Below are 54,455 nucleotides of genomic sequence, written 5' to 3'. Positions count from 1 at the left end.
CATTGTCGTCGGCGTGGCGACTGCGGGCGTCGCCTGGCTGCACTGGCGGCGGTTCATGGTGCCGATCACGGTGGCGGTGGGCGCGATGGCGCTGGTGGCGGTCGCGATCGGCGCGATCACGGCCTTCGTTCCGGCCTCGCGCGACGCGATCAACCCGATCCTGCTCGCCGCGGGCATATTGGTGTTCGTCGTGGCGATGCGCTGGGACATGTCGGACCTGCTGCGGCGGACTCGGCGCTCGGACGTTGCCTTCTGGCTCCACCTGGTCGCCGCGCCGCTGATCGCGCATCCGATCTTCCACATGCTGGGAGTCTTCGACGGCGATATCGGCGCACCGATGGCGGCGGTGGTGATCGCGCTCTATGTGGTGTTTGCCGCCATAGCGCTTGCGGTCGATCGGCGCGCGCTGCTGGTGTCGAGCCTCGTCTACGTGCTGTGGGCGATGTACACCCTGTTCAACCAGACCGGCGCGGTCGAATTGGCCGCGGCGCTGACTGCGCTGGTGATCGGATCGGCATTGCTGACGCTTTCCGCCTTCTGGCAGCCGATGCGGCGCAGCGTGGTGGGTCTCCTCGGCGGACTCGAGGGGCGCCTTCCGCCGACACAGCAGCTCGCCGTGGCATGAAGAGATAAGGGCTCGGGGGGTGACCCCCGGGCTCTTTTCCGTTCAGCCGCTGACCAGCTTCATCAGGCGGCGCTCGATCGGGGCCAGGACGGGGCCGAGATCATGCCCGCGCTTGAGCACCGCGCCCGATTCGTTGACCAGCGCCCACATACCCTGGCGATTGCGCAGCGCCGGCCGCTTCTCGATGCGATATTCGGGACGCTCCGCGGCGCGGCGGAAGGCGGCGAAGATCGCCGCATCTGCATCGAGCTGGATCGCATAATCGCGCCAGTGCCCCGCGGCGACCATCCGGCCGTACAGATCGAGAATGCGATTGAGCTCGACGCGATCATAGCCGACCTGGGTCGGGCGACCGAGCGGCAGCGGGGTTACGGTTCCCATCGACGGTTATGCGCGTCCGCGTCGTTCGGTGTCGTCGTCGGCTGCGCGCGCCTCGATCATCGCATCGAGCCGCTTGCGCAGCGTCTCGAGCTCGCAGCGCATCAGTTCCAGCTTCTGGGTGGCGGGATCGAAGATTTCGCTGCACGGCGTGCCGTAGGGCACGAAATCCTTTTGCCAGGTTTCGGCATTGAGCAGGGTCGAGCGGGCGGGAATGCCGACCATCACCGCGCCCTCGGGCACATCGCGCGTGACGACCGCGTTGGCGCCGATCCGCGAGCGCTCGCCGAGCGTCACCGGTCCGAGCACCTGCGCGCCCGAACCGATGATCACGCCGTCCAGCAGGGTCGGATGACGCTTGCCGGCCACGCCATTGTCCGGGCTGGTGCCGCCCAGCGTGACGCATTGGTAGATGGTGACATTGTCGCCGATCTCGGCGGTCTCGCCGATCACCACGAAGCCGTGATCGATGAAGAAATTGCGGCCGATCGTCGCGCCGGGATGGATATCGATCGCAGTCATCCAGCGCGACCAATGATTGACCAGCCTGGCCGCGAAATACCGACGATTGCGGAACAGCCGGTGCGCGACCCGATGATAAGCGAGCGCCCAGACGCCGGGATAGAGCAGGATTTCGGCGCGGCTTCGCGGCGCCGGATCGCGGGCGCGGATCGAATCGAGATATCCCGTCAGCTTCTGGAACATGGCCGCTTTCCCTTTGACGGATCAATCTAGTGCGTTTCCCGCCCGATTTCCAGAACACCCCGGCGCGGGCTTGTTCGGGCTAAACACTATGTATCTTGTAGGCGTTCGGAGCGGCGGGCATCTCATCGGCTCGATTGGGCGCTAAAAGGGACGTGGATGATCTTCGGGCTCGACATCACGGCGCTGCTTCCGTTCATCGCGGTGGGCTTTGCCGCACAGATGGTCGACGGGGCGCTGGGGATGGCGTTCGGCGTGATCTCCAACACTTTGCTGCTGAGCCTGGGCGTGCCGCCCGCGGCGGCATCGGCGGGGGTGCATACGGTGGAATCGTTCACCACCGCGGTCTCTGGCATCAGCCATGCGATCCACAAGAATGTGAACTGGAAGCTGTTCTTCCGGCTGATGATCCCCGGCGTGATCGGCGGCGTTCTGGGCGCCTATGTGCTGTCGAATATCCATGCCGACGTCGCGAAGCCGTTCATCCTGGCCTATCTGACGGCAATCGGCCTGTACCTGTTGTGGCGCAGCACGCACCCTACCCCAGTCGAGCGTTCGCCGAAGATCGTCGAGCCGCTCGGGCTGATCGGCGGTTTTCTCGATGCGGCAGGCGGCGGCGGCTGGGGGCCGGTGGTAACGTCGAACCTGCTTGTCCAGGGATCGAGCCCGCGCACCACGATCGGCACCGTCAACACCGCCGAGTTCTTCCTGACGACGACGATCTCGGCGACGTTCATTACCCAATTGGGCTGGGAGGCTTTCACCGTCGCGACCGTCGGCCTGTTGATCGGCGGCGTGATTGCGGCCCCGTTCGGGGCGCTGCTCGCCAAGCGGGTTCCGGCCACCCGACTGATGTTCCTGGTCGGCGTGGTGCTGACCCTGACCAGCCTTTATGGGCTGTATCGGGCGATCGGCTGAGCTTGCTGCAGTGCGAAAGGCGACGCATGCCTGACGCGCTCTATGATCGGATCACTCGTTGACTCGGATGCGCAAGCGGCTGGCGCCTGCCATGGCGCTCGCCGCTGCACTCCTGGCATCGCCGGCGTCATCGATGCCGCTTCTCCAGCCGCAATCCGCCGTACCGACGCTGACCGACGACGAGATCGTCGTGATCGGCCGCAAGCTGCGTCGGGCGCTCGTCGCTTATTCGGCGCGCGGGAACCGTCTGGGGAAATGCATCGTCGAACGGTCGAGCGGAGACAATAAGGTGGACCGCATGCTGTGCGACATGGTCGCGTCCTGCATCCGCGACGGCAATCGGCAACGCCTGTTGGCCGAGATCTGCCTCAACGCCCGCATCGAGGCGTTCGAGGCGCGCGTACCGAGCCGGCGCTGACTCCGGACGCACGGATTGCCAGGAAAATTTGATTACAACCGTCATATTGAGTGATTGAATCGATCAGCAAGAACGGAGCTTCTCGTTTTGCGATGCAGCATATCGCACCTATATCCGGGCTTCGAACAACAACCCGCTCGGAGAATTATCGCATGGCGCTCATCGGAAGCTCGATCAAACCCTTCACGACCCAGGCTTACAAGGAAGGCAAGTTCGTCCAGGTCAGCGATGGCGACGTGAAGGGCAAATGGGCCGTTTTCTTCTTCTATCCGGCAGACTTCACCTTCGTCTGCCCGACCGAACTCGAGGATCTGGCCGACATCTATCCGCAGCTCCAGAAGATGGGCGTGGAAGTCTATTCGGTCTCGACCGACACCCATTTCAGCCACAAGGCATGGCACGACACCTCGCCCGCCATCGGCAAGATCAATTATTTCATGCTGGGCGACCAGAACCACGTGCTGTCGACCAATTTCGACGTGCTGCGTGAGGGCCAGGGCCTGGCCGATCGCGGCACCTTCGTGGTCGACCCCGACGGCGTGATCCAACTGATGGAAATCACCTCCGAGGGCGTCGGCCGCAACGCGACCGAGCTTCTGCGCAAGATCAAGGCAGCGCAATATATCGCCGCGCATCCGGGCGAAGTCTGCCCTGCGAAGTGGGAAGAGGGCGAAGAGACGCTCGCTCCCTCGCTCGATCTCGTCGGCAAGATCTAAGGCGCCAAGAGCTACGGCGCCTCCCCCCTCCCCCTCTTGTGGGGGCGCCGCATGCGGCCCGGGGTGGAACTCCCTTTCCGCCCCGGGCCGTTCTGTATCTGACTTAGGAGTTTACCCCATGCTCGACGCCACTCTGACGCAGCAGCTCAAAACCTATCTCGTGAACATCCGCGAGCCGATCGAGCTCGTCGCCTCGCAGGGTGACGACGCCAAGTCGCGCGAGCTGGGTGAATTACTGAACGAAATCGCCGCGCTGTCGGATAAGGTGACGCTCATCACCGCCGACGACAAGCGCAAGCCCAGCTTCATGATCCGCCGTGCGGGCACCGACATCGGCGTGCGCTTCGCCGGGCTTCCGATGGGGCATGAATTCACCTCGCTGGTGCTGGCGCTGCTCCAGGTCGGCGGGCATCCGTCCAAGGCCGCGCAGGAATTGATCGAACAGGTCAAGGAGCTGGACGGCGATTATGAGTTCGAGACTTATTTCTCGCTCTCCTGCCAGAATTGCCCCGACGTGGTGCAGGCGCTGAACCTGATGTCGGTGCTTAATCCGCGGATCAAGCATACCGCGATCGACGGCGCCCTGTTCAAGGACGAAGTCGACAGCCGCAAGATCATGGCGGTCCCCACCGTCTTCCTCAACGGCGAGACGTTCGGCCAGGGCCGGATGGAGCTGGAGCAGATCGTCGCCAGGATCGACAGCGGCGCCGAGGCCAAGGCCGCCGCGAAGATCGCGAAGAAGGATCCGTTCGACGTGCTGGTGATCGGCGGCGGGCCCGCCGGCGCGGCGGCGGCCATCTACACCGCGCGCAAGGGCATCCGCACCGGCATCGCCGCCGAGCGCTTCGGCGGGCAGGTGCTCGATACGATGGCGATCGAGAATTTCCCGTCGGTTTCCCACACCGAAGGTCCCAAGCTGGCCGCGCATCTGGAGCAGCACGTCAAGGAGTATGACGTCGACATCATGAACCTGCAGAAGGCCGCCAAGCTGATCCCGGCGCGGATCGAGGGCGGGCTGCATGAGGTCGTGCTCGAAAATGGAGCGAGCCTGAAGGCGAAGACGGTGATCCTCACCACCGGCGCGCGCTGGCGGCACATGAACGTGCCGGGCGAGGACGAATATCGCAACCGCGGCGTCGCCTATTGCCCGCATTGCGACGGCCCCTTGTACAAGGGCAAGCGAGTCGCGGTGATCGGCGGCGGCAATTCGGGCGTCGAGGCGGCGATCGATCTCGCAGGCATCGTCGCGCATGTCACGCTGATCGAATATGACAGCGACTTGCGCGCCGACGCGGTGCTCCAGCGCAAGCTGGCGAGCCTGCCCAACGTCAAGGTGATCACCTCGGCGCTGACCACCGAAGTTCAGGGCGACGGCGAGCGGGTGACCGGGCTGGTCTATAAGGACCGCAACAGCGGCACCGAGCATGACGTCGCGCTGGAAGGCATCTTCGTCCAGATCGGGCTGGTGCCGAACACCGAATGGCTGCGCGACGCCGTCGGCATGACCCCGCGCGGCGAGATCGAGATCGACGCGCGCGGCGAAACCTCGCGGCCGGGCATCTTCGCGGCGGGCGACGCCACGACGGTGCCGTACAAGCAGATCGTGGTGGCGATGGGCGCGGGTTCGAACGCGGCGCTCTCGGCGTTCGACTATCTGATCCGACTGCCGTCCGAGGAACTGGTCGAAGCGGCGGCCTGAGTGCTTCCCCTCCCTCTCAGGGAGGGGATTGAGGGGTGGGTCGCGTCCTGGCGATACATAAGGCCAGGAATATGGGCGCAGTCTCGCGAGCACGCCACCCACCCCCAGCCCCTCCCTTTCAGGGAGGGGAGTTTGCGTGATCGCCCGCGTCACTCTATATCGTCAACGCAATCGACGGAGACGATCACTGGCCGCGACCTATCTGCCGACGCTCAAACAGCTCCAATATCTGGTCGCGCTCCACGATTCGGGCCATTTCGGGCGCGCGGCGGAGGCGACCTTCGTTACCCAATCGACGCTGTCGGCGGGCATCCGCGAGCTGGAGACACTGATCGGGGTCGTGCTGGTCGAGCGTACCCGGCGCGTGGTCCGCTTCACCCCGCTGGGCGAGCGGATCGTCGATAAAGCGCGTCGCGTGCTGCGCGAGGCGGATGAGCTGGGCGACCTCGCCCGTGCCGCCGGCCGCCCGCTCTCGGGCGAGATGCGGATGAGCGTGATCCCGACGATCGCGCCGTTCCTGCTCCCGCGCATCCTGCCGCGGCTGCGCAAGGACTATCCCGACCTCAAGCTGTATCTGCGCGAGGAGACCAGCGGCCAGGCCTGCGAGGCGCTCCAGCATGGCCGCACCGATTGCGTGCTGCTGGCCCTCCCCTTCGCCTGCGGCGAGGTGGAGAGCGAAGCGCTGTTCGACGATCGGCTGTACGTCGCCTTTCCCGAAGGCGAGATGGACCCGACCCCCTCGATCCGCCCCGCCGATATCGACGAGACCAGACTGCTCATGCTCGAGGACGGGCATTGTCTGAAGGACCATGCGCTGGCCGCCTGCAACCGCCCCGAGCTGCGCGCCGAGGCGACGATGCTGGGGACGTCGCTCCACACGATGGTGCAGATGGTCGACAACGGCCTGGGCGTGACGATGCTGCCGCAAATGGCGATCGACGCGGGGATATTGGAGAATACGCGGGTCACCGCGCGGCCGCTGGATGCGGCGAATGCCAGCCGCCGCATCGCCTTGGTATGGCGCAAGGCGAGCCCGCGCGAGCGGGACTTCCGATTGATGGCCGGGGTGCTGGCGGGGACCGCCTGAAGCACACCCCGGCTCCGCAATCTGGCGTCTTAGGCCGCCTCCTCCGGCGCATGCAGTTCGGGATCGGCCAGATCGAAGCGATCGTTGTTCATCACCTTCACCCAAGCGATCACGAAATCGTCGACGAACTTCTTGGCCGAATCGGCCGAGGCATAGACTTCCGAAATCGCGCGCAGCTGCGAGTTGGAGCCGAACACCAGATCGGTGCGGGTCGCGGTCCACTTCTGCTGATCGGTTGCGCGATCGGTGCCGACGAAGACGTCGTCGGCATGCTCGTCCACCTGCTTCCACGCCGTGCCCATATCGAGCAGGTTGACGAAGAAGTCGTTGGTGAGGAGCCCCACGCGATCCGTGAAGACGCCATGCTTCGAGCCGCCATGATTGGCGCCGAGCACGCGCAGCCCGCCGACCAGGACGGTCATCTCAGGGCCGCTGAGCTGGAGCAGTTGCGAGCGATCGACGAGCAATTCCTCGGTCGGCACGCTGAACGCGACTTCCAGATAGTTGCGGAAGCCGTCGGCGCGCGGTTCGAGCACGTCGAAGCTGTCGATATCGGTTTGCTCCTGCGTGGCGTCGGTGCGGCCGGGGACGAAGGGGACCTTCACGTCATGGCCGGCGTCCCGTGCGGCCTTCTCGATCGCCGCCGAGCCGCCGAGCACGATCAGGTCGGCGATCGACACCTTCCTGCCCGATCCAGCGCCGTCGAAATCGGCCTTGATCCCTTCGAGCACGCCCAGCACGCGGGCGAGCTGTTCGGGCTGGTTGACCTCCCAATCCTTCTGCGGCGCGAGCCGGATGCGCGCACCGTTGGCGCCGCCGCGCTTGTCCGAACCGCGGAAGGTCGCGGCGGAGGCCCAGGCGGTCTGCACCAGTTCGGAAACGCTCAGCCCAGAGTCGAGCAGGCGGCGCTTGAGATCCGCCACGTCGGCGTCGTCGATCGGCGCATAATCGGCCTGCGGGATCGGATCCTGCCAGATCAGGTCCTCGGCGGGGACTTCGGGGCCGAGATAGCGGGCCTTGGGACCCATGTCGCGATGGGTGAGCTTGAACCAGGCGCGGGCAAAGGCGTCGGCGAATGCCGCCGGATCGTTGCGGAAGCGCTCGGCGATCGCGCGATAGGCGGGGTCCATCTTGAACGCCATGTCGGCGGTGGTCATCATCGTCGGCAGCCGCCGCTCGGGGCTGTGCGCGCCGGGCGCCATATCCTCCGGGGCCTGATTGATCGGCTGCCACTGCTTGGCGCCGGCGGGGCTCTTCACGAGCTCATATTCGTAATCGAGCAGCATGTGGAAATAGTTCATCGTCCAGCGCGTCGGCGTGGGCGTCCAGGCACCTTCGAGCCCGCTGGTGATGGTGTGATCGGCGATGCCGCTCTCATGGCTGCTGGTCCAGCCGAGGCCCTGCTGGGCGATGTCCGCGCCCTCGGGCTCGGCGCCCACCTTGGACGCGTCGCCGGCGCCATGGCATTTGCCGAACGTGTGCCCGCCGGCGGTGAGCGCGAGTGTCTCTTCGTCGTTCATGCCCATGCGGCTGAACGTCTCGCGGATGTCGCGCGCGGACTTCAGCGGGTTCGGATCGCCGCCCGGCCCCTCGGGATTGACGTAGATGAGGCCCATCTGGATCGCGGCGAGCGGATTTTCGAGCGCCTTTCCCGATTCCTCATGGATGCGGGTTTCGCCGAGCCATTCTTCCTCGGTGCCCCAGTAAATGTCCTTCTGCGGCTCCCACACGTCGACGCGGCCGCCGCCGAAGCCGAAGATCGGCCCGCCCATCGATTCGATCGCGACGTTGCCGGCCATGATCATCAGATCGGCCCAGCTGAGCTTGCGGCCATATTTCTGCTTGATCGGCCAGAGCAGGCGGCGCGCCTTGTCGAGATTCGCATTGTCCGGCCAGCTGTTGAGCGGGGCGAAGCGCTGCCCGCCCGACGAGGAGCCGCCGCGACCGTCGCCGGTGCGATAGGTGCCGGCGCTGTGCCAGGCCATGCGGATGAAGAAGGGGCCGTAATGCCCGTAATCCGCGGGCCACCAGGGCTGGCTGTCGGTCATCAGCGCAGTCAGGTCGCGCTTGACCGCGGCATGGTCGAGCGTCTTGAACTCGCGCGCATAATCGAACTCGTCGCCGAACGGGCTGGGCGAGGCGAAGCCGTTCTGGTGGAGGATTTCGAGCGAAATCTGGCCGGGCCACCAATCGCGATTTCCCCGCCCCAGGAGGGTGCGGAGGGCGGCTGGTTCCTTGGCGGGGTCGCTAAGCGGGCTGCCGCTTGAAATATCGTCCATATCGTCGATCCTCTCATCTTGATTGAGAGCAGGCTAGGCGCGGACCGGCCTGGACCAAAGCGATTAAAGTTGGTGACTGAATGCGGGAAAAGCGATCAGGCCCAGCGCGCGGCTGCCGCATCGTCGGATTGTCGCGCCTCGACCCAGGCAGTATCCTCCCCCCGCCGTTCGCGCTTCCAGAAGGGCGCGTCGGTCTTCAGCCGGTCGATCAGATAGGCGCAGGCGTCGAGCGCCTCGCGGCGATGGTGCGCGGCGGCGCCGACGAAGACGATCCGCTCGCCGACCGCCATCTCCCCGACGCGGTGGACGATCGTGACGCCGAGCAATGCCCAGCGCGCGGTCGCTTCCTCGGCGAGCCCGACCAGGGCGCCCTCGGTCATGCCGGGATAGTGTTCGAGCTCGAGCGCGGTGACTCCATCGTCGCCGCGGACCACGCCGGTGAAGGTGGCGACGCCGCCCGCGCCCCGCTCTTCCAGCGCCGCGACTTCCATGCCCAGCTCGATCGGCGCGCTGTCGATCGAGACGCGGATCATCCGCCGGTCACCGGGGGGAAGATCGCGACTTCGCGGGCGTCGCCGAGCAAGGCATCGAGCGGCACGAACCGCTGGTCGATCGCCGCGCGCAGCCGTTCGGGTTCGCGAAAGGCCTCGGCATGGCCGGGGCTGCGTTCGGAGAGCCAGCCGATCAGATCGGCGACGTTGCGCACCGCCTCGGGCGGATCGACTTGCTCCTGGCCGGTGCCGATCGCCTCGCGCACCCAGGCGAAATAGAGCAGGTCCATCATGTGTCCATGTGGCGCAGGCCGACGCGCAGATAGTCCCAGCCGGTGATCGCGGTGAGCGCGGCGGCGACCCACAAAGCGATAAGCCCCACGCTCTCGACCCAAGGGAATTGCGGCAAGGCGCCGCCGAGGATGAGCGCGCCGAAGGCGGCGAGCTGGAGCGCGGTCTTCCACTTGGCGAGCTGCGACACGGGGACCGACACCTGGAGCTGGGCAAGGAATTCGCGCAGGCCCGATACGGTGATCTCCCGCAGCAGGATGATCAACGCGGCGATCAGGTGGTAGTCGTAGATCACCCCCTTGCCGACCAGCATCAGGATCACCGCGGCGATCATGATCTTGTCGGCGATCGGATCGAGGAACACGCCGAGCTTCGAGACGGTCCCCTGCGCCCGCGCCAGATAGCCATCGAAATAATCGGTGATGCCCATCAGGCAATAGATGCCGAAGGCGATGCCGTAGCCCAGCCGCCATTCGGGCCACCACAGGAAGGCGGCGAGCAGAGGGACCGTCACGATCCGCGACAGCGTCAGGAGATTGGGCAGCGTCAGCATGGCGCCCCCTCTAACACCCCCAAAGGCTTAGCGGAATAAGCGTTGCTGGCGGTGCGGCGGCTCGGCTATGGCGGCGCGTCGTTGGGCGGGGTTTCCGCCAATGGGAGTTGGTGGATCATGATCGGTGCGCTCGGATTGATGCGGCGGCGCCGATTCCTGCCTCTCTTCGTCACGCAGTTTCTGGGCGCCTTCAACGACAACCTTTTCAAGAATGCGATGGTCTTCTTCGCGACCTACCAGATCTTCAGCAGTGTCGAGGACGAGACCCGCTTCAGCGCGATCGCCACCGGCGTCTTCATCCTGCCCTTCTTCCTCTTCTCCGCGCTCGCCGGCCAGCTCGCCGACAGTTTCGACAAGGCGCGGATCATGCGGATCATCAAGGCTGCCGAAGTGCTGATCATGCTGGTCGGCGCGACGGGCATCTTCCTCAAGAGCCTGCCCCTGATGATGGTCGCGCTGGTCGGGATGGGCATCCACTCGACCTTTTTCGGGCCGATCAAATATGCGGTGTTGCCGCAGCATCTGGACGAGGACGACGTGCTGGGCGGGACCGGGATGGTCGAGGCGGGCACCTATATCGCGATCCTGTGCGGCACGATCGCCGGCGGGCTGATCAGCCCGCATGCCGCGGCGATCGGCGTGGTCGTCATCGCGCTGATCGGCTGGTTCGCCTCGCTACAGATACCGCCCGCGCCGCCGATGACCAAGCTCAAGATCGACTACAACATCTTCCGCGCTTCCTATCACCTGATCGCCGCGACGATGCACATCAAGCGGCTTTATCTGGCGATCATCGCGATCAGCGTTTTCTGGACGATCGCTGCGATCCTGGGCGTGCTCTTCCCCCCGCTCGTGAAGAACGTCTTCAACGCCCAGAAGGACGTGGCCAGCATCTTCCTGGCGATCTTCTCAGTCGGCATCGCGATCGGATCGATGATCATCAATCGCCTGCTGAAGGGCCATGTCTCGGCGCGCTATGCGCCCGCGTCGGTGCTGGCGATGTCGCTGTTCGTGCTCGATTTCTACCTGGCCGCTACCTTCTGGCCGGCCGGCAACGGCGCGCTGATGGGAGTTACCGAATTCACCGCATTGCCCGGCGCGTGGCGGATCTTCTTCGACCTGGGGATGATCGCGATCACCGGCGGCATGTTCGTCGTGCCGCTCTATGCCTTCCTGACCACCACCGTGGAAAAGTCGCAGACGGCGCGCACCGTGGCGGCGAACAATATCGTCAATTCGGGCGCGATGGTCGCCGGGTCGGTCGGCATTCTTGGCGTGACGCACATCCCGGGGCTGCGAGTCGCCGATCCGATCCTGGTCGTGCTCGTGCTGTGCTTCATCTCGGCCTGGTGCGGCTGGCGGCTCTATCGCGCCGAGAAGGCGCATGAGCTCGACAGCGTGGTGAGCCTCGACGACGCCTAAAGCAGGAAGGTCGTGAAGCAGACGAAGAAGGCGCTGAAGCTGAGCATGAACAGCTTCACGTCGCTATCGTCGCGCAGCTTGCGCTGCTTTGCCACGGCACGGCGCACATGCTTGCGGAACGGATGGTTGCGGGCATGGCCCTCGAGACTGACCTGGCGTTGCATCGCGCCAGTTAACGGATTGTTTACCGGATTTGCCAGCACGCAGGAACGTTAACGGCGTCCTGTGGCGGGACAGCAATTTTGTTCAGCGCGGCGCGGGGCCGGTCGACGAGCGGATCTTCAGCTCATGGCCGAGCGTGACCTGGGGCTCGGCGCCCGGCGCGAGCATCAGGCCGGCCGCGGCATAGGCCAGTTCGCGCACCGGCTGGCGCATCGTGGTAAGCGGCGGCCAGACCGCCTTGGCCAGATCCGAATCGTCGAAGCCGACGATCGACAGCGCGTCGGGCACGGCGATATCCGCCTCGTGCGCCACGGCGAGCACTCCCGCCGCCATGTCGTCATTGCCCGCGAAGATCGCCGTGGGCCGCGGCGTCCGCGCCAGCAGGGTGCGCGCCGCCTCGCAGCCCGAATTGAAGCTGTAATCCCCCCCGACGACCAGTTCGGGATCGAAGGCGATGCCATGTGCCGCCAGTTCGTCGCGATAGCCCTGGAGTCGATCCGACGAGGATACGTGGCTCTCCGGCCCCCGCAGAAAGGCGATCGAGCGATGGCCGAGATCGATCAGATGCCGGGTGACCTCCCGCGCCGCGGCGACATCGTCCATCGATGCCGCCATCCCCGCCCCTTTGCGGATGCCCGGCGCGATCCGGACGTAGGGCAGCCCGCGCCGATCGAGTTCGTCGATCAGCCCGACCGCCTCGGTCACCGGCGGCGAGAGGATCAGTCCGTCGAGATGCGTCTCGTCGATCAGCGCGAGAACGTTGGAGATCAGGTCGTCGGCCTGGCTGTCGACCGGCTGGAGCAGCAACCGGAAGCCCAGTTCGCTGCAGCGCTGCTGTGCGCCCATCTGAACGTGATAGACATAATAAGGGCTGGGATTGTCATAGAGCAACGCGACCTGGAACGAGCGGCGCCCGGCGAGCGTGCGCGCGGCGTGGCTCGGGCGGAAGTTGAGGCGTGCTACGACTTCCTCGACTCGACGTCGCGTCTCTTCGCTGACATGCTTTTCATTGTTGAGGACGCGCGAGACGGTCTTGAAAGAGACCCCCGCAATCTTCGAGACTTCCTTGATTGTCGGCCGTCCGGACATCGCTTTCCCCCACCGCGACAAGTGCCGCGGCGGGCATGGCATATTTGACAGCGCTGCCACCGCGCAAGCGAAGATATGCGCGCGCTCCGCGTGCTTTCCCGCACTGGCGTTCGCACAATGGCTTTTCCGATGCCGCGCGGGCGTGTAGCGGCGTGCGCCCATGCCGCATCCCCCCTTCTCGCTCGGCCTCGATTTCGGGACGACCAACTCGGTGGCCGCGGTCGCGCGCAGCGACGCGTCCGAACTGGTTCCGCTCCAGACCCCAATCGGGATGGGCGACGTGTTTCGCTCGGCGCTCTGCTTCTGGGAGGACGAAAGCGCATCCGGCGGGGTGGCCTATGAGGCCGGCCCCTGGGCGATCGCAGAATATCTGGAATATCCGCAGGGCAGCCGCTTCCTGCAATCGTTCAAGTCGGTCGCGGCGAGCGCGAATTTCGAACATGCGACGATTTTCGAGCGGCGCTATCGCTTCGAGGATCTCGGGCGGCGTTTCCTCGAGAAGATGGCGGCACGCGCCGGCGGGGCGATGCAGGGCGCCGCGCGGATCGTGGTGGGGCGCCCGGTCGAATATGCCGGCCATCGTCCCGACGAAGCGCTCGCGCGGCGCCGCTACGACATGATGTTCGAGATGCTCGGGGCCGAGCTACATTATGCCTACGAGCCCCTGGGCGCCGCCTACAGCTATGCGTCGCGCGTGACCGAGCCCGCGACGATCCTGGTCGCCGATTTCGGCGGCGGCACCAGCGATTTTTCGGTCGTGCGGATCGCCGCGCCCGGCGCCGAGCGGCGCTGCATCCCGCTAGGCCATGCCGGGGTCGGCATCGCCGGCGACCGCTTCGACTATCGCATCCTCGATCATCTCGTGCTCCCATTGCTCGGCAAGGGCGGATCCTACCGATCGTTCGACAAGGTGCTTGAAATCCCGCGCGGGCATTTCGCCGAGTTTGCCGACTGGTCGCGGCTGGCGCTGATGCGCAATCGCCGCACGCTTGCCGAACTGGAGAAACTGCGTCGCGCCGCGCTCGATCCCGACGCGGTTGGACGGATGATCGCCGTGATCGAGCAGGAACTGGGCTACCAGCTTTACGACGCGGTGGGCGCGGTGAAGCGGGCCTTGTCCTCGGCCGAGGTCGCGCGCTTCCAGTTCAGCGGCGCCGGGCTTTCGATCGAGGCGGACGTGACTCGCGACGCATTCGAAACCTGGATCGCCCCCGACATCGCGCGAATCGAGGCTGCGATCGATCGGGCACTGGCGACGTCGGGAATCGGGATGGGCGACGTCGACCGCATCTTCCTGACCGGCGGCTCGTCGCTGATGCCGCGGATCCGGCGGGTCTTCGTCGATCGGGTCGGAGAAGACCGGATCGCCAGCGGCGGCGAACTCACCTCGATCGCGCACGGACTGGCGCTGATAGGCCAGCAGGAAGACATCGCCGCCTGGGCGGCCTGATCAGGCTAATTCGGGGGAAATGGTGGAGCCGAGGGGGATCGAACCCCTGACCTCTGCAATGCCATTGCAGCGCTCTCCCAGCTGAGCTACGGCCCCAAATTCCCGGGCCAGAGCCTCGGGAAGGCGACGGCCATTAGAAGGCCGTCGAACCTTTGGCAAGGACGCTTTTCGCAAGCGCCCCTGCCCTTCCTCAATTAATTGTCGTCGTCATTCTTGCCGGTCTCGACGCCGAGATCGTCGTCGCCGCCCAGATCGACGTCGTCGTCGGCCGAGGGCTCTTCATCGTCGGCTGCGACGATGTCCAGATCTTCGTCGCCCAGGTCCGAATCCTCGGTCGTCGGCTTGTCGGTCACCGCTTTGGCTGCCTCGAAGGGCAACGGCTGCTTCGACTTCAGGATCGGCTCGGGCTGCCAGCCGAACGAGCAATTGATGCACGTGACCGGATCATCCTTCGTCAGATCGTAGAAACGCGTTCCGCATTTCGGGCACGCGCGCTTGGTGCCCCATTCCGGCTTCACCATGTGTTGCCTCTTGCCTTTCAGAATATCGTGATTTCGGGATAGACCCGGAAAGTGGGGCGCGCCTTGCCATGGCGCAAGCCGGCTGTCAAAGCCGCGCCGCATGTCGCACGCCGCCCCCCGTCCCCATTCGGTTTCCGCCAGCGGACCGCTGCGCGGCACCGCCACCGTGCCCGGCGACAAATCGATCAGCCACCGCGCGCTGATGTTTGCGGGCCTGGCGGTGGGCGAAAGCCGGATCGAGGGCCTGCTGGAGGGCGAGGACGTCTTCGCCACCGCCGCCGCGATGCGAGCGATGGGCGCGGAGATCGAGCGTGGCGACGATGGCGCATGGCGCGTCTGGGGGGTGGGCGTCGGCGGATTGCTGCAGCCGGCCCAAGCGCTCGACATGGGCAATTCGGGGACTTCGACTCGGCTATTGATGGGGCTGGTCGCGTCGCATGCAATCACCGCGACCTTTACCGGCGATGCGTCGCTCTCGGGCAGGCCGATGGGCCGCGCGATCGAGCCGCTGTCGCAGATGGGCGCGGACGTCACCGCCAGCCCCGGCGGCACGCTGCCGCTGATGGTGCGCGGCCTGTGCCCCGCCGTGCCGATCGAATATCGCCTGCCGGTGGCATCGGCGCAGGTGAAATCGGCGGTGTTGCTCGCCGGCCTCAACACGCCCGGCATCACCCGGGTGATCGAGCCGGTGCCGACCCGCGACCATAGCGAGCGGATGCTGCGGGGCTTCGGCGCCGAACTGATCGTGGAGGACGGACCCGAGGGCAAGGTCATCTCGATCCGGGGCGAGGCCGAACTCAGCCCCCAGCATATCGTGGTGCCCGGCGACCCCTCTTCGGCGGGCTTCTGGATGGTCGCGGCGTCGATCGTGCCCGGATCCGACGTGACCATCGCCAATGTCTGCATGAACCCGACTCGCATCGGGCTGGTGACGGCGCTGCGCATGATGGGCGCCGACATCGGCGAAGTGGAGCCACGCGAAGTGGGCGGCGAGCCCGTCGCCGACCTGCGGGTCCGCCACGCGCCGCTGCGCGCGATCGAAGTCCCGCCCGAACTCGCCCCCAGCATGATCGACGAATATCCGATCCTGTTCGTCGCCGCGGCGCTGGCCGAGGGGCGGACCGTGGCGCGCGGCGCGCACGAACTGCGCGTCAAGGAATCGGACCGGATCGCCACGATGCGCGCGGCGCTCGAGGCCGTGGGCGTGCCGACCGAGGAATTTGAGGATGGGCTGGCGATCAGCGGCTCGGGCGGAGCCTTGCTGCCCGGCGGCGCTCGGATCGCCTCGAAACTGGACCATCGCATCGCGATGAGCATGGTTGTGGCTGGACTTGCGGCGACGCAGCCTATCACGATCGACGATGTCGGGCCGGTTGCCACCAGCTATCCCGACTTCTTCGAGACCCTTGACGCCCTCTTACGCTAGTTCGACCTGTCTTTATGATCATCGCCGTCGACGGACCCGCCGCATCGGGCAAGGGAACCATCGCACGCGCTCTGGCGCGCCATTATGACTTGCCCCACCTGGATACCGGCTTGCTCTACCGCGCCGTGGCCGCGAACGTGCTGCGCGAGGGGCTGAACCCGGCGGTCGAGGCCGACGCGGTCGCGTCGTGCAGCTTCGACGATGCGCTGCTCGACGATCCGGGCCTTCGCACCGACGAGGTGGGCAAGATCGCGTCGGTCGTCTCGGCGCATCCCCTGGTGCGCGCGGCCTTGCTCAATCGGCAGAAGAAGTTCGCGCACCAGCCCGGCGGCGCGATCCTCGACGGGCGCGACATCGGCACGGTGATCGCCCCCGACGCCGACGTGAAGCTGTTCGTGAAGGCGACCCCGATGATCCGTGCCCAGCGCCGCCACATCGAATTGCGCAAGCAGGGCGCGAACATCAGCCTCGACAAGGTGCTGGCCGACATCCGTGCAAGGGACGAACGCGATTCGAAGCGCAGCGAGGCGCCGATGCTCCAGGCCCCCGACGCGGCCTTGCTGGATACCAGCTTCCTGTCGATCGACGCGGCCCTGCAGCGGGCGATCGCGCTGGTGGAAGCGAAGAAGCGGGCCGCGGGCTGATACCGACCGCTTGCCGCAAGGCTAGACCTGGATCGTGACGTCGCCGCCCGCGCCGGGTTCGGTGTATCCGCGCAGGATCGCCAGCATGTTGTCGGTGCCGAAGAGCTGGTAGAGCGTGAACAGGCCCTGGGCTAAGTCGCCGCCGAACTGGAACGAGAAGCGATCCATGTTGGAGTTGGTCATTTCCACCGGTCCGCCGGCATATTCGAAAATCACGTCGCGAAAGATGCAGTTGCGGAAACTGTTGCCGTCGAGGGTGACGTTGACCCCCTCGAACCGTTGATCGACATATTCCATTTGGTGCCTTTCCTTGCCTACTGGGCGAAGCCGGACCGCACCTGACACCGCGCCTTGCAGACTGCAATGGCGCCCACCACACACCTTGCCTCCCACGCCCTCTTCGGCTATGCGCGCCCGGTCCGACGAGCGGCTGCTCGGGGAGGTATGACGCCCAAGAGCCACGCTCGTGCGTCCTTTTCGCATTCAACCGCGTCTAGTCCTCCGCCTGCTGCCGTCCGCCTGGATGCCGCGACCGGCGTTCGGCCGCCGCGGTACATCGGCCACAAGACCGCCGGATCCAACCGGTTGGCCGGAAAAACGAAGAACTAGGACACTCTAACCCATGGCCACTACGGCAAACCCCAGCCGCGACGATTTCGCGGCGCTCCTCGAACAAACTCTCGGCAGCGCGGATTCCTTCGAGGGACGCGTCGTCATCGGCACCGTCACCGCGATCGAGAACGATCTCGCCGTCATCGACGTGGGCCTCAAGTCCGAAGGCCGCGTGCCGCTGCGCGAATTCGCGGCGCCGGGCCAGAAGGCCGACCTGAAGGTCGGCGACGAAGTCCAGGTCTATGTCGACCGCGTCGAGAATGCGAACGGCGAAGCGATGCTCAGCCGCGACCGCGCCCGCCGCGAAGCCGCCTGGGATACGCTGGAAACCGAATTCGCCAAGACCGCACGCGTCACCGGCGTCATCTTCGGCCGCGTCAAGGGCGGCTTCACCGTCGACCTATCGGGCGCCGTGGCCTTCCTGCCCGGCTCGCAGGTCGATATCCGTCCGGTTCGTGACGTCACCCCGCTGATGGATATCGAGCAGCCCTTCCAGATTCTCAAGATGGATCGCAAGCGCGGCAACATCGTCGTTTCGCGCCGCGCCGTCCTCGAAGAGACCCGCGCCGAGCAGCGTTCGGGCCTGATCCAGAGCCTCGCCGAGGGCCAGGTGATCGACGGCGTCGTCAAGAACATCACCGATTATGGTGCGTTCGTTGATCTGGGCGGCATCGACGGCCTGCTCCACGTCACCGACCTGAGCTACAAGCGCGTCAACCATCCGAGCGAAGTGCTGAACATCGGCGACACGGTGAAGGTGCAGATCATCCGCATCAACCGCGACACGCAGCGCATCTCGCTGGGCATGAAGCAGCTCGAGAGCGATCCCTGGGATGGCGCAGCGGCGAAGTATCCGCTCGGCGCCAAGCTCACCGGCCGCGTGACCAACATCACCGAATATGGTGCGTTCGTCGAGCTGGAAGCAGGCATCGAAGGCCTGGTCCATGTCAGCGAAATGAGCTGGACCAAGAAGAACGTCCATCCGGGCAAGATCGTCTCGACTTCGCAGGAAGTCGATGTGGTCGTCCTCGAGGTCGATCAGGAAAAGCGCCGCATCTCGCTGGGTCTCAAGCAGGCACAGGCCAATCCGTGGGAGGCCTTCGCGGCCGAGCATCCGGTTGGTTCGACCGTCGAGGGCGAAGTCAAGAACGCCACCGAGTTCGGCCTGTTCATCGGCCTGGACAACGACGTCGACGGCATGGTCCACATGTCCGACATCGCCTGGGGCATCTCGGGCGAGGACGCGCTCAACCTGCACCGCAAGGGCGAGACCGTTTCCGCGGTCGTGCTCGCGATCGAGGCGGACAAGGAGCGCATCAGCCTCGGCATGAAGCAGCTCGAGCGCGGCGGACCTTCGTCGGCTCCGGCAGCGGGTGGCGCAGCGGGTGCCGCCGGCACCACCGTCAACAAGAATGCCGTCGTCACCGTCACGGTGCTCGAAGTCCGCGATGCGGGCCTCGAAGTGCAGGTGGGCGACGATGGCGCGACCGGCTTCATCAAGCGGACCGATCTGGGCCGCGACCGCGACGAGCAGCGCCCCGAGCGCTTCCAGGTCGGCCAGAAGTTCGACGCGATGGTCACCGGCTTCGATCGTTCGAAGAAGCCGACCTTCTCGATCAAGGCGATGCAGATCGCCGAAGAGAAGCAGGCCGTGCAGCAATATGGCTCGTCCGATTCGGGCGCGTCGCTGGGCGACATTCTCGGCGAGGCGCTCAAGGCTCGCAACGAGAAGAACTGAGGCCGAAGGGGGAAGCGGCTCCGGCCGCTTCCCTCCGGTCCCTGCCAAGACCGAGATTCTAAAATCTTCTGGTTGATGCAGATGTGTAATCGGCGCTAGAGCATTCCCCACATTGGGAATTTCGCCGCTTCACGCGACTGCAATTGCCAAAGCGCCAAGGGAGGGTGCGGATGATCCGTTCGGAACTCGTGCAGATGCTGGTCGATGACAATCCCGGTTTGGCGGTCCGCGAAGTGGAGAAGATCGTCTCGGTCTTCTTCGACGAGATCGTGGGTCGCCTGACCGAAGACGGCCGCGTCGAGCTTCGCGGCTTCGGTGCATTTTCCACCCGCGCGCGCGACGGCCGCACCGGTCGCAACCCGCGCACCGGAGAGACCGTCGAGGTCGAGCCCAAGCGCGTCCCCTATTTCAAGCCCGGCAAGGAAATGCGCATCCGGCTCAACGTCTGAGCGCGCTTGCCTGAAATCGAAACGCCGATGAGGCCGGAACTGCTTGACGGTTCCGGCCTCATGCGCTTGCTGACATTGATGCGGACGTGGCGGAATCGGTAGACGCCGGAGACTTAAAATCTCCTGCCCTTCGGGGCGTGCGGGTTCGAGTCCCGCCGTCCGCACCAGCATTGCCGCTTTCGCGACAGGCAAGCTGCGGTGCGGGGTTGGCAGGCCCGATCCTGGGCCATACACCCGGCCGGACCCGACAAGCGAAGGCCCCGATGAACAAAATCCCCGTCCTTCTCCTGCTCGGCCTGGCGCTGGGCGGGTGCGGGGGCAAGGGCCAGCGCAAGGATGATGCGCCGGTGGTGGTTAGCGCGATCGCGGGCGTGCCACGGCCCGCCGACCCGAGCCTGAAGCCGCTGGACACCGCGGCGCGCATATTGATGGGCGCGACTGCCCAGGGACTGGTGCGCTTCGACGCTGCCGGTGGCGTCGAGCCCGGCCTTGCCGAGCGCTGGATCGTGATCGACGACGGGCGCAGCTACATCTTTCGCCTGCGCGAGGCCTATTGGAACGACGGCAGCGCAGTGACCGCGGCGCAGGTGGTGCGCGTATTGCGGCGTGCCGCAGCGCCGGGCAGCGACAATGTGCTCGCGCCCTTCCTGTCGGTGATCGACGAAGTGGTCGAGATGACGCCGCAGGTGATCGAAGTCCGGCTCAAGCGTCCGCGTCCCGATCTGCTCAAGCTGTTCGCGCAACCCGAACTGGCGGTGTTTCGCACCGGCGCGCTCGACGGCAGCGGGCCCTTTCGATCCGCCCCCGCCGGGCGCAATGCGACGCTGCTGAGCCCCGCCGCCGATCCCAGCCGGATCGTCGACCAGGCGGCGCCGGTGCCCGAGGAGACGGCAAGGCTGATCGGCGAGCGTGCCGCGCTGGCGCTGGCGCGATTCACGGCGCGCGAATCCGATCTGATCCTGGGCGGGCGCTTCACCGACTGGCCGATCGTGGCGCAGGCCGACATCGCGCCGACGAATGTCCGGATCGACCCGGCGATCGGCCTGTTCGGATTGGCCGTGGTGAACCGGCTGGGATTCCTGGCGGACGCGCAGAATCGTGCCGCGATCGCGATGGCGATTGACCGGCGGGCACTCACGGAGGCGCTGATGTCGGACTGGCGCCCGATCGAGACCTTGCTGCCGGCCCAGCTCGATTCGGCGGCAGCGCCGGCGCGGCCCGGCTGGGAGACGCTGCCGCTCGACGCGCGGCGAGAGGTGGCGCGCGCGCGGGTAGCAACCTGGCGGCGCGCCGAAGGCGAAGCGCCGAGCATACGGATCGCCTTGCCCTATGGCCCCGGGGCGATGCTGGTCTGGGCGCATCTGGCGGCGTCGCTGCGCAGCGTGGGCATTGTGCCGCAACGCGTGGGCCCCGATGCGTCGGCGGACCTGCGGCTGATCGACGAGGTGGCCCCCTATGACAGCGGCCGCTGGTTCGTGCAGACGGCGTGCCTGGGCTGTCCGAAGGAATTGCTGGACCTGGTGGCCGCAGGGCGCGACGCACCCGATCTGGCGGCGCGGGCGCTGCGCATTGCCGAGGCCGACATCGCGCTGACAGTGGACAGCGCCTATATCCCGATCGCCCAGCCGCTGCGCTGGTCGGTCGTGGCGCTGCGGCTCGGCGCCTGGCAGCGGAACACCCGCGCCTGGCACCCGTTGAACCACCTGCGAAACGAAACGGAGTGACCGGTGGCTAAACCAACACGAATGGCATCGGGCATGCGCGACGCGGCGAAGAAGCTGCCGCTGGGCAAGGAAGCGGCGGACGTCCGCCGCCGCGTCGAGACGATGGAGCATCTGCTCGAGCGCAGTTTCAATATCCCGGGCACGAACCAGCCCGTCGGGTTGGACGTCGTCCTCAACCTGATTCCGGGCATCGGCACCTCGGTCGGCGCAGCGATGGGGCTCTACATGACCTGGGAGGCGCGCAATCTGGGCATGCCCAAGAGCGCGATCGCGCGGATGGCGGGCAATGTCGGCTTCGACTGGCTGCTCGGGCTGATCCCCTGGGTCGGCGCGATCCCGGATTTCTTCTTCCGCTCGAACACCCGTAACCTGCGGATCATCAAGCGGCATCTGGACAAACACCACCCGTCGACCGTGGTGATCCATCAGGATTGACGCGCGGGCCTAACGTTGGATCACCAGTGCGTTAAGCCGTCATCCCGGCGCACGCTTTGAACCTGTCCGGACGGAGCTGTTTCGACCGAGAGTGAAGCTCGGCGCCGTTCATCTTCCACCCCGGCGAACGCCGGGGCCCAGTATCGGCGGACTGGGAATGGCATCCCGCTTCTCGAACAGTTCGCAACTGGGCCTCGGCCTGCGCCGGGGTGGGGCTGGCTCATCGAGCTGGATCAAACTCCAGCCGACCCCGTCTAGACCGCAGCGAAATCGAGGCCGATGTCGGCCGCGGGCGCGGACTGGGTCAGGCGGCCGACGCTGACATAGCTCACGCCGGTCTCCGCGATCGCGCGGATCGTGTCGAGCCGCACGCCGCCCGAGGCTTCGGTCGGAACGCGGCCCGCGACGAGGGCGACCGCCTCGCGCAGCATCGGCGGGCCCATATTATCGAGCAACAGGTGCGTGGCGCCGGCGGCAAGCGCGGGTTCGATCTGATCGATGCGGTCGACCTCGACGATGATCCGCTCGATCCCGGCGGCGACCGCGCGGCGGACCGCCTCGCCGACCGAGCCCGCCACCGCTACATGATTGTCCTTGATCATCGCCGCGTCCCACAGCCCCATGCGATGGTTTTCGGCGCCTCCCATGCGGGTCGCATATTTCTCGAGGACCCGCAGCCCGGGCAGCGTCTTGCGCGTGTCGAGCAGCGTCGCGCCAGTGCCGCCGATGGCGTCCACATAGGCGCGCGTCATCGTTGCGATGCCCGAAAGATGCTGCACGGTGTTGAGCGCCGAACGTTCGGCGGTGAGCATCGCCCGGGCCTTGCCGCGCAGGCGGAGCAGATCGGTCGCGGCGGGAACCGACTGACCTTCCCCGACCAGTCGCTCGATCGCCACGTCCGGATCGAGCGCGCGGAAGAAGGCCTCGGCGATCGGCAGGCCGGCGACGACGATCGGATCGCGGCTGTCCATCACGCCCTCGAACAGTGCGTCCGCCGGAATCACCGCCTGCGAGGTGATGTCCCCTTCCCCGCCCAGATCCTCGGCGAGGGTTGCGCGCACGAAGGCGTCCAGGTCGAAGCGGTCGAGAGAGAAGGTCATGTTCGCGCTCTAGGCCGGGCGTAGCGCATTGTCAGCCCCGTTCCCCTATTGTTCGATTGCCGCTAGAAGCGCGGCGTGAGTCCGCCTGTCCGCAAGATATTGCATGTCGATATGGATGCCTTTTTCGCATCGGTGGAGCAACGCGACGATCCCGCGCTGCGCGGGAAGCCGGTGGCGGTGGGGCATGGCGCGGCGCGCGGGGTGGTGGCGGCGGCGAGTTATGAGGCGCGCAAATTCGGAGTGCGATCGGCACTGCCCTCGGTCACTGCGGCGCGGCGCTGCCCCGAGCTGATCTTCGTGCCGCCGCGCTTCGAGGTGTACAAGGCGGTGTCGCGGCAGATCCATGCGATCTTCGCCGAGTTTAGCGGCCTGATCCAGCCGCTTTCGCTCGACGAGGCCTATCTCGACGTGACCGACAATCTGCAGGGCATCGAGACCGCCTGGGCCACCGCGAAGGCGATCCGCGCGCGAATCCTGGCGGAGACCGGGCTCACCGCCTCGGCGGGCATCTCGTACAACAAGTTCCTCGCCAAGCTGGCCTCGGACCAGCGCAAGCCCAACGGCCAATTCGCGGTGACGCCGGATATGGGCCCGGCCTGGGTCGAGACACTGCCGGTGGCGCGCTTCCACGGCGTGGGCCCGGTGACCGCGGCGAAGATGAAGCGGCTGGGGATCGAGACCGGCGCCGACCTGAAGGCCAAGCCGCTCGAGTTCCTGCAGGCGCATTTCGGCAGCGCGGCCGAATGGTATCATGCGATCGCGCGCGGCGAGGATCATCGCCCGGTGAACCCCTCGCGCGAGCGCAAGTCTTCCGGCTCGGAAACCACCTTCAACCGCGACCTGACCGACCCGGCCGAGATCGAGGCGGGGGTGCTGCGTATGGCCGACGATGTGTGGGGCTGGTGCGAGAAGGCACAGGCATTCGGGCGCACGGTGACGGTGAAGATCAAGTTCGCCGACTTCCGTCTTATCACCCGCAGCAAGAGCTTTGCGACGGTGGTGCGGAGCCATGCGGCACTGCGGGCGGCGAGCTGCGACCTGATCCGGCTGGTGCTGCCGCCGGAGATGGGGATCCGGCTGGTGGGGGTGACGGTTTCCAACTTCGAACCGGAGCGTGGCGCGGCGGACCCGCTGCCCTTGTTCGGCGCCGGCGAGCCCGGCTAACGCGCCTGCGATCAGCGCAGCAGGGCCGCATAATCGTCGCCGATCTGCGGGAGCAGCAGCCGCGCGCCAAGCGATGTCAGCGCGATCAGCGCCAGCAACAGCAGCGCGATCCGAGCACGGCGCCAGGGCAATGGCTGAGTGAGCAGCAGGATCAGCGACAGCCAGGCCGCCAGCATCGACCAGAGGTGATAGCGCATGTCGCTGGCGATGCTGAGGAACAGGAAGCTCGCCTCCATCGCGACCGCCGAAAGCGCGAGCGAGACCGCGAGCCCGTGCGCGGTGATTTGGGCGGGCTTCGCCAGCGCCAGCACCGCCAATGCGGCCGCGAATGCGAGAATCGGCGCGCCGAGCGGGCTGTTCGCGAGCCATCCGGCGACCCTATCGAACGCGATCACCTGGCGCCCGGGCGTGGCCAGCCCCAGCCGGTTCGGCAGCGACTCGGCCTGGGGCACCGCCTGCGGGAAGTGCCACGGGACGAACCAGCGCATCGTCGCGTTCCAATGCGCCAGCCGATGCGAGAGATAGGCGTCCGGATGCGCGCGGATCGCGCGCATCCAGGCCGCGAATATCTCCTGCCGCGGTCGGCCGGTCAGGTCGCGCTGGATATAGTCGCAGCGTTTGCCGATCGAGAAATTGTCCCACAGCACCGAGGAAGAACAGCGTTCGGCCTCCAGCCGCTGCCACGTCTCGGCCGGCACCATCGGCACCGCGTGCGGGCCGGCACGGTGCGCGATCCCGGCCATGTCGAACAGCGGCTGGGTCGCCGCGACGCCGCTCGGCTCGGCACCGAAGATGCGCGCGTTGATCAGCGGCGAGAGCGCCAATGCCGCCAGCGCTACTGCGCCGATCAGGACGGTCCGCGAGCGCCACGCCTGCCAGCCGCCCGGCGCAAGCAGCCCTACCGCGAGCGGCGCGACCGCGAAGACGGCGTTGGCGCGGACGAGCAGTGCGTAGCCGAGCAACAGCAGCACCGCTGTTGTCGCGACCCAGCCGACCGGTCGTTCGGCAAACCGCTTCCAGGCCACGATCCCGGTGGCGGCGACCAGCGCGGCGGCCATCTGGCCATCCTTGACGACCAGCGCCTGCCAGCCGAGCAAGGGGGGCCAGAGCCCCAGAGCGACCACCGCCAGCGCCGCGATGCGGGCGCCGCTGCGGGCAAGTGCCGCGGCAAGCAGGCCCAGCCCGGCCCACCAGAGCAGGGTCTGCAGCGCGAACATCGGGCCCTGCCCCGCCCAGCCCAGCGCATATGATAGCGACCAGAGCCGCGCCATCACCGGCGGGTGCCAGTCATTATAGGCGCCGGAGACGACCTGCTGATATTGCGCGACGCTGTCATAATGGGCGACGCCCGGCCAGAAGAAGAGCAGCACGACGGCGCAGAGCAGCGCCGCCGCTAGCCCGTAGCGGGCCTCCGGCGCGAGCCCGCGCATCATGCCGGGCTCAGTCGCCCTTCTGCGGATCGCCGCCCACCGCGGGCACCGGGCCCAGATCGCCCTGCCCCACGCTGGCGCTCGCCATCTCCAGCATGCGATCGAGGCTCTTCTTCGCCTTCAGCCGCATGCCTTCCTCGATCTCGATCCTCGGGCTCAGATCGCGCAGCGCGAGATAGAGCTTCTCCATATTGTTGAGCGCCATATAGGGGCAGATGTTGCAGTTGCAGTTGCCGTCCGCGCCGGGGGCGCCGATGAACTGCTTCTCCGGGAGCGCCTTCTCCATCTGGTGGATGATGTGCGGCTCGGTGGCGACGATCAGGGTCTGCCCAGGGAAGCTCTTGGCGAAATCGAGGATGCCGCGGGTCGAGCCGACATAATCGGCGTGATCGAGGATGTGCGGCGGGCATTCGGGATGCGCGGCGATCGGCGCGCCGGGGTGGCGCGCGCGGAGCTTGAGCAATTCGGTCTCGCTGAACGCCTCGTGGACGATGCACACGCCGGGCCACAGCAGCATGTCGCGCCCCAGCGTGCGGGTGAGATAGCCGCCCAGATTCTTGTCGGGGCCGAAGATGATCTTCTGGTCGAGCGGTATCTGGCTGAGGATCTTCTCGGCCGAAGAGCTGGTAACGATGATGTCGCTCAACGCTTTCACTTCGACCGAGCAGTTGATGTAGGTCAGCGCGATATGATCGGGGTTCGCGGCGCGGAAGGCGGCAAACTGATCGGGCGGGCAGCTGTCCTCGAGGCTGCAACCGGCGTTCATGTCGGGGAGCACGACGATCTTGTCGGGCGACAGGATCTTGGCGGTCTCGGCCATGAAGCGGACGCCGCAGAAAGCGATGACGTCGGCGTCGGTCTCGGCGGCCTTGCGCGAGAGATCGAGGCTGTCGCCAACGAAGTCCGCGAGATCCTGGAGCTCGGGCTTCTGGTAATAATGGGCGAGGATGACGGCGTTGCGCTCCTTGCGCAGCCGATCGATCTCGGCGCGGAGATCGAGGCCGGCGAGGTTGCCGCCGATGCCGTTGCGTGCGTCCATTATATTATGAGCCTTTGCGAAGCGGTTCGCGTCTCAAATGGCCGTGTCGCGCCCCGTGATCAAGGGACCGCCGGGCGGAGGCGGAAATTCCAGCGGGGCGACCGCCTCGCCGGGATAGCCGCGGGTCGCCGCCCCATAGATCGACAGGCCGAGCGGGCTATAGGCCAGGAGCGTCATCGAGACCTGCATCGCGACGATAGTGGCGAGCCCCCACCACCAGGCGGGATGGATCCCTCCCCGACGCCGCAGATCAGCGATCACGCCGACCAACGGGAACAGCATCACCCCCACGAAGACACCCCATTCGGCATAGGGCATCATCAGCGGCAAGGGCAGGAGCCGCCCAAGCGCGGGTCCGGTGAGGATCGCCATGCCGCAGAAGAGCAAGCGGCGATGCCATTCGGTCCGCCGCCGCAGCGCGATCGCCGCGGCGACGAGCCCGGCAAAGGCGATCACGCTAAGCGAGTTCATCACGAGGAAATAAGCCGGCCGGAAGAAGAAGGGCGAGGATGCGAACCGGACCATCGTCACTGTCGTGTAGATGCCGACCACCACCATCGCACTCGCCCAGCCCGCGGCGAGCCAGCCGAGCCGGCGATGCAGCGCCATCGAACCGCGCGTCACCAGCACATTCTGCGCGACGTAGATCACTACCCACCCGAAGAAGACGAAGGCGTGGAAATGCACCAGGGGCGGCGCGGCAAAGGTCGAGCGACCCATCGCCACCTGGACGGAAAAGCCCGCGACGATGGTCAGCGCCATCGCGATCGCCATCGTCAGGAAGAATCGGTCGTCCCGCCCCAAGCCCGGCATCGGTCCTGCCAAGGTCGCCATGCCCACCCCCTGCACGTCATCGCAGGCCTGCAGATAGCGAGCTTTGCCGCTGGCCTCAACCGGCTACCATTTGTTGGCGATGACCTCCTGGGGGCTGCGCGATGTGTCCCAGCGCTCGGTTGGAGCCCTGGCCTCGTCGGCGAAGCGCACGTCCACGGTCGCGGTGATGCCGACTGCCTTGAGCGGCATCGTGAAGCTGCGCTCGACCGCGCGGCGGGTGGCGTCGCGGGCGAGCTTCATCGGCGTCGCCTCGCGTGCCTGGCGGACCAGCTCGGCCTGGCCCGCCTTGCGATTGGCATCGTCGAGCTTCGATTCGACGTCGGTCAGCGTCATAAGCAGGCCGCCGCCGTCATATTCGCGGACATTGTTGATATCGACCGCCGGGCCGATCACCTCGACCTGCGGCAGCGTGATCGACAGGCGATTGTTGCCGGCGTCCCAGCGCAGGTCCTTTTGCTGCAGCTTGGACAGATCGACTTCGTAGCGGACCATGCCGGGCATGATCATCGTCTTCTGCGCGGTCATGCCGAGCCGCGACTGTTTCGAGGTGACCACCGCAACATAGCGCGCCTGGAAGGTCGACAGGCGGTTCTGCTCGCGCAGGCTCTCCAGGCTCGATTGCGCGACGGTGACCGGATTGGCCCCGAGGAACTGGCGCCGGACGCTCTCGCCCAGGAACCAGAAGCCTGCAGCGATCACCAGCAGGATCGCGACGACGATGCCGCCGATCTTCAGGCATCCGTTCATGCCGCCATCCTCCAGTCTCCGCTCCGTTCCGCGACCAACCCGCGCGCCTGCAAGTCGATCAGATGCGCGAGCACCGAACGCTCCGCCGCCCCCATCAGCCGAGGATCGAGACCCACATACATGCGCTCGACCATCGCAGGGATCGCGACGACGTCTTGCTGCAGCAGCCGCAATATCTGGCCCTCGCGCTGCTTGCGGTGGCCGATCAGCCCGCGGACGAAGCGCTGCGGCTTCTCGATCGGATCGCCATGGGCGGGGTAATAGATGCGGTCGTCGCGCTCCATCAGCTTCGCCAGGCTCGCCATGTAATCGGCCATGTTGCCGTCGGGCGGCGCGACGACGGTGGTCGACCAGCCCATCACATGATCGCCGGTAAACAGCGCCTTCGTTTCGGGCAGCGCGAAGGCGAGATGGTTGGAGGTGTGGCCGGGGGTGGCGAGCGCGACGAGCGTCCAGTCGGGACCGGCGACGCTCTCGCCGTCCGCCAGCACGCGATCGGGGGTGTAGCCGGTGTCGAACGCGGCATCGGCGCGGGGGCCGGCATCGGCAAGCGACAGCGGCGCGCAGCCGACGATCGGCGCGCCGGTGGCGGCCTTGATCGGCGCCGCGCCGGGGCTGTGGTCGCGGTGGGTATGGGTGCAGAGGATCGCGCTGACCCGGCGGCCGGCGATCGCCGCGAGCAGCGCCTCGACATGCGCGGAATCGTCGGGGCCGGGATCGATCACCGCGACTTCGCTCGTGCCGACGAGATGCGTCTGCGTGCCGGTGAAGGTGTAAGGCGACGGGTTGGGCGCCAGCACCCGCGTGACCAGCGGATCGATCGAAAGCGCGACGCCGGTGGGGACTTCGGTCATCCAGGGGAATTGGCGGCTGTGGGACGGGATGGCAACCCCGGCGAAGCGTAACGAGGCCGGCCGCGAAGGAGTCGGCCGGCCCCGGGTTGAAGGATGTCCGCCCCGCGAGGGCTAGGACGAACAGCCTCCGAACGCATCAATCCTCTTCGACGTCCGCGCGCTCCTTGGTGACCTCGGCGATCGCCTGATCGATGCCGCTGAGCGCGGAGGCGCGCTCCGCAGCGGACATCTCGCTGCGCGATTCGATCGTGCGGCGGGCGTGGCGAAGCCCCATCAGCGCGCTGTCCATGCCAAGGCGCTTGCCGCGCATCGCGATCCGCGATGCATCGGCGCTGATCATCGCGATCCGATCGGTGCAGATGATCATGATCTTCTTCTCGCCGTCGCTGCGATGCTCGACGGTGGGCCTGTCCTTGCCGGTGCCGCAATTGGCGTCGCGAACCTCGGGCACGGAGAGGCGGATCTTTTCCAAGTCGGGCATCTCGGTCGACGTGGACGTACCGTCGCGGCGAACAATCACGACGCGCTTGACCTGCTTGCCGTCCTTGTCGTCCTTCACATGGAAGACGTGGCTCTCGCGCGCTGCCGGGGCAGCCGGGGCTGGCGGTGCTGCGGGCTCGGCGAGCAGCGCAGGCGCGGCGGGCGGGGCGGCGGGCGGGGCCGCAGGCAAGGGCACGTCCTGGCCCAGATCCACGCCGATCGTCGCTTCGACCTGCGTCTTGATCTGCTCGGCCGCCTGCGTGCCCGAGGCGGTGATGCCGAGCGCGGCGAGCGACAGCGCGCTCACGCTGAGCAGGCCGGTCGCGACGCGAGCGGGGGACGATTTCCGGTTGACGGTAAGCATGCGTAACCTCCCTTTGACTTCATTGATTGTGTGCAGGTGGCAGGCCGCCGAGACCGCGCCGCCATGCGCCGACTTCACGATCGCACGGCCATAAGCGTGGCGCAGCGCCTGGGCGCGGCCGGCGAGGACGAGCGCGTCGCACGCCATTTCCTGATCGGCGCGGAAGGCGCGAAACGCGCGCCAGGCGATCGGATTGAACCAGTGGATGGCAAGCACGAACAGTGCGACCCAGTTGGCGATCAGATCGCCGCGGACATGGTGGCCAAGCTCATGCGCCAGCGCCAGATCGCGCTCGAGCTCGTCATAGCGCTCCGAGAAATCGCGCGGGAAGGCGACATATTTGCGGAACACGCCGAACGCGAGCGGGCCATGGGCGGCATCGGTCTCGATCACCCGGACGCGGCCATCGGCGACGGTGCGATCGACGCGGGCGCGGGCCAGCAGCGCGCGGCAATAGCGGCTGTGCGCGATCAGATGATAGCCGAGAAACGCGATCGCCCCCAGCGCCCAAAGGCCCGCCAGGATCAAGATCAGGTTCGGCCCGTCCGCGACGATCGTCGGCGGCACCAGCGCGAGGCTGGCCTGGTGCGTTCCGACCTCCAGCGTCGCCAGCGTCGCATCCTGGGCGAGCTCTGGCGGCAGGGTGGCGGGGTTGAGCAGTCCGACGACCGTTGCCGGCGCTTCCACCGCGCGCTGGGTGAGCGGTGCGAACAAGCGGCTCAGCTGCCAATCGCCCGGCAGCGGCGGCAGCAGCAGCCGTCCGATCGGGAGGATCCAGAGCGCATAGGCCATGTGCGGCCCGAAATGCCCGCGAACGGGACCGCGCAGCGCCAGCACCAGCAGCATCAAAACAGTCGTGGCGACGATGGTTTCGAGGGCCCAGCCAATCAACGATGCGGTGATCATGATTTCAGCTCCTTCAACAGGGCTTCGATCTCGGCGATATCCTGATCTGTGATCGCATCCCGCTCGGCAAGATGCGCGACCAGCGGCGTCAGCTTGCCGCCGAACAAGCGATCGATGAACTTCCTGGACTCGCCCTCGACATAGTCTTCGCGAGCGACGAGCGGGCGATAGCGATAGCGGCGCCCGTCTTCCTCATGGCCGATGATGCTCTTGGCGAGCAGCCGGCCGAGCAAGGTCTTGACGGTGTTGGCGCTCCAGTCCCGCTCGGCGGGGACGCGCTCGGCCACTTCCTGCGCAGTGAGCGGCGACTCCTCCCAGAGCACCTCCATCACGGCATGTTCGGCGTCGCTGATACGTTCGCTCATCGGGATCCCTCTTGTGACTACTTGTGTAATCGTTGATTACGTCTGTAGTCAAGCGGGTGAACCGTCGATGAACGATAGGTTCAGAAATTCGCATTGCACCATTGCGGCATGGCACCGGCGGCGTGAGCAAGGTGACCCGCCGGAAGTCGAAGAGCGACAGCGGACCGTCCTGGATCGCCTCACTGATTCCCGGCTACACGGTCACCATGTCGTAGACGACCACCTTCGCCCAAAGATGTCCGCAGCTGGCGACGAATTTCTGGTGGATCGGGTGGTCCTGATAGGCCTTCTGATCCGCGACGCTGTCGAAGACGAGCAGCTCCGAGACGTGAAAGCTCGAATCGACCACCTCTCGCTTCTCGGTGGAGGCCGGCACGCCGATCTGCATGCTGCGCACCTCTTCGATCTTGCCCAGCGTGCCTATTCCCGCGATCAGCTCTGCGCGATCCGCCGCGGATTGCGGATTTTTCAGCCAGAAGAACACATGGTGGACGATCTTTCCCGCCGCAGGCGCTGCGACAGCCATGCCCGATCCCAGCGGAGCAGCGACGAGCGCCACGCCCTTCACAATGTCCCTGCGATTGACTGGCATCGCGTCATTCCATCCTTCCGCTGTCTGGCGGGGCATGGTCCACCGTACTTTGCGTGGCGGATTATCTCAACCGTCGGCATCCAGTGTCGGATCCGTTTACAGATGGTAGCAATGGTTAAGGCGTATCAACCTGAAAAACGTCAGAAAAGCGTGGCTTGAGCGAGTTGGCACGGCGCCTGCAACGTTGCGGATATCCCGATGCGTTTCGACGCTTCATGAAGGGTGGGTCGACCAGCTAGCACCGGTCTCGCGTCGACCCACCCGCCCCGGGATCCTTCTCGATCCAGCGAATTCAGGCCGCAGTTGCGGCAACGCCCTTGTCGGCCATCATCTGCGCGAGTTCGCCGCTCTCGTACATTTCCATCATGATGTCCGATCCGCCGACGAACTCGCCCTTCACATAGAGCTGCGGGATCGTCGGCCAGTCCGAAAAGGCCTTGATGCCCTGGCGGACGCCCTGGTCCTGGAGCACGTCCACGCTCTCGAATTCGACGCCGAGATGGTTGAGGATCGCGATCGCGCGGCTGGAAAAACCGCATTGCGGGAAGAGCGGGCTGCCCTTCATGAACAGAAGGACGTCGCTTCCGTCGACCAGGCCCTGGATCCGGGCGTTCACATCGTCGCTCATATTCTACTCCTCGACTGGCGCTTCGGTGGTGAGCTGGAGCGCGTGAAGCACACCGCCCATTCGGCCGCCGAGCGCGGCATAGACTGCCTGATGCTGCCGGACGCGCGGCATGCCCCGGAACATCGGGCTCACCACGCGCGCGGCATAATGATCGCCGTCGCCGGCAAGGTCGGTGATCTCGATGCGGGCATCGGGGATGCCGGCACGGATCAGCGCCTCGATCTCGGCCGCGGCCATCGCCATTATTTGGCTTCCATCAACTGGCGGCGCGCCTCGATCGACTGCTCCTCGACCGCGCGGCGCACCATCGATTCGTCGACCTCGGCGCCTGCCGCGAGCAGATCGCCGAGCAGCTTGCGGATCACGTCCTCATCGCCGGCTTCCTCGAAATCGGCCTGGACCACTGCCTTGGCATAGGCATCGGTCTCTTCGGGGGTAAGGTTCATCTTGGCGCCGGCCCACTGGCCAAGCAGCCGATTGCGGCGCGCGGTGACACGGAACGCCATATCCTCGTCGCGAACATATTTTGCCTCGAACGCCCGCTCGCGATCGTCGAAAGTCGTCATGTCGTCTCCAAGCCCCTTAATGCCGTATGGTTGCGAGATAGGTGGGGGGACGTGGCATGGCAAGCAATCCTCCCCGGCACGGGGAGGGGGACCAGCCGCAGGCTGGTGGAGGGGGCGTGCCATGAGCGATCACACTCGCGGAGGCCCCCCTCCACCACCGCCCTTGGTGGCGGTCCCCCTCCCCGTGCCGGGGAGGATTAAATCGTGACCACCAGCTTCCCGATCGCCTCGCGCGCCGCCACCTTGGCGATCGCCTGGCCGCCGTCGGCGAGCGCGAAGGTCTCGGTCACGCGCGGGGCGATCTTGCCTTCGTTCCAGAGGCGGAACAGCCACTCGACATGCGCCTGGTTTGCCTGGGGATCGCGCGCGGCGAAGGCGCCCCAGAAGACGCCGCAGACGTCGCAGCTCTTGAGCAGGGTCAGGTTGAGCGGAAGCCGCGGGATGCCCGCAGGGAAGCCGACGACCAGATAGCGGCCCTCCCAGGCGATCGAGCGCAGCGCCGGCTCGGCATAGTCGCCGCCGACCGGATCGTAGATGATGTCCGCGCCATGCGGGCCGACCGCGGCCTTGAACTGTTCGGCCAAGGCCTTGGACTGTTCCTTGTCGAACGGCGCGCGGGGATAGACGATCGTCTTGTCCGCGCCCGCCGCGCGGGCCGCGTCGGCCTTGGCCTCGGACGAAACCGCCGCGACGACCGACGCGCCGAACGCCTTGCCGAGCTCGATCGCCGCCAGCCCCACGCCGCCAGCCGCCCCGAGCACGAGCAGCACATGCCCCTCGCGCAGCCGGCCGCGATCGATCAGCGCGTGGATCGTCGTCGCATAGGTGAGCAGCAACGCCGCGCCTTCCTCGAAGCTGCGGCCCTCGGGCAGCGCATAGAGGCGCGATGCGTCGACCACGATTTTTTCGGCCAGCCCGCCATGCCCGATCACCCCGATCACGCGATCGCCGGGGGCGAACGCGGTGACCCCCTCCCCCACCGCTTCGACCACGCCGGCGACCTCGCCGCCGGGGGCGAAGGGGCGCTGTGGCTTGAACTGATATCTGTCCTCGATGATCAGGACGTCGGGATAGTTGATCGCGCAGGCGCGGACCGCGACCAGCACCTGCCCCTGGGCAGCCACCGGATCGGGCAACTCTTCGAGGCTCAGCGTTTCAGGTCCGCCCGGCGCCTTCGACAAGAGTGCCTTCATTGCCCGCTCCCACTGCAGTCCAGGGCCGCGATGCGGCGACGCCGGATTCATAGTTCGAAATCGCGGTATCCCTTGCCAGCGTCATGCCGATCTCGTCCAGCCCCTGCATCAGGCAGGCGCGGCGGAACGGGTCCATCTGGAAGGCGAAGCGATCCTGGAAAGGAGTCGTGACGGTCATCGTCTCGAGATCGACGGTGATCTCGTCGGTCCTGGCGACTTCCACGAGGCGATCGATCGCCTCCTGCGGCAGCACCACCGCGACGATGCCGTTCTTGAACGCATTGCCCGAGAAGATGTCCGAAAAGCTCGGCGCGATCACGGCCTGGATGCCCATATCGGCCAATGCCCAGGCGGCATGTTCGCGGCTCGATCCGCAGCCGAAATTCTCGCCCGCGACCAGCACCGGCGCGCCGGAATAGCGCGGATCGTCGAAGATATTGCCGGGCTCGGCGCGCACCGTCTCGAACGCGCCCTTGCCCAATCCTTCGCGCGTGGTGGTCTTGAGCCAGTGCGCGGGGATGATGATGTCGGTGTCGATATTCTCGGCGCCCCACGGATAGGCGCGGCCGCTGACCTGGCTGACCGGCTCCATCAGCGCGCTCCGGCTATTCGACGGACTGAGTCGGCTCCGGCGGCACCACGTTCGCCACGGCATAGGCCGCGGCCAGGCCGCTTAACACCGTGCCCGCGATCAATGCGATCAATGCCCGCTTCATATGTTACCCCCTCACGCATCCGCCGACATCAACTCCCTGACATCGGTCAGGCGCCCGGTAACCGCTGCCGCCGCCGCCATTGCGGGTGAAAGCAGGTGGGTCCGGGCCCCCGGACCCTGGCGTCCTACGAAATTTCGATTCGAGGTGGAAGCACAACGTTCACCGCTAGGTACTTTATCGGGATTCATCGCCAGGCACATCGAGCAGCCCGGCTCGCGCCACTCGAAGCCGGCCTCGATGAAGATGCGATCGAGCCCTTCGGCTTCGGCCTGGCGCTTCACCAGCCCCGAGCCGGGGACGATCAGCGCCTGGCGGATGCGATCGGCGACATGCCGCCCCTCGACCACCGCGGCGGCGGCGCGCAGATCCTCGATCCGGCTGTTGGTGCAGCTGCCGATGAAGACATGCTCGATGCCGATATCCTGCATGTGCGTGCCCGGGGTCAGCCCCATATAATCGAGCGACTTCTGCGCTGCGACGCGCTTCGACGGATCGGCGAAGCTTTCCGGATCGGGGACGATGCCGGTGATCTGCACCACGTCCTCCGGGCTCGTGCCCCAGGTGAGCGAGGGGGCGATGTCGCTGGCATGCAGGCGGACGACCGCGTCATAGACTGCGTTCGCATCGCTCGGCAGCGTGCGCCAATAGGCCACGGCCTTGTCCCAATCGGCGCCCTGCGGCGCGAGCGGCCGGCCTCTCAGATAGGCGAAGGTCGTCTCGTCGGGGGCGATGAGGCCGGAGCGCGCGCCCCCCTCGATCGACATGTTGGAGACGGTCAGCCGGCCCTCGACCGACATCGCCCGGATCACTTCGCCGGTGAATTCGATGACATAGCCGGTGCCGCCGGCCGCGCCGATCTTGCCGATGATCGCCAGCACGACGTCCTTGGGGCTGACCCCGAAACCCAGCGTGCCGTCGACGCGCACTTCCATCGTCTTCGACCGCTGGAGCAGCAGCGTCTGGGTGGCGAGGACATGCTCGACTTCGCTGGTGCCGATCCCGAACGCCAGCGCGCCGAGCGCGCCGTGCGCCGAGGTATGGCTGTCGCCGCAGACGAGCGTGGTGCCGGGCAAGGTGAAGCCCTGTTCGGGACCGACGACATGGACGATCCCCTGCCGCGCATCGAGCGCATCGATATAGGGCACGCCGAACTCGGCGACGTTGGTGCGCAGCGCCGAGAGCTGGTCGCGGCTCGCGGGATCGGCGATCGGCAGCGCATGGCCCAGCGCATCGACTCGCGCGGTGGTGGGCAGATTATGATCGGGCACCGCGAGGGTGAGATCTGGGCGGCGGACCGTACGCCCGGCCGCGCGCAGCCCCGAAAAGGCCTGGGGGCTGGTGACTTCGTGGACGAGATGCCGGTCGATATAGATCAGGCAGGTGCCGTCGTCGCGGCGTTCGACGACATGATCGGCCCAGATCTTTTCGTACAGCGTGAGCGGTTTGCTGGCCATGGCAGTGCGATCTAGGCGAATCGTGCGCCAGAGCAACCCGCCCCGCAATTTTGCATTACGAAGCTGGGCTATTTGGTCGGCGCCTTCGCCGCCTCCATCTTGAGATATGCGTGGATCGCCTCGACCTCGGCATCGGTGAGCGAATTGAGCCCGCCGCGTGCCGCTTCGCTCATCAGCCCCAGGTCGCGCTTCGACATGCCCTCGCCAGTCTTCAGCAGGTGCTTGAACTTCACGAGATCATAGGAGCCGCTCACCATCGCCAGCGGCGGCACGGTCTGGCGGCCGTCGTCCGAAAGCCGCTCGCTGTGGAGCGCGTGGCAGCCGTTGCACGAGACTTCGACGAAATAGCGGCCGATCGCCGTGGGACGCGTCGCGGTCGAGACGGTCTGCGGCGTCGCGCTCTTGGGGACCTTGCCCGCCAGGAGCATAGCGCGCGCGATCGGCCCGAAGCTGGTGCCGAGCGTCGAATCACCCGGCTGGAGCTTGAGCGAGCGGACCCAGGCGATGACCTTGCCGACATCGTCGTCGCTCAGATGGCCAAGCGCCCCGGTGGGCATGACGAACAGCGAACTGCCATCCTTGCGCACGCCGTGGCGGATGGCCCGCACGAGTTCGGGGTTCGTGTAATTGGTCGCGACGCGAGTCAGCGCGGGCGGCGCAACTCGGCCGAACATCGGATCATCGACGAACACCCTCCCCTGCCCCCGGTCGCCGTGGCAATCGCTGCAGCCGGTGATGCGCGCGAGGCGCGCACCCTCCGCGATCGACGCGGCGTCGGCCGGTACCGCGATCTGGGTCAGCGGCACGGCATGTCCCTTGCGGATCACATATTCCGAGGCGCCGTAAAGGACGACGATCGCCACCGCGACGATCCCGACGACGACCAGCAACCCACGGATGATCCAGCGCATATATTTCCCCCCGGAAATCAGGTCACGCCGCCCCCCGGCGCTTCCTTCGGCGAGACATAGCCGGGATCGTGCGCGAATGGGAGGGGGGTACGCTCCCGCAAGGCATCGAGCACCGCCCGAAAATCCGTCTCGCAACGGAAACCCAGGACTTGCCCAGCTTGCGAGGCGTCATAGACGCGGCCGATGCTCTTCGGGAACTCCCATCCCTTGGCGGCGTATAACTCGGCTGCATCTGGAAAATAGCAGGCGATTACTTGCGCGGCATCGCGCTTGAGGGCGGCGCAGTCGCTGCGCAGGAAGGGCGTGGGCGCCGAAAGGAGGAAGGTGCCGAAGCCAACCTCCGGCGCACGCTCCAGCGCCACGAGATGCGCGCGCGCGGCGTCCTCGACGGTCAGGCGGCGATAGAGGAGCTCGTTCGCCTTCAGGTTCTCGCCGCTCGGCGTCCGATGCGTATCGTCATCCTCGGGGAAGAAACGGCTGGTGCGCAACACCATGCAGGCGAGGCCATGCTCCAGATGCGCGAGCCGGCAGAGCTGCTCGGCGGCATATTTGGTGACGCCATAGATGTTGCGCGGCTCGATCGGCCCGCTCTGTTCGTCGAGCCAGATCGCTTCGTCGGCGCGCTCCTCGCGGATCGCATCGGAGATCATCAGCGAGGTGGTGGAGGTGAAGACGAAGCGATCATGCCCCGCGGCCACCGCTGCCTCGAGCAGATTGAGCGTGCCGGTCACATTGACGTCGATAAAGGCCTGGCGCGGATAGCGGACGATGTCGGGCTTGTGCAGCGCCCCGGCGTGGATCACCGCCTCGATGCCATGCTCCGCGAAGACGCGATCGACCAGCGCGCGATCGGCGATGGATCCGATCACGTCCGTATCGACGCCGGGGGCGACGTCGAGGCCGGTGACGCGATGTCCCGCCGCGCGCAGCATCGGCGCGAGGAAGCGGCCGAGCCAGCCGGAGGAGCCTGTGAGAAGTATCTGCATGTCGCGTGAACTAACCCACCCGCCGCCGCGGCGGAAGTCGCACGGCGATCAGGCGGCGATCGGCTCCGCCTTGGGCTCGACAAGCTCACCCGCATCGGCCCATGCGCGCTGGCGCTGCAGCCGGGGGTTCAGGAACAGCGCCGGCAGCTTGAGGAACAGCAGTTCGGAATGGATGAAGGTATCGATCGCCTTCTCCCACCATTTCGGATCGCGCTTGCCGTTGGCCTTGAGCCACCCGTCATAGGGCGCCCAATGGCTGGGCTCGTCGCGCTCGATGATCTGGAAGATCTTGATCAGCGTCTTGTCATAGCGGACCAGCGGATGCTTGAGCAGGATATCGACCTGGCGATAGCCGCGCTTCTCGGTGATCGAGATGACCCGGCACAGCCGCTCGAACAGATCGTCGCGCGCGACGATCGCGTCGGTATCGAGATCGTCGATCGTGCTGCGGAACATGATCTCGACGAAGCGATCGATATGCCCGCAGGTCCGCCCCACCGCGAACGGCATCTTGCCCTGCAGCTCGAACCAGCGCTTGAACATCTGATAATGTTTGCGCTCGTCGGCGCGGTGCTTCTCGATGTCAGCGATGAGCTGGTGGTCGTCCGGCGCACGCGCGCGCACCGCCGCCAAGACGCGATCGATGCTCGTATAGCCGCGATGCTCGTTGTAGATGTAGATCGAGCCGAGCAAGTCCAGATAACGGCGGCGGAACCAGGCTAACATCTTCGGACGCTAGGCCTCGGTGGGGGCACGGTCAACGCGAGGTGTATTGATGCAGATTGCCGCCATCTCGGACGTTCACGGCAATTTGGCGGCGCTGAATGCCGTGCTGGCGGACATCGCGTCGCGGGGCGTCGACACGATCGTCAATCTGGGCGACATCGTCTCCGGCGGGCTATTCCCCCGCGAGACCGCCGATCGGCTGATCCCGCTCGGCCTGCCGACGATCCGCGGCAATCATGAGCGGCAGCTGCTGACCTTGGAGACCGACCGGATGGGCGCATCGGATCGCCATGCGGCCGCCGAGCTGCGCCGCGACCAGCTCGACTGGATCGCGGCGATGCCCGAGACGCTGCGCCTGGCGGACGATGTGCTGCTGGTCCACGGCACCCCCGGCAGCGACCTGACCTATTTCCTCGAGACCGTGACGCCGCAGGGGCTGCGCGCGGCCACGCTGGAGGAGATCGAGGAACGCGCCGGCACCGTCGACGCCGCGATCATCCTGTGTGGGCACACCCATATCGCGCGGGTGGTGCGGCTCGGCGACGGCCGGACGATCGTCAACCCGGGCAGCGTCGGCCTGCCGGCTTATGCCGATGCCTTGCCCTTTCCCCATGTCGCCGAAAGCGGATCGCCGCACGCGCGCTACGCGATCGTGACGCGGGGGGAGGAAGGCTGGTCGGCCGAGCTGATCCAGGTGGCCTATGATTGGGACGCCGCCGCGCGCGATGCCGAGGCGCGGGGCCGGCCCGAATGGGGGCACGCGCTGCGGACGGGGCGTGTGGGGTGATGTGGGTGCAGCAGCGGATCGCCCTGCTTTGCCCTGGGATGACTGCTGATGAGTGGAATGCGGTCGTCAGCCGTAGCTGGTGAAATTAACGCCCACAAAAATCATCGTAAGCAGTGACACGCCGACTAAAGCCATCGCCATGAAACAACGGCGATCCCAACCGATGTTACTAATCATCCCAACAATGACTGGAAGTCCGATCATCCAAGCGAGGTTAGCTGGCGATCTGAAAGCAAAGGCGTCGGTCAAAAGCACGAACGCTGTGGTCGTGACCGCGACAATCACTACCTGAAGAGAGTATCGATACCGAGCGAGCGCTGCCGAATGCGTCATTCGAAGGAGCCTACTTCGATGCGGGAAGGTCCGCAATTGGATCGTCAGCAGACGTTCGTTGCCCCTCGCGCCTCATTCGGCCGCCAGCGCCCCCTCCAAAAACGCAACGCTATCACCAAGCGTCGCCCCCTTCCCCCGGAAGGGCTTCGACAGCGCCATCACCACTTCCTCGTGGCTGAGCCCGGGATAGTTCGTCACCGTCACCGGCGCGCCGAGCGCGTGCAGCTTCGCGGCAAGGTTGAGCGCGTTGCGCGGGCGGACGACGGTGTCGGCGGTGGAGGTTACCAGCAACAGCGGCGGGGCGTCGCGCCGGGCGAAGCGGATCGGCTGGGTGGACTGGGGATCGGCGACGCCCTGCATCGCGTCGATCGAGCGTTTCGAGGTGAAGGGGTAGAAATCATAGGGGCCGGACAGGCCGATGCCCACCTTGACGATGGCGGGATCGACGCCCTCGGCCGCGAGCCAGCGGCGGTCGAGCGCGAGCATCGCCACGGTATAGGCGCCGGCGGAATGCCCCGCGAGCGCGATCCGGGCGGGATCGCCGCCAAAGTCGGCGATATGGTCGCGGGTCCATTTGACCGCCTGGGCGCCGTCCTGGAGGAAGGCGGGGAAGCGCACGCCCGGCACCTTGCGGTAATCGGGCACCACGACGACGTAGCCCGCCTTGGCGAAGGCGCGCGCGGCGAAGGCGTAGGCGCGGCGATCGCCCTTCACCCAGCCGCCGCCATACCAGAAGATCAGCACCGGGCGCGGGGCCGGCGATGCCGCGGCCGGGCGCCACACGTCGAGCGTCTGGCCGTGAGTGCCGAACGGGATCGCGCTGCCGGGGCGTCTCGTGCCGCTGCCGCCGCCCAGCGCGGCGTCGGCGAGCGAGAGCAGCCCGGGCGGCGAGACGAAGGCGACCATCGCCCCGCCGACGAGCAGCAGCGCCAGCGCCCCGCCCGCCGCCCAGCGCCACATCAGGCGGCGGCCAGCGCTTCGTATCTGCCCGTCGTCTTGGCCGCGACGTCTTCCTCGGTCACGCCCGGCGCCAGTTCGATCAGCCGGAAGGGCGACTGGTGATCGGGGCGCTGGAACACGGCGAGATCGGTGATGATCATGTCGACGACATTCTTGCCGGTCAGCGGCAGCGTGCAGGCGGGGATGAACTTCGGATCGCCGTTCTTGCTGTTGTGCTCCATCACCACGATGATCTTCTTGACGCCGGCGACCAGGTCCATCGCGCCGCCCATGCCCTTGATCATCTTGCCGGGGATCATCCAGTTGGCGATGTCGCCATTCTCGGCGACCTCCATCGCGCCGAGCACGGTCAGGTCGATATGCCCGCCGCGGATCATCGCGAAGCTGTCGGCGCTCGAGAAATAGACCGAGTTGGGCAGTTCGGAAATGGTCTGCTTGCCGGCGTTGATCAGGTCCGGGTCCTCCTCCCCCTCATAGGGAAAGGGGCCGATGCCGAGCATGCCATTCTCCGACTGGAGCGTAACCTCGACGCCCGCCGGGATATGGTTCGCCACCAGCGTCGGGATGCCGATGCCGAGATTGACGTAGAAGCCGTCCTGGAGTTCGCGCGCCGCGCGGGCGGCCATCTCGTCACGGGTCCAGGGCATTATCTCTTCTCCATTGGGTCCGCCCAGCGCGTCTCGGGCGGGAATATTTCGTCGACGCTGCCCTTGAGCGCGGTGCCGTAGACCGGGTTGGGCAGCAGGAACCAGCCGGCGCCCCACAAGGGCGCGATCATCGTCTCGCTGGCGCTGTTGCGGCGCGCGCGGATGCCGAGTTCGGGATCGTTGAACAGGTCGCTGAAATCGCCGAGCTGGTCGCCGGCCATCGCGACGATGCAATAACGCTGGGCGATCCGGGCGCGGCGGGCATCCTTGCCGCCGGGCTCGCCTTCGCCGCGCAGCCACAGCGTGTCGAACAATTTGGCGGGTCCGAGCCCGGCGCGCTCGAGCGCGGCCTGGGTCTGCGCCGCGGTGGCGGCCGAGCGGTTGGAATTGAAGATGACGGTGATGCCCTCGCGCCGGGCGGCGGCGAGGGTTTCGGCGGCGCCCGGTACCGCGGCGACCTTATCGGCGCCCGTCGCTTCCCACCGCGCCCAGCGCGCCGCATCGAAGCCGCTTCCGCGCACCGCGGCATCGGCCTCATAGCCCAGGTTGAGCAAGACGGTCTCGTCCACGTCGAGCACCAGCGCCAGCGGGCGCTTGCCGCACAGTTCGAATTTGGGGCTGACGATCGTCGAGCCGGGCGCCATCACCACCGAGCGGATCTCGCTCTTGTCGCGACGCAGGCCGATCTCGATCCTCAGGAAATTCCACAGCGCCTGATAGGCCTGGAGGCTGAGCGCGGCAGCCTCGCCCGAACCGTAGAGATATTGCATCTCCGGCGGCGCCGCGGCGTCGGGCGCGATCGTGCGCGCAGCACTTCCGTCCGGCGCGGGCAATGCCGATAACGTCGTGACCTGTGCCTTGCCGTCCGCGGTGACGCTGACCTTGCCGGCACGCGGCGTCGCCTGCGGCTCCGCGCGGCGGGCCTTGCGGTCCTGCGAACTCTTGAACACCCCCGCCGCCGCCGCCGCCGGAAGCGCCGCCGCGATGCAGCCCGAGAGCGCCATCGACGACGTCGCCGCCAAAGCGAGCAGACCAAGGCGCAGGCGCGGAGGCATCACGCCGCCTCGCGCGGACGCACGGTGCGGAACTCGATCTTCTTGTCGTAGGGGCTGCCGACGATCATCCGTTTCACATAGATGCCGGGCAGATGGATGCAGTCGGGATCGAGGCTGCCGACGGGCACCACTTCCTCGACCTCGGCGACGCAGATCCGGCCCGCGGTAGCCATCGGCTGGTTGAAGTTGCGCGCGGTCTTGCGGAAGATGAGGTTGCCGCTCTCATCGGCCTTCCAGCCCTTGATGATCGACAGGTCGGCGCGGATGCCGCGCTCGAGGATATACTCCTCGCCGTCGAAATTCTTCACTTCCTTGCCCTCGGCGACCAGCGTGCCGACGCCGGTCTTGGTGTAGAAGCCGGGGATGCCAGCGCCCCCTGCCCGGCATCGCTCGGCGAGCGTGCCCTGCGGGCAGAATTCCACTTCCAGCTCGCCCGCCAGATACTGCCGCTCGAATTCCTTGTTCTCGCCGACATAGGAGGAGATCATCTTCTTCACCTGGCGGCTGCGGAGCAGCTTGCCGAGGCCCTCATTGTCGATGCCGGCATTGTTGCTGGCGATGGTGAGGTCCTTGACCCCGGCGGCCTGGATCGCGTCGATCAGCCGCTCGGGAATGCCGGAAAGGCCGAAGCCGCCGGCGCAGATCGTCATGCCGTCGAACAGCAAACCTTCCAGCGCCGCTGCCGCGTTGGGATAGAGTTTCTTCATGCGCCCGATTCTCTCCTGACCTTGCCGAGCCGATAGTCCCGCCGCCGAGCCCGGGTCAAACATGAATTACCATTCAACTTTGCGTTGCCCGCCGGGGAATGGCTAGATGGCGGCATGAGCATGAAACGCACCGGGGGCCGGATCCTCGTCGACAATCTGGTGGCACAGGGCTGCGACCGGATCTTCCATGTGCCGGGCGAGAGCTTCCTGGCGGTGCTCGATGCGCTGCACGACACGCCCGCGATCGACCTGGTGACGTGTAGGCAGGAGGGCGGCGTCGGCTTCATGGCCTGCGCCGACGGGGCGATGACCGGGCGGCCGGGGGTTGCCTTCGTGACGCGCGGACCGGGGGCGACCAATGCCTCGATCGGCGTTCATGTCGCGATGCAGGATTCGCAGCCGATGCTGCTGTTCATCGGCGACGTCGACCGCGGCATGCGCGATCGGGAGGGATTCCAGGAGGTGGACTTCCCGGCCTTCTTCGGGCCGATCGCGAAATGGGCGACGCGGATCGAGGATGCGGCGCGGATCCCGGAATATGTCGCGCGCGCGTGGAACGTGGCGACGAGCGGGCGGCCCGGGCCGGTGGTGATCGCGCTGCCCGAGGACATGCTGTGCGACGTGGTCGAGGCGGTGGACCGGCCGAAGATCGAACGGCAGACGTTCGGCCTCGACCCGAATGACTTCGAACCCGTGGCCGAGCTGATTCGCAAGGCGTCGAACCCGATCGCGATCGTCGGGGGCGCGGGCTGGGACCGGTCGACGAGTGGCGCCTTCACTGCCTTCGCGCGGAGCTGGGGAATCCCGGTTGCCGGCGCCTTCCGCCGCCAGGATGCGATCCTCAACGACAGCCCGGTATGGGCCGGCAATCTGGGCTACGGGCCCAATCCGAAGCTGGTCGCGCGGATCAAGGCCGCCGACCTTTTGCTGGTGGTCGGCGCGCGGCTCGGGGAGGCGACCACCGATGGCTATACGCTGATCACGCCCGACCATCCGGGGCAGATATTGGTGCATGCCCATCCCGACTCGTCCGAGATCGACCGGGTATATCGTGCCGATTTCGGGGTCGCCTGCGGCGTCTTCGCCTTTGCCGACATGCTGGCGCGGCTGCCGGCTCCGGCGGAACCGCGGCCTGCCGCAGCCGATGCCCACGCCGAATGGCTCGACTGGTCCACTCCCAAGCCCCGCGAAGGCGTCACGCTCGACCTGGGCCAGTGCGTCGCCGCGATGCGCGAGGCGATGCCGGCGGATACGATCATCTGCAACGGCGCGGGCAATTTCTCGAGCTGGTGGCACCGTTACTGGCATTATGGCCCGCTGCCGTCGCAGCTCGCGCCCACTGCGGGCGCGATGGGCTATGGCGTCCCCGCGGCGGTTGCGGCGGCGCTGCGCTTCCCCGAGCGGCAAGTGGTCGCGCTGGCGGGCGACGGCGATTTCATGATGAACGGGCAGGAACTGGCGACCGCAGTCCAGCACGGCGTCGACATGCTCGTGCTGGTGATCGACAATGGCGCCTATGGCACGATCCGGATGCACCAGGAGCGCGAATATCCGGCGCGGCTATCGGGGACGACGCTGCACAATCCGGACTTCGCCGCGCTGGGCCGGGCTTATGGCTGCTGGGCCGAGACGGTGGAGCGCACCTCGGACTTTGCCCCGGCTTTGTCGCGGGCGCTGGAGGAGCGCGGGGTGCGGTTGCTGCACCTGAAGACGGATGTGGAGTTCATCTCGCCCGGCGCGACGATTGCGGGAATTCGCGCGGCCTAAAATCCCCTTCCCCTCACGGGAGGCTTCAGAAAGGAAAAAGGCCGCCCCGCGGGTGCGGGACGGCCCTTCGAATGCCAATGTGGCTAGGTCAGATATCGTCGCCGAGGGCGCCCTTGACCTTGCCGGCGAGTTGCTCGCCCTTACCCTTCAGCTCCTGCGCGGCGCCTTCGTCGCGGGTCTCGGGGTCGCTGCTATGCTGCTTGGCCTTGCCGATTGCCTCGTCGACGTTGCCCTTGATCTTGTCGGTGAGTTCACCCATGATTCGGACTCCTTGGCTGTGGATCGGCGCGTGACTGCGCCCTGTGACGTACCCCAACAAAACGGTCCATGCCGGGCGGGGTTCCAGAGATGCCCGATCGGATCGCCGCGCATTATGAACGTCACGCCCATGCCTTCGACGAGGCGCGCCGCAAGCGGTTCGTCGAGCGCGGCTGGCTCGATCGGCTCCTGCTGGCGGTACCGGCGGGCGGGCGCATCCTGGATCTGGGCTGCGGCGCGGCAGAACCGATTGGTCGCTACCTGATCGACAAGGGGCTTCGCGTGACCGGAGTCGACCAGTCGGAGACGATGATCGCATTGTCGCGGACGCGCTTTCCCAGGCACGACTGGATCCGCGCCGACATGCGCAGCTTCGTACCCGCGTATCGCTACGACGCGGTGCTCGCGTGGGACAGCATGTTCCATCTGCGCCACGAGGAGCAGGCCGCACTGGTGACGCAGGTGGCGGCATGGCTGGCGCCGGGCGGGGCTTTCCTGTTCAACAGCGGCCCGGCGCGGGGCGTGGCGATCGGATGCCAGTTTGGCGAGGAGATTTACCATGCCAGCCTAGCGCCGCTCGAATATCGCGCGATCTTCGAGGAGCTGGGGCTGCTGGAGTTGGGCTTCGCACCCGACGATGCGGCGACCGGCGGGCGATCGGTTTGGCTGGTGCGCAAGGAGCATTGAACGCCCTCTCCGGTCGGGAGAGGGGAAGTTAGATCAGCCCCGCCAGCGGGCTGCTCGGATCTGCATACATCCGCTTGCCCATGCGGCCGGCGCGATAGGAAAGCCGCCCCGCCTCGACCGCAGCCTTCATCGCGGCGGCCATCATCACCGGCTCCTTGGCCTCGGCGATCGCGGTGTTCATCAGCACGCCGTCGCAGCCCAACTCCATCGCCACCGCGGCGTCCGAGGCCGAACCGACCCCGGCGTCGACCAGCACGGGCACCTTGGCACCCTCGACAATCAGCCGGATCGTCACGCGGTTCTGGATGCCGAGCCCCGAGCCGATCGGCGCGCCCAGCGGCATGATCGCCACCGCGCCGACATCCTCGAGCCGCTTGGCGGCGATCGGATCGTCGACGCAATAGACCATCGGCAGGAAGCCTTCCTTCGCGAGGATCTCGGTCGCGCGTAGCGTCTCGACCATGTCGGGATAGAGCGTGCGCGCCTCGCCCAGCACCTCCAGCTTCACCAGATCCCAGCCGCCCGCCTCGCGCGCCAGCCGGAGCGTGCGGATCGCCGATTCGGCGTCGAAGCAGCCCGCGGTGTTGGGGAGATAGGTGATCTTCTTGGGATCGATGAAATCGGTGAGCATCGGCGCATTGGGGTCCGAGACGTTGACCCGGCGCACCGCGACGGTGACGATCTCGGCGCCCGAAGCCTCCACGGCCGCGGCGTTCTGCGCGAAATCCTTATATTTGCCGGTGCCGACGATCAGCCGCGAGCGAAAGGTCTTGCCCGCCACTATCCAGCTGTCGGCGTCGATCGGCCGTGCGTGATCGCCACCACCGACGAAATGGACGATCTCGAGCTCGTCACCGTCGGCGACGATGACCTCGCCCAACGTCGAACGCGGCACCACTTCCAGATTGCGCTCGACCGCGATCTTTTCCGGCACCAACCCGAGCTGCTCGGCGAGCTGGGTGATGCTCAACCCCGCAGCGACTCGCTTATGCTCGCCGTTCACTACGATGCTGACGGTGCCGTCGGTGTGCATGGGATTCCTTGGCGAATTTGATCGGGGACGTCGGCTCATATAGGGAGGCCCGACCGCCACCCGCAACCGAAAGGCACGTGATTTGGCCGATACGATCTTCGTTCTGAACGGCCCGAACCTCAACCTGCTCGGCCTGCGCGAGCCCGAAATCTACGGACACGACACGCTCGACGACATCGCCGGGCAGATGGAGGACCGCGCGCGCGACCTCGATCTGGAGATCGATCTGCGCCAGTCGAACCATGAGGGGCATCTGATCGACTGGCTGCACGAGGCGCAGGCGCGCGGGGCGAAGGCGGTAATTCTCAATCCCGGCGGCTTCACCCACACCTCGGTGGCGCTGCACGACGCGGTGAAGAGCATCTCCACGCCGGTGATCGAAGTCCACCTCTCCAACCCGCATGCGCGCGAGGAATTCCGCCATTTGAGCTATGTCGGTCGTGCCGCGCGCGGAACAATCGCAGGGTTCGGGGCGCTTTCCTACATGCTGGCGCTTGAAGCCGCGGCGCGCTTCTGACAAAGCGCCCCGTTTCATCGGTAGAAGGGTCGCAATGGCCGAAGAGACTAACCCGTCGGGAGCAATGCAGGTCGATATCGACCTCGTGCGTCAGCTCGCCTCCGTACTAGACGAAACGCAACTGACCGAGATCGAAGTGCAGGACGGCGAACGCCGCGTGCGCGTCGCGCGAACGGTGACGGCCGCGCCGATGGTGCATACGGCGCCTGCCGCAGCGCCCGCGCCGGCAGCCGCACCCGCAGCAGCCGAGGTCGGCGCTTCCGCCCCCTCGCCCGCCGCCAATGCGGTCAAGTCGCCGATGGTCGGGACGGTCTATATGTCGTCCAACCCCGAGGCTGCGCCGTTCGTTTCCGTCGGCCAGACGGTCGCCGCCGGCGATACGCTGGTCATCATCGAGGCGATGAAGGTGATGAACCCGATCCACGCGCCCGCCGCCGGCACGGTGAAGGCGATCCTGGTCGAGAATGGCCAGCCGGTCGAGTTCGACCAGCCGCTCGTCGTGGTCGAGTAACGCGCCTTGCCCGAGATCAAGAAGCTGCTGATCGCCAATCGCGGCGAGATCGCATTGCGTATCCACCGCGCCTGCCATGAAATGGGCATCCAGACCGTCGCGGTGCATTCCACCGCCGACGCCGATGCGATGCATGTCCGGCTGGCGGATCAGGCGATCTGCATCGGGCCGCCCTCGGCTGCCGAAAGCTATCTGAACATCCCCCGGATCATCTCGGCGGCCGAAATCTCGGGCGCCGATGCGATCCATCCGGGCTATGGCTTCCTGTCCGAGAATGCACAGTTTGCCGAGATCGTCGAGGCGCACGGCATCATCTTCGTCGGCCCCAAGCCCGAGCATATCCGCACGATGGGCGACAAGGTCGAGGCCAAGCGGACCGCGGGCGCACTCGGCCTGCCGCTGGTGCCCGGATCGGACGGCGCGATCAGCGACGTTGCCGAGGCCAAGGCGATCGCCCGCGACATCGGCTATCCGGTGATCATCAAGGCGGCGTCGGGCGGCGGCGGCCGCGGCATGAAGGTCTGCACGTCGGAGGATGAGCTCGAGACCTTGATGCAGCAGGCGGGAAGCGAGGCGAAGGCCGCGTTCGGCGACGCCACCGTCTATCTCGAAAAATATCTCGGCAATCCGCGCCACATCGAGTTCCAGGTATTCGGCGACGGCAATGGCCATGCCATCCATCTCGGCGAGCGCGATTGCTCGCTCCAGCGCCGCCACCAGAAGGTGCTCGAGGAGGCCCCCTCCCCCGTGCTCGGCGCCGAGGATCGCGCACGGATGGGCGGGATCGTCAGCAAGGCGATGGCCGACATGGGCTATCGCGGCGCGGGAACGATCGAGTTCCTGTGGGAAGACGGCGAATTCTACTTCATCGAGATGAACACCCGGCTCCAGGTCGAGCATCCGGTGACCGAGATGATCACCGGCATCGACCTGGTCCGCGAGCAGATCCGCGTCGCCGAAGGCCATGGTCTTTCGTGCCGACAGGAAGATATCGAGTTTCGCGGCCATGCGATCGAATGCCGGATCAACGCCGAGGACCCGCGCAGCTTCGCGCCCTCGCCCGGCACGGTGAAGCAGTTCCACGCGCCCGGCGGCATGCACGTCCGCGTCGATAGCGGGCTCTATGCCGGCTATAAGGTGCCGCCCTATTATGACAGCATGATCGCCAAGCTGATCGTCTATGGCTCGACCCGTGAGCGCTGCCTGATGCGGCTGCGTCGCGCGCTGGAGGAATTCGTGATCGAGGGGATGAAGACCACGATTCCCCTGCATCAGGCGCTGCTCGACGACCCCGAATTCCAGGCCGGCGATTATACGATCAAGTGGCTCGAGGAGTGGCTGGCGAAACAGGACGCGGCGTGAACGCAACGATCTATCACAATCCACGCTGCTCCAAGTCCCGCGAAGCGCTGGCGATCCTCCGGCAATCGGGCGCCGAGATCGAGATCATCGACTATCTGAAGACTCCGCCCGGCGCGGAGGAACTGGCCCGATTGTACGATCGCGCCGGCATCACCCCTGCCGAGGGGCTGCGCAAGGCCGAGCCCGGTGCCAGGCCCCTGCTCGACGCCAATGACGAGACGATCCTGGCGGCCATGGCGGCGGATCCGATCCTGATCGAGCGGCCGCTGGTAGAGACCGACAAGGGCGTCCGCATCGGCCGCCCGCCCGAGGCGATTCGCGAAATCCTGTGACGGGCGAAGCGCACAAACCGATCGCGCAACCCGGCCGCAACGCATGGCGCGTCGAGCAGGCCGATCAGGCGACGGTGATTGTCGATGCGGAAGATTATTTTCGCGCCGCACGCGATGCGATGCTCAAGGCCAAGCGCCAGATCCTCCTGATCGGCTGGGATTTCGATGCGCGGATCCGGCTGGCCGATCCGGCGGAGGACGAACCCGACGCCCCGGTCGAGGTCGGAGCCTTCATCACCTGGCTGGCCAGGCGCAGTCCGGAGCTGCAAATCTACCTGCTGCGCTGGGACGTGGGCGCGATCAAGTCGCTGGTTCGCGGGACCACGGTCGCCACGCTTGCGCGCTGGATGATGCATCCGCGCATTCATCCGAAATGGGACGGGCGGCATCCGACTGGCGCATCGCACCACCAGAAGATCGTCGTGATCGACGATTGCCTCGCATTCTGCGGCGGGATCGACATGACCACCGGACGCTGGGACACGCGCGCGCACGACGACGAAGAGCCCCGTCGCGTCAATCCCAACGGCGGGCCCTACGGGCCGTGGCACGATGCGACGACCGCGCTGCAGGGCCCGATCGCGAAGGCGCTCGGCGAGCTCTGCCGCGAACGCTGGGCGCTGGCCGGCGGCAAACCGATCGCGGCGCCCGAGGCGAACAATGCCTGCTGGCCCGATTGCCTGAAGCCCGATTTCTACAATATCCCGGCCGCGATATCGCGCACGCATCCGGAGATGAAGGACATCGAGCCGGTCTTCGAGATCGAGCAGCTCTATCTCGATCTGATCGCCGGCGCGAAGCGGAGCATCTACGCCGAGAGCCAGTATTTTGCATCGCGCCGGATCGCCGAGGCGCTGGCCCGGCGGCTCGACGAACCCGACGGCCCAGAGATCGTCATCGTCAATCCGATCGCCGCCGACGGTTGGCTCGAGCAGGTGGCGATGGACACGGCGCGGGCGCGGCTGGTCGAGGCCTTGCATCGCCGCGACACGCATGGCCGCCTCAAGCTCTATCACCCCTACACCGCGGGCGGGGAGCCGATCTATGTCCATGCCAAGGTCTTCGCGGTGGACGACGTCACGCTGCGGGTCGGATCGTCCAACTTCAACAACCGATCGCTGCGGCTCGACACCGAATGCGACGTGACGATCGAATGCGGGGTGCCCGGCGACGCAGTGAGCAAGCGCATCGTGGAGATCCGCGACGGGCTCATCGCCGAACATCTGGGTCGCGACCGTGCCGAGGTTGCCGCCGGCATCGCGGCGGACGGACTGATCCATACGATCGAGACGATGCGCCTTCGGGAAGGGCGGACGCTTCGACCCTATGAGGTGCCGGACCTTTCCGACGTGAGCGCCTGGCTGGCCGATCACGAAGTGCTCGACCCCGAAAACCCGGAGGATCTGTTCGAGCCGATCCAGAGCGGCACCCTGTTCAAGCGGCTGCGCAAGCCCGCCGGCTAAGCCATACCTGCAAAGATCGTCAGACTTCGTTTACCCGGTGCCGTCATGCAGGTGCGGGATTCGAAGGAAGTCTATGCCGCACCCCGCACAAGCCCTTGCTGATCCCATTCGCGACGCGCTGCTTTCGGCGTCCGGCGATTGCCCGGACAGCGTCGTCCAGCGGGCCCTGCGCGCGGTCCGCTCGCACCTCGGCCTGCAGGTCGCCTATGTCTCCGAGATCGTGGGTAGCGAATCGGTCTTCCGGTCGGTGGACGCGCCGGGGCTCGAACATCTGATCAAGCCGGGCGACACGCGCTCGCTCGACGATGTCTATTGCCGCCACATCCTCGAGGGCCGGCTGCCTCAACTGATCCCCGACACTGCCGCCGAACCGCTGGCGATGGCGATGCCGATCACTACCGCGGTGCCGATCGGCGCGCATGTCAGCGTGCCGCTGCGGATGGCAGACGGCCATATCTATGGCATGTTCTGTTGCCTGGGCCCGCATGCGGATCCCTCGTTGAACTTGCGCGATCTGAGCATGATGAGGGCATTCGCCGAGCTGGCCGCGTTCGAGATCGATCGCGAGCGCAGCCTCGCTCAGGCCCGTCGCGACATCACCGATCGCATTGGCCGCATCGTCGCCAACCAGAGCATGCGGATCGTCTACCAGCCGATCTGGAACATGGAGGGCACCCGCCCGATCGGTTTCGAATGCCTGGCACGGTTCCCGGACCTGCCCGTCCGCTCGCCGGACAAATGGTTCGCAGAAGCCGCGGAATCAGGCATGGCGATCGATCTGGAACTGGCCGCGATCCGGGCCGCGCTCGCAGCGCTCACGGTGCTGCCCGACGATGTCTATCTCGCGGTCAACGCGTCGCCTTCGACGGCACTGCACCCCCGTCTCGCCGCCTTGCTCGCCGGTTACCCCCTGGATCGCGTCGTGCTCGAGATCACCGAGCATGATTGCGTCGAGGATTTCGAAGCGCTGACCCTGGCAATCGCCCCGTTACGGGCACAGGGACTTCGACTCGCCGTCGACGATGCCGGGGCAGGCTATTGCGGGCTGCAGCAGATCCTGCAGATGCGGCCGGACCTGATCAAGCTGGATCGATCGCTCATCCAGGATATCGGCACCGACCCCAGCCGTCGCGCGCTTGCCGCGGCGCTTACCATGTTCGCGCGCGAGACCGGCAGCCGGATCGTCGCCGAAGGCGTCGAGACCGAAGCCGAACTGGCGATGCTCCGCGCGCTGGGCGTGCACACCGTTCAGGGCTATTTGCTGGGCCGTCCGGCATCCCTGGGCAAGGCGCTGGCGCAAGTCAGCCGGACGGGACCCTCGCTGGCGGCGGTCTGATCAGCGGTAATGGAGGCGCGCGGCGGCTGTGGGCCGGATTAGGACTTCGTCGCTTATATCCTGCTTCGTGCCATAGAGGTGGGTGGCGCGACCGCCGCGGCAGGCGGTGTCTGCGAACAGGCGGATCGTGCGCAAATCGCCGTCCAGCCGGCGAATCCGCGCCTCCATCGTGAAGCTTCCGCGTTGCGCGATCGCTTCCGCGCGAAGCTCCTCGAGCAGATCGCGCGATTCGTCGACATACATTGCCACGGTCTCTGCTCGAATGAGCCGGTAACCCTCGGGGATAGCGAACAATTCGCGCACGTCGCTAGTCCAGCGCAGGCTATTGTCGGAGAGATTGCATTCCCACCGGGAAGGTAGCGACCGTAGAAAGGAAACGTTCTGCATCGGCATCCCAATTGACTAGCCCGCGCAGGTTAATGGCCGACCAAAGCCGGGATCGAAAGCTAGATTTTCTTTTTGCACGGATTCGGGTCCACTACTCAATCTGGCGATTTTGCGTCCTCCATTACCTGCGCATTAACGATGACGTTACATATCTCCGTTGAAATACGGGGGCGTATCAAATGTTGGTGAAGGTGGAGAGCAAGGATCTTCGCACGGGGATGTACGTGGCGCGGATCGACGGTGCATGGATGAACAGCCCCTTCTGGCGCAACAGCTTCATGCTCTCCGATCGGCGCCAGATCGAATTGCTGCTCGAGGCCGGTATCAACGCAGTGGTCATCGATCTCGAAAAGGGCGTCGGGCCCGAAGCGCCGCCGCCGACCCTGGTCGAGGCGGCCGCCCCGGTCCTTCACAATGCCGGGCGCGAGCGGCGCGCCCGCCCTCGCCCGTTCCGCACCGAACTCGATCGCGCGCGTGAAATCGTCGAGCAATCGCGGAGCGCGGTCACGCGGATGTTCACCGATGCGCGGCTGGGCCGCGCCGTCGCGCTCGACAGCGCGCTGCCGATTATCGACGAGATCGCGCGGTCGGTCGAACGCGACGCCTCCGCCATGCTCAAGGTTACCCGCCTCAAGACCCGCAACGAATATACCTATATGCATTCGGTCGCGGTCTGCGCGCTGATGATCAATTTCGCGCGGCAGCTGGGGCTGCCCGAATCGGAGGTACGCGATCTCGGCGTCGCCGGGCTGCTGCACGATATCGGCAAGATGGCGACTCCGCTCGAAGTGCTTGAGAAGCCGGGCTCACTGACGGCGGACGAACTTGCCCAGATCCGCAACCATCCGATCGAGGGCCACGCATTGATCTGCGAGAGCGCCGACGTCCCCGCCGCCGCACTCGACGTCTGCCTCCACCACCATGAGCGCATCGACGGCGGGGGCTATCCGTTCGGGCTCTCCGGAGAGCAGGTGTCGCTTCACGCCCGCATGGGCGCGATTTGTGACGTCTATGACGCGATCACCTCGCATCGGCCTTATAAGGACCCCTGGTGCCCCAACCAGGCGCTCGCGACGATGCTGGAATGGGAGGGGCATTTCGATCCGCACCTGCTCCATATGTTCGTCGTCAGCATCGGCATACCGCCGGTCGGCGCGCTCGTCCGCCTGCGCTCCAACCGGCTCGCCATAGTGACCGGGCTGCGCGAAGACGGCGATCCCTGCCGGCCCGAGGCACGGGCTTTCTATTCGGTCGAAGGCGCCACGTTCGTTGACCTGGAGGACCTCTCAACCGAGAATCCGGGCGAGGACATCATCCGGCTCGAAAAAGGCGATTACTGGTTCGGCGAGCGATGGCCCCGCGTCCGCGACCAGGTTCAGGCTGGGGAGTCGTGCGCATGAACGCGATCGTCGCCCTGCACGCACCGCTC

The 54,455-nt window shown here is 66.4% G+C and carries 62 protein-coding genes and 2 tRNA genes (2 of these 64 only partly in view); 27 read left to right on the top strand and 37 right to left on the bottom strand.

What is annotated here, in order from left to right:
* On the top strand, positions 1–625 hold the 3' portion of the coding sequence (locus OKW87_RS17115) for a hypothetical protein (RefSeq protein ID WP_265541284.1). The gene continues 494 nt to the left of window position 1, outside the view; the window shows 625 of its 1,119 coding nt (coding positions 495–1,119); the start codon falls outside the window, past its left edge; the stop codon is at positions 623–625.
* Between the two features lie 42 nt (positions 626–667).
* Here the strand turns inward: OKW87_RS17115 and OKW87_RS17110 are convergent, their stop codons facing one another.
* Both OKW87_RS17110 and epsC read right to left on the bottom strand, forming a co-directional pair.
* Positions 668–1,006: a DUF2794 domain-containing protein gene (locus OKW87_RS17110; protein WP_265541283.1), complete on the bottom strand. Its 339-nt coding sequence runs from the start codon at positions 1,004–1,006 to the stop codon at positions 668–670.
* Positions 1,007–1,012: 6 nt separating this feature from the next.
* The gene (gene epsC, locus OKW87_RS17105; protein WP_265541282.1) at positions 1,013–1,708 is read right to left on the bottom strand and encodes a serine O-acetyltransferase EpsC; all 696 of its coding nucleotides are present in this window, start codon (positions 1,706–1,708) and stop codon (positions 1,013–1,015) included.
* 156 nt (positions 1,709–1,864) lie between these two features.
* On the opposite strand from epsC, the gene OKW87_RS17100 reads away from it, so the two are divergent.
* The 5 genes from OKW87_RS17100 (at position 1,865) to OKW87_RS17080 (ending at position 6,543) form a co-directional block, all read left to right on the top strand.
* Entirely contained in the window at positions 1,865–2,623 is a 759-nt protein-coding gene (locus tag OKW87_RS17100) for a sulfite exporter TauE/SafE family protein (protein ID WP_265541281.1), read from the top strand.
* Between the two features lie 91 nt (positions 2,624–2,714).
* Entirely contained in the window at positions 2,715–3,041 is a 327-nt protein-coding gene (locus OKW87_RS17095) for a hypothetical protein (protein WP_265541280.1), read from the top strand.
* A gap of 152 nt (positions 3,042–3,193) precedes the next feature.
* On the top strand, positions 3,194–3,757 hold the full coding sequence (gene ahpC, locus OKW87_RS17090; protein ID WP_265541279.1) for an alkyl hydroperoxide reductase subunit C: 564 nt from the start codon (positions 3,194–3,196) through the stop codon (positions 3,755–3,757).
* 118 nt (positions 3,758–3,875) lie between these two features.
* A complete protein-coding gene (gene ahpF, locus OKW87_RS17085; RefSeq protein WP_265541278.1) occupies positions 3,876–5,456 on the top strand; it encodes an alkyl hydroperoxide reductase subunit F in 1,581 nt (526 codons plus the stop codon).
* A gap of 187 nt (positions 5,457–5,643) precedes the next feature.
* Positions 5,644–6,543 carry a hydrogen peroxide-inducible genes activator gene (locus OKW87_RS17080; protein ID WP_265544168.1) on the top strand — a complete coding sequence of 300 codons (900 nt, stop codon included), beginning with the start codon at positions 5,644–5,646 and terminating at the stop codon, positions 6,541–6,543.
* Between the two features lie 29 nt (positions 6,544–6,572).
* Here the strand turns inward: OKW87_RS17080 and katG are convergent, their stop codons facing one another.
* From katG to pgsA, 4 genes are all read right to left on the bottom strand, one after another.
* Positions 6,573–8,822, bottom strand: coding sequence for a catalase/peroxidase HPI (gene katG / locus OKW87_RS17075; protein WP_265541277.1), 2,250 nt, complete (start codon positions 8,820–8,822; stop codon positions 6,573–6,575).
* Between the two features lie 95 nt (positions 8,823–8,917).
* Positions 8,918–9,355: a molybdenum cofactor biosynthesis protein MoaE gene (locus OKW87_RS17070; RefSeq protein WP_265541275.1), complete on the bottom strand. Its 438-nt coding sequence runs from the start codon at positions 9,353–9,355 to the stop codon at positions 8,918–8,920.
* On the bottom strand, positions 9,352–9,606 hold the full coding sequence (gene moaD, locus OKW87_RS17065) for a molybdopterin converting factor subunit 1 (RefSeq protein WP_265541273.1): 255 nt from the start codon (positions 9,604–9,606) through the stop codon (positions 9,352–9,354). Before moaD ends, OKW87_RS17070 begins: the two co-directional genes overlap by 4 nt.
* Positions 9,603–10,157 carry a CDP-diacylglycerol--glycerol-3-phosphate 3-phosphatidyltransferase gene (pgsA, locus tag OKW87_RS17060; RefSeq protein ID WP_265541271.1) on the bottom strand — a complete coding sequence of 185 codons (555 nt, stop codon included), beginning with the start codon at positions 10,155–10,157 and terminating at the stop codon, positions 9,603–9,605. Before pgsA ends, moaD begins: the two co-directional genes overlap by 4 nt.
* 117 nt (positions 10,158–10,274) lie before the next feature.
* On the opposite strand from pgsA, the gene OKW87_RS17055 reads away from it, so the two are divergent.
* Entirely contained in the window at positions 10,275–11,579 is a 1,305-nt protein-coding gene (locus tag OKW87_RS17055) for an MFS transporter (RefSeq protein ID WP_265544166.1), read from the top strand.
* Here OKW87_RS17055 and OKW87_RS17050 read toward each other — a convergent pair.
* Positions 11,576–11,743 carry a hypothetical protein gene (locus OKW87_RS17050; RefSeq protein ID WP_265541270.1) on the bottom strand — a complete coding sequence of 56 codons (168 nt, stop codon included), beginning with the start codon at positions 11,741–11,743 and terminating at the stop codon, positions 11,576–11,578. The genes OKW87_RS17055 and OKW87_RS17050 overlap by 4 nt on opposite strands.
* A gap of 82 nt (positions 11,744–11,825) precedes the next feature.
* Complete coding sequence (locus OKW87_RS17045; RefSeq protein ID WP_265541268.1) at positions 11,826–12,830, bottom strand: LacI family DNA-binding transcriptional regulator; 1,005 nt, start codon at positions 12,828–12,830, stop codon at positions 11,826–11,828.
* A 160-nt stretch (positions 12,831–12,990) separates the two neighbouring features.
* Here OKW87_RS17045 and OKW87_RS17040 point away from each other — a divergent pair, with 160 nt between their 5' ends.
* Positions 12,991–14,280, top strand: a complete 1,290-nt coding sequence (locus OKW87_RS17040; RefSeq protein WP_265541266.1) for an Hsp70 family protein — start codon at positions 12,991–12,993, stop codon at positions 14,278–14,280.
* A gap of 20 nt (positions 14,281–14,300) precedes the next feature.
* Here OKW87_RS17040 and OKW87_RS17035 read toward each other — a convergent pair.
* A tRNA-Ala gene (locus OKW87_RS17035) sits at positions 14,301–14,376 on the bottom strand.
* Between the two features lie 98 nt (positions 14,377–14,474).
* Positions 14,475–14,801 (bottom strand): TIGR02300 family protein, encoded by a 327-nt coding sequence (locus OKW87_RS17030; RefSeq protein WP_265541264.1) that lies wholly within the window; start codon positions 14,799–14,801, stop codon positions 14,475–14,477.
* 100 nt (positions 14,802–14,901) lie between these two features.
* On the opposite strand from OKW87_RS17030, the gene aroA reads away from it, so the two are divergent.
* Positions 14,902–16,227 carry a 3-phosphoshikimate 1-carboxyvinyltransferase gene (aroA, locus tag OKW87_RS17025; protein ID WP_265541259.1) on the top strand — a complete coding sequence of 442 codons (1,326 nt, stop codon included), beginning with the start codon at positions 14,902–14,904 and terminating at the stop codon, positions 16,225–16,227.
* A 14-nt stretch (positions 16,228–16,241) separates the two neighbouring features.
* Positions 16,242–16,871, top strand: coding sequence for a (d)CMP kinase (locus OKW87_RS17020; protein ID WP_265541257.1), 630 nt, complete (start codon positions 16,242–16,244; stop codon positions 16,869–16,871).
* 21 nt (positions 16,872–16,892) lie between these two features.
* Here the strand turns inward: OKW87_RS17020 and OKW87_RS17015 are convergent, their stop codons facing one another.
* Positions 16,893–17,168 (bottom strand): hypothetical protein, encoded by a 276-nt coding sequence (locus OKW87_RS17015; RefSeq protein WP_265541255.1) that lies wholly within the window; start codon positions 17,166–17,168, stop codon positions 16,893–16,895.
* 325 nt (positions 17,169–17,493) lie between these two features.
* Here OKW87_RS17015 and rpsA point away from each other — a divergent pair, with 325 nt between their 5' ends.
* The 5 genes from rpsA (at position 17,494) to OKW87_RS16990 (ending at position 21,829) form a co-directional block, all read left to right on the top strand.
* The gene (rpsA, locus tag OKW87_RS17010; protein WP_265541254.1) at positions 17,494–19,221 is read left to right on the top strand and encodes a 30S ribosomal protein S1; all 1,728 of its coding nucleotides are present in this window, start codon (positions 17,494–17,496) and stop codon (positions 19,219–19,221) included.
* Between the two features lie 170 nt (positions 19,222–19,391).
* On the top strand, positions 19,392–19,670 hold the full coding sequence (locus tag OKW87_RS17005; RefSeq protein ID WP_265541253.1) for an HU family DNA-binding protein: 279 nt from the start codon (positions 19,392–19,394) through the stop codon (positions 19,668–19,670).
* 80 nt (positions 19,671–19,750) lie between these two features.
* A tRNA-Leu gene (locus OKW87_RS17000) sits at positions 19,751–19,837 on the top strand.
* A 96-nt stretch (positions 19,838–19,933) separates the two neighbouring features.
* The gene (locus tag OKW87_RS16995) at positions 19,934–21,394 is read left to right on the top strand and encodes an ABC transporter substrate-binding protein (protein WP_265541252.1); all 1,461 of its coding nucleotides are present in this window, start codon (positions 19,934–19,936) and stop codon (positions 21,392–21,394) included.
* Between the two features lie 21 nt (positions 21,395–21,415).
* Positions 21,416–21,829 carry a DUF4112 domain-containing protein gene (locus OKW87_RS16990; RefSeq protein WP_443025109.1) on the top strand — a complete coding sequence of 138 codons (414 nt, stop codon included), beginning with the start codon at positions 21,416–21,418 and terminating at the stop codon, positions 21,827–21,829.
* Between the two features lie 254 nt (positions 21,830–22,083).
* On the opposite strand, the gene nadC is transcribed toward OKW87_RS16990, so the two are convergent.
* Positions 22,084–22,929: a carboxylating nicotinate-nucleotide diphosphorylase gene (nadC, locus tag OKW87_RS16985; RefSeq protein ID WP_265541250.1), complete on the bottom strand. Its 846-nt coding sequence runs from the start codon at positions 22,927–22,929 to the stop codon at positions 22,084–22,086.
* Positions 22,930–23,004: 75 nt separating this feature from the next.
* On the opposite strand from nadC, the gene dinB reads away from it, so the two are divergent.
* Complete coding sequence (dinB, locus tag OKW87_RS16980) at positions 23,005–24,093, top strand: DNA polymerase IV (RefSeq protein ID WP_265541249.1); 1,089 nt, start codon at positions 23,005–23,007, stop codon at positions 24,091–24,093.
* An 11-nt stretch (positions 24,094–24,104) separates the two neighbouring features.
* On the opposite strand, the gene OKW87_RS16975 is transcribed toward dinB, so the two are convergent.
* From OKW87_RS16975 to OKW87_RS16895, 17 genes are all read right to left on the bottom strand, one after another.
* Positions 24,105–25,526, bottom strand: a complete 1,422-nt coding sequence (locus tag OKW87_RS16975; RefSeq protein WP_265541247.1) for a hypothetical protein — start codon at positions 25,524–25,526, stop codon at positions 24,105–24,107.
* A gap of 7 nt (positions 25,527–25,533) precedes the next feature.
* Positions 25,534–26,562 carry a quinolinate synthase NadA gene (nadA, locus tag OKW87_RS16970; protein WP_265541245.1) on the bottom strand — a complete coding sequence of 343 codons (1,029 nt, stop codon included), beginning with the start codon at positions 26,560–26,562 and terminating at the stop codon, positions 25,534–25,536.
* Between the two features lie 33 nt (positions 26,563–26,595).
* Positions 26,596–27,396, bottom strand: a complete 801-nt coding sequence (locus OKW87_RS16965) for a hypothetical protein (RefSeq protein WP_265541244.1) — start codon at positions 27,394–27,396, stop codon at positions 26,596–26,598.
* 63 nt (positions 27,397–27,459) lie between these two features.
* The gene (locus tag OKW87_RS16960; protein WP_265541242.1) at positions 27,460–28,143 is read right to left on the bottom strand and encodes a DUF4230 domain-containing protein; all 684 of its coding nucleotides are present in this window, start codon (positions 28,141–28,143) and stop codon (positions 27,460–27,462) included.
* Positions 28,140–28,997 carry an MBL fold metallo-hydrolase gene (locus OKW87_RS16955; protein ID WP_265541241.1) on the bottom strand — a complete coding sequence of 286 codons (858 nt, stop codon included), beginning with the start codon at positions 28,995–28,997 and terminating at the stop codon, positions 28,140–28,142. Before OKW87_RS16955 ends, OKW87_RS16960 begins: the two co-directional genes overlap by 4 nt.
* 136 nt (positions 28,998–29,133) lie before the next feature.
* On the bottom strand, positions 29,134–30,747 hold the full coding sequence (locus OKW87_RS16950) for a M56 family metallopeptidase (RefSeq protein ID WP_265541239.1): 1,614 nt from the start codon (positions 30,745–30,747) through the stop codon (positions 29,134–29,136).
* Positions 30,744–31,112: a BlaI/MecI/CopY family transcriptional regulator gene (locus OKW87_RS16945; RefSeq protein ID WP_265541237.1), complete on the bottom strand. Its 369-nt coding sequence runs from the start codon at positions 31,110–31,112 to the stop codon at positions 30,744–30,746. Before OKW87_RS16945 ends, OKW87_RS16950 begins: the two co-directional genes overlap by 4 nt.
* Positions 31,113–31,305: 193 nt before the next feature.
* Positions 31,306–31,704: a Dabb family protein gene (locus OKW87_RS16940; protein ID WP_265541236.1), complete on the bottom strand. Its 399-nt coding sequence runs from the start codon at positions 31,702–31,704 to the stop codon at positions 31,306–31,308.
* A gap of 292 nt (positions 31,705–31,996) precedes the next feature.
* Positions 31,997–32,332, bottom strand: a complete 336-nt coding sequence (gene grxD, locus OKW87_RS16935) for a Grx4 family monothiol glutaredoxin (protein WP_265541234.1) — start codon at positions 32,330–32,332, stop codon at positions 31,997–31,999.
* A gap of 3 nt (positions 32,333–32,335) precedes the next feature.
* Positions 32,336–32,575, bottom strand: a complete 240-nt coding sequence (locus OKW87_RS16930; protein WP_265541232.1) for a BolA family transcriptional regulator — start codon at positions 32,573–32,575, stop codon at positions 32,336–32,338.
* Entirely contained in the window at positions 32,575–32,898 is a 324-nt protein-coding gene (locus tag OKW87_RS16925) for a DUF1476 domain-containing protein (RefSeq protein ID WP_265541230.1), read from the bottom strand. The genes OKW87_RS16930 and OKW87_RS16925 overlap by 1 nt, the downstream gene beginning before the upstream one ends.
* Before the next feature lie 197 nt (positions 32,899–33,095).
* Positions 33,096–34,091: an NADPH:quinone oxidoreductase family protein gene (locus OKW87_RS16920; RefSeq protein ID WP_265541228.1), complete on the bottom strand. Its 996-nt coding sequence runs from the start codon at positions 34,089–34,091 to the stop codon at positions 33,096–33,098.
* Entirely contained in the window at positions 34,054–34,683 is a 630-nt protein-coding gene (gene leuD, locus OKW87_RS16915) for a 3-isopropylmalate dehydratase small subunit (RefSeq protein ID WP_265541227.1), read from the bottom strand. Before leuD ends, OKW87_RS16920 begins: the two co-directional genes overlap by 38 nt.
* 135 nt (positions 34,684–34,818) lie before the next feature.
* Complete coding sequence (leuC, locus tag OKW87_RS16910) at positions 34,819–36,261, bottom strand: 3-isopropylmalate dehydratase large subunit (RefSeq protein ID WP_265541226.1); 1,443 nt, start codon at positions 36,259–36,261, stop codon at positions 34,819–34,821.
* A 68-nt stretch (positions 36,262–36,329) separates the two neighbouring features.
* Positions 36,330–37,172: a c-type cytochrome gene (locus OKW87_RS16905; RefSeq protein ID WP_265541225.1), complete on the bottom strand. Its 843-nt coding sequence runs from the start codon at positions 37,170–37,172 to the stop codon at positions 36,330–36,332.
* Positions 37,173–37,189: 17 nt separating this feature from the next.
* Positions 37,190–38,158, bottom strand: coding sequence for an NAD-dependent epimerase/dehydratase family protein (locus OKW87_RS16900; RefSeq protein WP_265541224.1), 969 nt, complete (start codon positions 38,156–38,158; stop codon positions 37,190–37,192).
* A gap of 48 nt (positions 38,159–38,206) precedes the next feature.
* A complete protein-coding gene (locus OKW87_RS16895; RefSeq protein WP_265541223.1) occupies positions 38,207–38,884 on the bottom strand; it encodes a ferritin-like domain-containing protein in 678 nt (225 codons plus the stop codon).
* 49 nt (positions 38,885–38,933) lie between these two features.
* On the opposite strand from OKW87_RS16895, the gene OKW87_RS16890 reads away from it, so the two are divergent.
* The gene (locus OKW87_RS16890) at positions 38,934–39,671 is read left to right on the top strand and encodes a metallophosphoesterase family protein (RefSeq protein WP_265541222.1); all 738 of its coding nucleotides are present in this window, start codon (positions 38,934–38,936) and stop codon (positions 39,669–39,671) included.
* 66 nt (positions 39,672–39,737) lie between these two features.
* On the opposite strand, the gene OKW87_RS16885 is transcribed toward OKW87_RS16890, so the two are convergent.
* The 5 genes from OKW87_RS16885 to OKW87_RS16865 form a co-directional block, all read right to left on the bottom strand.
* Entirely contained in the window at positions 39,738–40,004 is a 267-nt protein-coding gene (locus OKW87_RS16885; protein ID WP_265541221.1) for a hypothetical protein, read from the bottom strand.
* A 72-nt stretch (positions 40,005–40,076) separates the two neighbouring features.
* On the bottom strand, positions 40,077–40,964 hold the full coding sequence (locus OKW87_RS16880; protein WP_265541220.1) for an alpha/beta hydrolase: 888 nt from the start codon (positions 40,962–40,964) through the stop codon (positions 40,077–40,079).
* On the bottom strand, positions 40,964–41,611 hold the full coding sequence (locus tag OKW87_RS16875) for a CoA transferase subunit B (RefSeq protein ID WP_265541219.1): 648 nt from the start codon (positions 41,609–41,611) through the stop codon (positions 40,964–40,966). Before OKW87_RS16875 ends, OKW87_RS16880 begins: the two co-directional genes overlap by 1 nt.
* Positions 41,611–42,666 carry an HAD family acid phosphatase gene (locus tag OKW87_RS16870; RefSeq protein WP_265541218.1) on the bottom strand — a complete coding sequence of 352 codons (1,056 nt, stop codon included), beginning with the start codon at positions 42,664–42,666 and terminating at the stop codon, positions 41,611–41,613. The genes OKW87_RS16875 and OKW87_RS16870 overlap by 1 nt, the downstream gene beginning before the upstream one ends.
* Complete coding sequence (locus OKW87_RS16865; RefSeq protein ID WP_265541217.1) at positions 42,666–43,373, bottom strand: CoA transferase subunit A; 708 nt, start codon at positions 43,371–43,373, stop codon at positions 42,666–42,668. The genes OKW87_RS16870 and OKW87_RS16865 overlap by 1 nt, the downstream gene beginning before the upstream one ends.
* Positions 43,374–43,487: 114 nt before the next feature.
* On the opposite strand from OKW87_RS16865, the gene OKW87_RS16860 reads away from it, so the two are divergent.
* Positions 43,488–45,140 carry a thiamine pyrophosphate-binding protein gene (locus OKW87_RS16860; protein ID WP_265541216.1) on the top strand — a complete coding sequence of 551 codons (1,653 nt, stop codon included), beginning with the start codon at positions 43,488–43,490 and terminating at the stop codon, positions 45,138–45,140.
* A gap of 88 nt (positions 45,141–45,228) precedes the next feature.
* On the opposite strand, the gene OKW87_RS16855 is transcribed toward OKW87_RS16860, so the two are convergent.
* Positions 45,229–45,399, bottom strand: coding sequence for a CsbD family protein (locus OKW87_RS16855; RefSeq protein ID WP_265541215.1), 171 nt, complete (start codon positions 45,397–45,399; stop codon positions 45,229–45,231).
* An 89-nt stretch (positions 45,400–45,488) separates the two neighbouring features.
* On the opposite strand from OKW87_RS16855, the gene OKW87_RS16850 reads away from it, so the two are divergent.
* A complete protein-coding gene (locus OKW87_RS16850; RefSeq protein ID WP_265541214.1) occupies positions 45,489–46,085 on the top strand; it encodes a class I SAM-dependent methyltransferase in 597 nt (198 codons plus the stop codon).
* Positions 46,086–46,113: 28 nt separating this feature from the next.
* Here OKW87_RS16850 and thiS read toward each other — a convergent pair whose 3' ends face one another.
* Positions 46,114–47,118 carry a sulfur carrier protein ThiS gene (gene thiS, locus OKW87_RS16845; protein ID WP_322740319.1) on the bottom strand — a complete coding sequence of 335 codons (1,005 nt, stop codon included), beginning with the start codon at positions 47,116–47,118 and terminating at the stop codon, positions 46,114–46,116.
* A gap of 82 nt (positions 47,119–47,200) precedes the next feature.
* Here thiS and aroQ point away from each other — a divergent pair, with 82 nt between their 5' ends.
* From aroQ to OKW87_RS16810, 6 genes are all read left to right on the top strand, one after another.
* Positions 47,201–47,635, top strand: coding sequence for a type II 3-dehydroquinate dehydratase (gene aroQ / locus OKW87_RS16835; RefSeq protein WP_265541213.1), 435 nt, complete (start codon positions 47,201–47,203; stop codon positions 47,633–47,635).
* Positions 47,636–47,669: 34 nt separating this feature from the next.
* Positions 47,670–48,146, top strand: coding sequence for an acetyl-CoA carboxylase biotin carboxyl carrier protein (gene accB / locus OKW87_RS16830; RefSeq protein WP_265541212.1), 477 nt, complete (start codon positions 47,670–47,672; stop codon positions 48,144–48,146).
* A gap of 6 nt (positions 48,147–48,152) precedes the next feature.
* Positions 48,153–49,508 (top strand): acetyl-CoA carboxylase biotin carboxylase subunit, encoded by a 1,356-nt coding sequence (accC, locus tag OKW87_RS16825; RefSeq protein WP_265541211.1) that lies wholly within the window; start codon positions 48,153–48,155, stop codon positions 49,506–49,508.
* Positions 49,505–49,840: an arsenate reductase family protein gene (locus OKW87_RS16820; protein WP_265541210.1), complete on the top strand. Its 336-nt coding sequence runs from the start codon at positions 49,505–49,507 to the stop codon at positions 49,838–49,840. The genes accC and OKW87_RS16820 overlap by 4 nt, the downstream gene beginning before the upstream one ends.
* Positions 49,837–51,303 carry a phospholipase D-like domain-containing protein gene (locus OKW87_RS16815; protein ID WP_265541209.1) on the top strand — a complete coding sequence of 489 codons (1,467 nt, stop codon included), beginning with the start codon at positions 49,837–49,839 and terminating at the stop codon, positions 51,301–51,303. Before OKW87_RS16820 ends, OKW87_RS16815 begins: the two co-directional genes overlap by 4 nt.
* Before the next feature lie 73 nt (positions 51,304–51,376).
* The gene (locus OKW87_RS16810) at positions 51,377–52,639 is read left to right on the top strand and encodes a sensor domain-containing phosphodiesterase (protein ID WP_265541208.1); all 1,263 of its coding nucleotides are present in this window, start codon (positions 51,377–51,379) and stop codon (positions 52,637–52,639) included.
* Here the strand turns inward: OKW87_RS16810 and OKW87_RS16805 are convergent, their stop codons facing one another.
* Entirely contained in the window at positions 52,640–52,942 is a 303-nt protein-coding gene (locus OKW87_RS16805) for a hypothetical protein (protein ID WP_265541207.1), read from the bottom strand. It lies immediately after the preceding gene.
* 263 nt (positions 52,943–53,205) lie between these two features.
* Between OKW87_RS16805 and OKW87_RS16800 the strand changes: the two genes are divergently transcribed.
* Positions 53,206–54,426, top strand: coding sequence for an HD-GYP domain-containing protein (locus OKW87_RS16800; RefSeq protein ID WP_265541206.1), 1,221 nt, complete (start codon positions 53,206–53,208; stop codon positions 54,424–54,426).
* Positions 54,423–54,455 carry the 5' portion of a GGDEF domain-containing protein gene (locus tag OKW87_RS16795; RefSeq protein ID WP_265541205.1) on the top strand. It continues 1,044 nt past the right edge of the window, so 33 of the gene's 1,077 nt are visible here — the first part of the coding sequence; the start codon lies at positions 54,423–54,425; its stop codon lies off the right edge, out of view. The genes OKW87_RS16800 and OKW87_RS16795 overlap by 4 nt, the downstream gene beginning before the upstream one ends.

The organism is Sphingomonas sp. M1-B02, assembly GCF_026167525.1.
Taxonomy (GTDB): domain Bacteria; phylum Pseudomonadota; class Alphaproteobacteria; order Sphingomonadales; family Sphingomonadaceae; genus Sphingomonas.
Note: the sequence above shows the minus strand (reverse complement) of the source record. Positions and strands in the feature narration are given on the sequence as shown.

Bases quoted from the DNA above. Each gene is read 5' to 3' on its own strand.
- OKW87_RS17110 (WP_265541283.1), bottom strand. From the start codon at position 1,006: ATGGGAACCGTAACCCCGCTGCCGCTCGGTCGCCCGACCCAGGTCGGC.
- epsC (WP_265541282.1), bottom strand. From the start codon at position 1,708: ATGTTCCAGAAGCTGACGGGATATCTCGATTCGATCCGCGCCCGCGAT.
- OKW87_RS17100 (WP_265541281.1), top strand. From the start codon at position 1,865: ATGATCTTCGGGCTCGACATCACGGCGCTGCTTCCGTTCATCGCGGTG.
- OKW87_RS17095 (WP_265541280.1), top strand. From the start codon at position 2,715: ATGGCGCTCGCCGCTGCACTCCTGGCATCGCCGGCGTCATCGATGCCG.
- ahpC (WP_265541279.1), top strand. From the start codon at position 3,194: ATGGCGCTCATCGGAAGCTCGATCAAACCCTTCACGACCCAGGCTTAC.
- ahpF (WP_265541278.1), top strand. From the start codon at position 3,876: ATGCTCGACGCCACTCTGACGCAGCAGCTCAAAACCTATCTCGTGAAC.
- katG (WP_265541277.1), bottom strand. From the start codon at position 8,822: ATGGACGATATTTCAAGCGGCAGCCCGCTTAGCGACCCCGCCAAGGAA.
- OKW87_RS17070 (WP_265541275.1), bottom strand. From the start codon at position 9,355: ATGATCCGCGTCTCGATCGACAGCGCGCCGATCGAGCTGGGCATGGAA.
- moaD (WP_265541273.1), bottom strand. From the start codon at position 9,606: ATGATGGACCTGCTCTATTTCGCCTGGGTGCGCGAGGCGATCGGCACC.
- pgsA (WP_265541271.1), bottom strand. From the start codon at position 10,157: ATGCTGACGCTGCCCAATCTCCTGACGCTGTCGCGGATCGTGACGGTC.
- OKW87_RS17055 (WP_265544166.1), top strand. From the start codon at position 10,275: ATGATCGGTGCGCTCGGATTGATGCGGCGGCGCCGATTCCTGCCTCTC.
- OKW87_RS17050 (WP_265541270.1), bottom strand. From the start codon at position 11,743: ATGCAACGCCAGGTCAGTCTCGAGGGCCATGCCCGCAACCATCCGTTC.
- OKW87_RS17045 (WP_265541268.1), bottom strand. From the start codon at position 12,830: ATGTCCGGACGGCCGACAATCAAGGAAGTCTCGAAGATTGCGGGGGTC.
- OKW87_RS17040 (WP_265541266.1), top strand. From the start codon at position 12,991: ATGCCGCATCCCCCCTTCTCGCTCGGCCTCGATTTCGGGACGACCAAC.
- OKW87_RS17030 (WP_265541264.1), bottom strand. From the start codon at position 14,801: ATGGTGAAGCCGGAATGGGGCACCAAGCGCGCGTGCCCGAAATGCGGA.
- aroA (WP_265541259.1), top strand. From the start codon at position 14,902: ATGTCGCACGCCGCCCCCCGTCCCCATTCGGTTTCCGCCAGCGGACCG.
- OKW87_RS17020 (WP_265541257.1), top strand. From the start codon at position 16,242: ATGATCATCGCCGTCGACGGACCCGCCGCATCGGGCAAGGGAACCATC.
- OKW87_RS17015 (WP_265541255.1), bottom strand. From the start codon at position 17,168: ATGGAATATGTCGATCAACGGTTCGAGGGGGTCAACGTCACCCTCGAC.
- rpsA (WP_265541254.1), top strand. From the start codon at position 17,494: ATGGCCACTACGGCAAACCCCAGCCGCGACGATTTCGCGGCGCTCCTC.
- OKW87_RS17005 (WP_265541253.1), top strand. From the start codon at position 19,392: ATGATCCGTTCGGAACTCGTGCAGATGCTGGTCGATGACAATCCCGGT.
- OKW87_RS16995 (WP_265541252.1), top strand. From the start codon at position 19,934: ATGAACAAAATCCCCGTCCTTCTCCTGCTCGGCCTGGCGCTGGGCGGG.
- OKW87_RS16990 (WP_443025109.1), top strand. From the start codon at position 21,416: ATGGCATCGGGCATGCGCGACGCGGCGAAGAAGCTGCCGCTGGGCAAG.
- nadC (WP_265541250.1), bottom strand. From the start codon at position 22,929: ATGACCTTCTCTCTCGACCGCTTCGACCTGGACGCCTTCGTGCGCGCA.
- OKW87_RS16975 (WP_265541247.1), bottom strand. From the start codon at position 25,526: ATGATGCGCGGGCTCGCGCCGGAGGCCCGCTACGGGCTAGCGGCGGCG.
- nadA (WP_265541245.1), bottom strand. From the start codon at position 26,562: ATGGACGCACGCAACGGCATCGGCGGCAACCTCGCCGGCCTCGATCTC.
- OKW87_RS16965 (WP_265541244.1), bottom strand. From the start codon at position 27,396: ATGGCGACCTTGGCAGGACCGATGCCGGGCTTGGGGCGGGACGACCGA.
- OKW87_RS16960 (WP_265541242.1), bottom strand. From the start codon at position 28,143: ATGAACGGATGCCTGAAGATCGGCGGCATCGTCGTCGCGATCCTGCTG.
- OKW87_RS16955 (WP_265541241.1), bottom strand. From the start codon at position 28,997: ATGACCGAAGTCCCCACCGGCGTCGCGCTTTCGATCGATCCGCTGGTC.
- OKW87_RS16950 (WP_265541239.1), bottom strand. From the start codon at position 30,747: ATGATCACCGCATCGTTGATTGGCTGGGCCCTCGAAACCATCGTCGCC.
- OKW87_RS16945 (WP_265541237.1), bottom strand. From the start codon at position 31,112: ATGAGCGAACGTATCAGCGACGCCGAACATGCCGTGATGGAGGTGCTC.
- OKW87_RS16940 (WP_265541236.1), bottom strand. From the start codon at position 31,704: ATGCCAGTCAATCGCAGGGACATTGTGAAGGGCGTGGCGCTCGTCGCT.
- grxD (WP_265541234.1), bottom strand. From the start codon at position 32,332: ATGAGCGACGATGTGAACGCCCGGATCCAGGGCCTGGTCGACGGAAGC.
- OKW87_RS16930 (WP_265541232.1), bottom strand. From the start codon at position 32,575: ATGGCGATGGCCGCGGCCGAGATCGAGGCGCTGATCCGTGCCGGCATC.
- OKW87_RS16925 (WP_265541230.1), bottom strand. From the start codon at position 32,898: ATGACGACTTTCGACGATCGCGAGCGGGCGTTCGAGGCAAAATATGTT.
- OKW87_RS16920 (WP_265541228.1), bottom strand. From the start codon at position 34,091: ATGAAGGCACTCTTGTCGAAGGCGCCGGGCGGACCTGAAACGCTGAGC.
- leuD (WP_265541227.1), bottom strand. From the start codon at position 34,683: ATGGAGCCGGTCAGCCAGGTCAGCGGCCGCGCCTATCCGTGGGGCGCC.
- leuC (WP_265541226.1), bottom strand. From the start codon at position 36,261: ATGGCCAGCAAACCGCTCACGCTGTACGAAAAGATCTGGGCCGATCAT.
- OKW87_RS16905 (WP_265541225.1), bottom strand. From the start codon at position 37,172: ATGCGCTGGATCATCCGTGGGTTGCTGGTCGTCGTCGGGATCGTCGCG.
- OKW87_RS16900 (WP_265541224.1), bottom strand. From the start codon at position 38,158: ATGCAGATACTTCTCACAGGCTCCTCCGGCTGGCTCGGCCGCTTCCTC.
- OKW87_RS16895 (WP_265541223.1), bottom strand. From the start codon at position 38,884: ATGTTAGCCTGGTTCCGCCGCCGTTATCTGGACTTGCTCGGCTCGATC.
- OKW87_RS16890 (WP_265541222.1), top strand. From the start codon at position 38,934: ATGCAGATTGCCGCCATCTCGGACGTTCACGGCAATTTGGCGGCGCTG.
- OKW87_RS16885 (WP_265541221.1), bottom strand. From the start codon at position 40,004: ATGACGCATTCGGCAGCGCTCGCTCGGTATCGATACTCTCTTCAGGTA.
- OKW87_RS16880 (WP_265541220.1), bottom strand. From the start codon at position 40,964: ATGTGGCGCTGGGCGGCGGGCGGGGCGCTGGCGCTGCTGCTCGTCGGC.
- OKW87_RS16875 (WP_265541219.1), bottom strand. From the start codon at position 41,611: ATGCCCTGGACCCGTGACGAGATGGCCGCCCGCGCGGCGCGCGAACTC.
- OKW87_RS16870 (WP_265541218.1), bottom strand. From the start codon at position 42,666: ATGCCTCCGCGCCTGCGCCTTGGTCTGCTCGCTTTGGCGGCGACGTCG.
- OKW87_RS16865 (WP_265541217.1), bottom strand. From the start codon at position 43,373: ATGAAGAAACTCTATCCCAACGCGGCAGCGGCGCTGGAAGGTTTGCTG.
- OKW87_RS16860 (WP_265541216.1), top strand. From the start codon at position 43,488: ATGAGCATGAAACGCACCGGGGGCCGGATCCTCGTCGACAATCTGGTG.
- OKW87_RS16855 (WP_265541215.1), bottom strand. From the start codon at position 45,399: ATGGGTGAACTCACCGACAAGATCAAGGGCAACGTCGACGAGGCAATC.
- OKW87_RS16850 (WP_265541214.1), top strand. From the start codon at position 45,489: ATGCCCGATCGGATCGCCGCGCATTATGAACGTCACGCCCATGCCTTC.
- thiS (WP_322740319.1), bottom strand. From the start codon at position 47,118: ATGCACACCGACGGCACCGTCAGCATCGTAGTGAACGGCGAGCATAAG.
- accB (WP_265541212.1), top strand. From the start codon at position 47,670: ATGGCCGAAGAGACTAACCCGTCGGGAGCAATGCAGGTCGATATCGAC.
- OKW87_RS16810 (WP_265541208.1), top strand. From the start codon at position 51,377: ATGCCGCACCCCGCACAAGCCCTTGCTGATCCCATTCGCGACGCGCTG.
- OKW87_RS16800 (WP_265541206.1), top strand. From the start codon at position 53,206: ATGTTGGTGAAGGTGGAGAGCAAGGATCTTCGCACGGGGATGTACGTG.